A 55,877-nucleotide genomic window follows, 5' to 3' on the forward strand; every position below is an offset into this window, starting at 1 on the left:
GAAAGGCGCCAGTGCCCGCTCGCGCAACGTCACCGAGGGGCTGGCCAGCAATTCCTGCAAACGGATCAGCGGCGTTTGCGGATCCAGCCAGGCAGCCTGCCCTGCCTCATCCAGAATCAGGGGCCTGCGTTGGTTCATCGCCGCCTGGGTGACCACGGCGCAACTGAGCCAGACCTGCTCCTGTACGGCATAAGCCTCCCACACAGCGGCGAAATACAGCGATGCCCCCTCCCCCGGGGTCAGCCAGAAGGGCCGTTTGCGCACACTGCCCCGCCACTCATAGAACCCGTTGGCCGGTATCAGGCAGCGTCGTTGGCGAAACGCTTCGCGAAACATCGGCTGCTCGGCCAGCGTTTCGGCGCGGGCGTGCGCGGGAGTGCGGGAAAGGTCGGTGAGCCACGGCGGCGTCAGCCCCCAGCGTGCCTTGGCCACTTGCAGCTGCCCATCCAGCTGGCGCTGGATAAGGACAGTATTGCCGGGCGAAATATTCCACTGGGCGGGTTGCCCGGCGGGAAAGCCAGGCAGGTTGGCCAATGCCTGGGACCAGCGGAACAGGGCGTAACGTCCACACATGAGGTAATTCTGAACCTAGCAGATCAAGGTACCGGGGAAGCTCTCCGGCTCGTCGCCAACCAGTGGCTGGGCGTCATTGTACGCATCGATCAACTGCCGTGCGTATTCGGCCTGCTCATCGGCCACCGACAAGCCCAGCAGACCGTGCAGAGGCAATTCGCCGGTCGCCCCGACAAGATCGCGGCCCACCAGGTGCGCCTGCACCCCTTCGCTGGCAAGCATACCGGCCAGCATCTCAGCCTCGAGCAGGCTTTCAGGTTCGTAGATACGCCTCATCACGCATCGTCCTCACGTCTGACATCGAGCATCCATTCGTCGTCATGCACCTGCAGCACGAACACGATCGGCCGACAGCACACCTGACAGTCTTCGGTGTAGACCTGATCGCCGCCGGACAGATCGACGAAGGTTTCCACCCGTTCGCCACAATAAGGGCAATCGTAGAACTCTGTTTCAAGCATCAGGGCCTCCACGACGAGTTATGCGTATAATTGCCGCTCTGTTTACAGGGCCACGTGCGTCCGAGCCGTTTTTCGGAGCCTGCCCGTACTTCATTATTACCCTAGCCGTTTCCAACAAGAGAGCATGATGGGCGAATTCGATGCCATCCGACCATACGACGACGCTGAGGTCCCTGGAGTTCTGGCACGCTTGCTCAGCGACCCGGCATTCCTCGATATCCTGACTCATTTCCGCTTCCCGCGCGCAGCCGGTGCCTTTGGCTGGCTGCTGAAACCGCTGATCGCCCGGCGCCTGCGCCAGGAGTTCGCTGGCGTGACCTGTGTATCGACCCTGCAGGACAAGGTCGAGCACTACGTTGATCGCACCATCGACCGCGCCACCGATGGCGTGACCTATTCGGGTGTGGAGCAGCTCAAGGCCGGCACGGCTTATCTGTTCCTGGCCAATCACCGTGACATCGTCATGGACCCGGCATTCGTCAACTACGCGGTGTACCACGCCGGCCTGCCCACCCCGCGCATCGCCATCGGCGACAACCTGCTGCAAAAACCCTTCGTCAGCGACCTCATGCGGCTCAACAAGAGCTTCATCGTGCACCGCTCGATCACCGGCCGTCGCGAGAAACTGGCCGCCTACCAGCTACTGTCGGCCTATATCAGTCACTCCATCATCAACGACAGCACCTCCATCTGGATCGCCCAGGCCGAAGGCCGGGCCAAGGATGGCGACGACCGCACCGATTCGGCCATCCTCAAGATGTTCCACATGAGCCGCAAGGACGAGGCATTCGGCGCGGTCATCCAGAGCCTGAACCTGACGCCGGTATCGATCAGCTACGAATACGACCCCTGCGACCAGGCCAAGGCCCGTGAGTTGTACATCCGCGCCACCACCGGTACTTACCAGAAGGCGCCGGGAGAGGACGATCACAGCATCGCCAAGGGCATTACCGGCTACAAGGGCCGCGTGCACATCAACTTTGCACCGCCAGTGACCCATTACTACGAGGACACCAAGCAGCTGGCAGCGGAAATCGACCGGCAGATCCTCGGCGGTTATCGACTGTTCCCCGTGCATTACCTGGCCTATGCGATGTGGGCCGAGCAGGATGACACGCTGCAGGTGCCAAGCGCCGAGCAGGTGTTCCCAGCCGATGAACTGGCCAAGGCCAAGGAAGAATGGCAGCGCCGTCTGGATGCCTGCCCTGAAGAGCAGCGGCCTTACCTGGTGTTGCAATACGCGACGCCGGTGCGCAATCAGTATCAGGTCAGGCAGCAGGCACCGCTTGCTTGAGCATCAAGGGGGCGCTGTTGAACGCGAGCCTCGCGTTCGGCCTGAGCCCCCGATTGTGCTCAGGCCCAGGTGCTGACCCACGACAGCACCAGCGCAATGGCCAGGCAGGCGAAGCCCAGGCTGTAGCGCTGCCTGGGCACCCACCCAGCGAATCGCGCAAACGTCCTCGGCTGCGCCCCCAACCCTAGCCGTGCATCGGCCGCCTCACGCCTGGCGCTGTGCAACAGCAGGCCGCCCGGACACGTCAGCAGCAAGGCCAGCACATTGATGAGCTTGGTGGGATGGGCGGCAATCAGCCCCCAGAGCATGTGCATGGACATCGCGTTACCTCGGCGTAGACCTGAACAAAAGCCAGCATTCTACCCAAGCCACCTGGCACTGCCTGCACGGCGGCGACCGGGTGTCATTTAATTTCATCTGTCATCGGTTCGTCATCAGAACAGGCCACCCTGTCGTCCTTCCTCGAACCGGAGCTCGTTCATGCTGCATGCCGAAAACCAGGACCGCCTCTACCTCGTTGCCCAGAGTGATGAGCAACAGGCGCTCATCGATGGTTTGGCCATCAATGTCCAAGACCGCCAATGGCTGGTCTACTGCGCCTTGGGCGGGCATGCCCATGAGCACTGGCCCGAGGTGGACACCCAGACCGGGATCAGCCTGCTGGACCTGCGCATCGCGACGGCATGATACCGGCACGCGGCATGAAAAAACCGCTGGCCGTCACCGGGCAGCGGTTTGAGTGAAGCATTGAACGTTACTGCGCCAGCACCTGACCGATGCTTGGGTCCTTGAACAACCGGGTCAGTGCGTCGCTCAACACATCGCTGACCAACTGGGTGTTGGTGTCCTGGTTTGGCGCCATGCCAAAGCGCTGATCCAGCGAAGCGCCATAGCGACCGGTGTAGCGGCGGCCGTTGTTGGCGACGTCAGCACGGAAGGTAGCGCCAATGGTGGCTTCGGTCACGTACAGCTTGTCCTTGGGCGACTGGTACTTCAGCTCGGCCAGGGTAACGGTCAACTGGGGCGCGTTGCCTGCGGTGGTGGGCGTGAAGCCCAGCAGGCGCACGGCAGCCTCGGCCTGGGCCTGCAGCTTGGGCACCACCTGGTTGCCGCTGACACTGATGGTGCTGGTTTCCGGGTACATGCCACCGCGGGTGCCCAGCGACGGTGAAGGCCTGCCGTCTACCACTCGCACCACCACCGGCTGGCCCTGCCCCACCGGGGTGAGTTGCGCGGTGAGCTTGGGCTGCGGATTGAGTTGTTGCGGGCTGTGGGCACAACCGACCAGGCTGAGGCTGGCTACGGTGATCAAACCGAACAACAGTCGTTGCAACATGCGCGATTCTCCAGAAAATGCGGCGATGGCGCACAGTATACCCAGCGGCAAGGGCCTGGCTACAAGCGGCTTGCACCGCTTGCGCCCGGTAGGCCCGAGGTTGTCACGAACGCTTAACCGGCGACACTTAAGGTGGCAGCACGTTCACCTGCACAGGACATCTGCCATGGCCTCGCTTTTGCACCTGCTGTTGCCTGCTCCTCGCCATACCGCCTACGCCCTGCTTGACGCGAATGGCACGTGCCTGGCCTTCAAGCATTGCTCGCAAGCACCCGAGGGCGATGGCTGGGTGCAGGTGCAAGAGGTGCAGCTTGCCTGGCTGGGTCATGCACTGCCGGACGATGCCCGGGTTTGCAAGCCGACAAGTCGTCGTTGGCACCAACGCATCCTGGCTGCCTGAAAAACCCCGCAATAAAACCGCGAAATGGCGACATTTCTGGCTGCGACATCGCTATAATCTCCCCCCGATTATAAGGACGTCTCCTGATCGGGCCCCGCATCCGCCGTCTGACCACGGCAAATCTACCCGCCTCGCCCACAGAGAGCCTTCCACTCAGGTCTTGCATCGGCTGTCGTGCCTGCTTCCATGGCCGTCACACTGCAAAGAACCTGTGGGTTGCCATCGCGCAGTCCCCTTTTGAGGTTCACGTCTCCAAAAGAGCGTGAAAAAACGGTTTTCACTACTTCACAAGAGTGTGGCGAGCAAATGAACAATCTGGCATGTGCAAAAGCGGCAGGTGTGTCCCCTACAGCCCTGAACAGGCGGCAAATGGCCCCAACCTGGATGCGTGTCTGAGCGGCTTGCGTAGCGCATCCGACGGTCGTTGACCATAAGTCGAATTGCCGCACCTGGGGCAAACAGGGTTCAATAGGCGAACCCAAAGACTGGTTGGCGGTGTCCGCGGACGTTGCATGAACTGCGAAAAGTCGGACATGGCGATCCTGGAGAACCCGGTGATCCTGTGCTGTCAATTAGGTAGCTGTAGATTGTGGAGACGCGTTAAATGGCGCAGAACGAATCGGTTGATGTAGTACTGGTAGGCGCAGGCATCATGAGTGCCACCCTGGCCGTACTGCTCAAGGAGCTCGACCCGACCCTGAAACTCGAAGTGGTCGAGGCGATGGATTCCGGGGCCGCAGAGAGTTCCAACCCCTGGAACAACGCAGGCACCGGCCACGCCGGCTTGTGCGAGCTGAACTACACGCCCCAGGCCGCTGATGGCAGCATCGACATCAAGAAGGCCGTGCACATCAATACCCAGTTCGAGGTGTCTCGCCAGTTCTGGGCCTACTTGAGCAAGAAAGGCAACTTCGGCCCGGCGCGGGCGTTCATCAACCCGGTACCGCACCTGAGCTACGTCGAGGGTGACAAGGGCATCGCCTTCCTGAAAAAGCGCTATGAACTGCTCAAGCAGCATCACGCCTTTGCCGAGATGGAGTACACCGAGGACAAGGCCGTGATGAACGAGTGGATGCCGCTGATGATGCCGGGCCGCCCGGCTGACCAGCACATTGCCGCCACCCGGGTGCTCAAGGGGACCGACGTCAATTTCGGGGCCCTGACCAACAAACTGCTCAAGTTGCTGGGCGACGCGCCCGACGCGCAGGTCAAGTATTGCAAGAAGGTCGTGGGCCTGCGTCGCAACGGCGCCGGCTGGACGGTCAGCATCAAGGACGTCAACAGCGGCGGCAGCCGCGAAGTGGACGCCCGCTTCGTGTTTCTCGGCGCCGGCGGCGCTGCCCTGCCGCTGCTGCAGGCCTCCGGCATCCCCGAAAGCAAGGGCTTTGGCGGCTTCCCGGTCAGTGGCCAGTGGCTGCGTTGCGACAATCCGGAAATCGTCAGTCAGCATCAGGCCAAGGTCTACAGCCAGGCCGCCGTTGGCGCGCCGCCCATGTCCGTGCCGCACCTGGACACGCGCGTGGTCGACGGCAAGAAATCCCTGCTGTTCGGGCCGTATGCCGGCTTTACCACCAAGTTCCTCAAGCACGGTTCGCTGCTGGACCTGCCCCTGTCGGTACGCCTTGGCAACCTTGGCCCGATGCTGGCGGTGGCCCGAGACAACATGGACCTGACCAAGTACCTGGTCAGTGAGGTGATGCAGTCGATGGAGCAGCGCCTGGAATCCCTGCGCCGCTTCTACCCCGAGGCCAAGGCCGAAGACTGGCGCCTGGAAGTGGCTGGCCAGCGTGTGCAGATCATCAAGAAGGACCCGAAGAAAGGCGGCGTTCTACAGTTCGGTACCGAGTTGGTGTCTGCCCAGGACGGCAGCTTGGCGGCGCTGCTGGGCGCATCGCCCGGTGCTTCGGTGACGGTCTCGATCATGCTGGAACTGATCGAGCGCTGCTTCCCGGAGCAGGCAAAAGGTGCCTGGGCAGCCAAGCTCAAGGAGATCTTCCCGGCGCGCGAGAAGACCCTGGCCACCGACGCTGCGCTTTACCAGAAGATCAGCGCCGACAACGATGCGGCACTGGATCTGGTGCAAAGCAGCCCGGCAGCCAAGCATTACGCCTGAGCCGCCCGGCCAATGAAAAACGCCCCTCGGGGCGTTTTTTCATGCCCGTGAGCGGGCGTTTTCGATGATTTCGATGTACTCCTCGCCATTGCGCTGATCGGCGATCTGCTCGGCGAACGTCTTGCCGTGCTCGTCCTTACCATCGAGGTCCAAGCCTGCTTCGACGAAGAAGCCAACGAAACGCCGGAAGTCATCCACGCGCAAGCCGCGGTAAGCCTTTACCAGCTTGTGCAGCGAGGGCGAGGTGACCTCATCGGCGGGCTCGAACTGGAGAAACGCCTTGATGTAGTCGTCGCTGATTTCGTCACCGATTACCTGTTTCTTGTCTTTACGCATTGCCGACTCCAACTGGACCATCACGATGTTCAAAGGGCGGCAGTGTACCTTCCGCCGCGCGCGAGCCTCAACGCGTACGTACGGTGCCGGTGTGCAGGTCCGCCCAGATGTGCCCGTTGGCATAGGTGAGAAACTGCACATACAGGGTCTCGTTGCGCAGCAGGTCCATGATGACCCGGTAATCGCTGAGCGGGTAATTCAAGCTCAGCGTGCGTGTCTTCTCGTCGTACAGCGGCTTTTTCAGGCTCTTGGCCGCCTCGCCGTCGAAGGTCAGCAGCACCTGGGTGATGCTGGCCGCCTTGCTCAGAGGCTTGCCTTTGAGGCGCACCTGCAAGGAAGAGGTGATCGGAATGGGTTGCTGGTCCGATTGGCGCTGGGCGCCGACCACCACGGTGTAGTCGGTGACCTGAAGGAGCTGCTGGGCGGTGGGCGCTGCCTGGCGCAGGGACTGGTCGTCGGGCGGCAAGAATTGGCTGTGCATCGGCGCGGCAGCCAGGGGCAGGCTGACTGCCAGCAGGAACGGGATGAACGCACGCATGTGAGGCTCCTTGGCTTGAAGGAGCACTCTAGCATGCTACACGCGGGCGGCAGGCAGGCTGCGCTCAGAGCCCTTTGACGGCGAAGATGCCGTTGGCGTTGCGCCAGTAGCCCTTGTAGTCCATGCCATAGCCGAAGATGTAACGATCGATGCACGGCAAGCCCACGTAGTTGGCCTTGAGGTCCGGGCTGGCCTTGCGGTCGTGGTCCTTGTCGATCAGCACGGCCGTGTGCACGGCGCGGGCGCCGGCATGCTTGCAGAAGTCGATGATAGCGCTGAGGGTGTGGCCCTCGTCGAGAATGTCATCGACGATCAGCACATCGCGGTCGATGAACGAGACTTCCGGCTTGGCCTTCCAGAACAGCTCGCCGCCACTGGTCTGGTTGCGGTAACGGGTGGCGTGCAGGTACGAGGCTTCCAGCGGGAACTGCAGGTGGGTCAACAGCTTGCCAGCAAAGATCAGGCCGCCGTTCATCACGCAGAACACCACGGGGTTCTTGTCGTGCAGTTCTTGGCAGATCTGCTCGCCGACCTTGGCGATGGCCGCTTCGACTTCGGCTTCGGTGTACAGGCAGTCTGCTTCACGCATGACTTGACGGATATGCTCGAGATCGGCGGACATGGCGCTCTCCAGGAGGTGCATTTTGGAAAAGCGGGCAAAGGTACGCATCCGCTCGTCACAGATCAAGCGTTTATGGACTAACGTGCAAAATGATCAGACGACAGCACAGGCTGAATAGATTAATCTAGCGCGGTTTTTTTGCCCGCCTTTCGGAGCCCCCCCTATGCCCACTCGTGAGATCCGCCATCCGCTGATCCGCCACAAGCTCGGCCTGATGCGCCGTGCTGATATCAGCACCAAGAATTTTCGCGAACTTGCCCAGGAAGTCGGCGCCCTGTTGACGTATGAGGCCACCCAGGACCTGCCACTGGAAACCTACGAAATCGACGGCTGGTGCGGCAAGGTTGCCGTGGAAAAGATCGCCGGCAAGAAGATCACGGTCGTGCCAATCCTGCGCGCAGGCATCGGCATGCTCGACGGCGTGCTCAGCCTGGTGCCGGGTGCCAAGGTCAGCGCGGTGGGCGTGGCCCGCAACGAAGAGACGCTTGAGGCCCACACTTACCTGGAAAAGCTCGCGCCGGACATCAACCAGCGCCTGGCACTGATCATCGATCCGATGCTGGCCACCGGCGCCTCGATGGTCGCCACCATCGACCTGCTGAAAAAGGCCGGTTGCCGGGAAATCCGCGCCATGGTCCTGGTTGCTGCCCCAGAGGGCATTGACGTGGTACACAAGGCCCACCCGGATGTGCAGATCTACACGGCCTCCATCGACCAGCGCCTGAACGAACATGGCTACATCGTCCCAGGCCTGGGTGATGCCGGCGACAAGATCTTCGGCACCAAGCAAAAGGACGCCTGACCATGCAGGACGGCTACAACGACCCGCTCTGGCGTCAGGTCGTTTCAGGCGCGCAGATGCTCTTCGTGGCATTTGGCGCGCTGGTGCTGATGCCCTTGATTACCGGCCTGGACCCTAACGTCGCGCTGTTCACCGCAGGCCTTGGCACCTTGCTGTTTCAGCTGGTGACCGGGCGTCAGGTGCCGGTCTTCCTGGCATCGAGCTTTGCCTTCATCACCCCGATCATTCTCGCCAAGGGCCAGTTCGGTCTGGCAGAAACCATGGGTGGCGTCATGGCCGCCGGGTTCGTCTACACCTTCATGGGCCTGATGGTGAAGATCAAGGGCACAGGCTTCATCGACCGTATGCTGCCCCCGGTGGTGATCGGCCCGGTGATCATCTCCATCGGCCTGGCCATGGCACCGATCGCGGCCAACATGGCGATGGGCAAGGCTGGCGATGGTAGCGTGCTGCTGCCCTACAGCACCGCCATGCTGATTTCCATGCCGGCCCTGCTGACGACGCTGATCGTGGCCGTGTTCGGCAAAGGCATCTTCCGCCTGGTGCCGATCATCGCCGGCGTGCTGGTGGGTTTTGCCCTGTCGTTCGCTTTCGGGGTGGTCGACACGGCGAAGATTGCAGCGGCGCCCTGGCTGGAATTGCCCAACTTCACCGCCCCTGCCTTCAACTGGCAGGCCATCCTGTTCATCGTGCCCGTGGCCTTGGCGCCGGCCATCGAGCATATCGGCGGGGTCATCGCGGTGGGCAGCGTGACGGGACGGGACTACCTGAAGACACCGGGCCTGCACCGCACGCTGCTGGGTGACGGCATCGCCACGACGGCAGCCGGCCTGTTCGGCGGACCGCCCAACACCACCTACGCCGAGGTGACCGGCGCGGTGATGCTGACCAAGAACTACAACCCGAAGATCATGACCTGGGCTGCGGTGTTCGCCATCACCCTGGCCTTCATCGGCAAGTTCGGCGCCCTGCTGCAGAGCATTCCGGTGCCTGTGATGGGTGGCATCCTCTGTCTGCTGTTCGGCTCGATCGCAGCCGTCGGGCTCAATACCATGATCCGCCACAAGGTCGACCTCGCCGAAGCGCGGAACCTGGTGATCGTGTCGGTGACCCTGGTATTCGGTATCGGCGGCGTGCTGGTCGGCAGCGGTGACGGTCCCGACGACTGGGGCCTGAAGGGCATCGCGTTGTGCGCCATCGTGGCGATCGCGCTCAACCTCATCCTGCCAGGCAACGATGCCTGGAAGCACAAGCAGCAGGATGATCAGTTGCCTTGACGCCTGAGTCGCCTGGTCTGGCGCCGTCCTCGACGGGGCCTGACCAGGCGGGCCATCAAGCGTTTTCGCAGAGCTTGGCCAGCACCCTCACCCATTCCGGGTGTTCGTTCATGCAGGGCACCAGCACCAGCTCCTGACCACCGGCTTCGACGAATTGCTCGCTGCCGCGCATGCCGATTTCCTCGAGCGTCTCGATGCAGTCAGCCACGAAGGCCGGGCACATCACCAGCAACTTCTTCACCCCGGCCTGGGCGAGTTCGTCCAGCCGCGCTTCGGTATAGGGTTCGATCCACTTGTCCCGGCCCAGCCGCGACTGGAAGGAGACCGACCACTTGCCCGCTGGTATGCCCAGCTTCGTCGCGAACGCCCTGGCCGTAGCCAGGCACTGCCCGCGGTAACACACGGCACGCACTTGGGCGCTGGCACCTTCGCAGCACTCGGGCGCTCGCAGGTCATGCTTCGTACCGCTGGGGAAGAGTTTCTTCAAATGGCGTTCGGGCAAGCCATGGAAGCTGAGCAGCAGGTGGTCATAGTCCTGCTCCAAATAGGGCCGGGCACTGGCGACCAATGCGTCGATGTAGTCTGGATCATCGTAGAAAGGTTGCAGCACGCGCATCTGCAGCGGCAGTTGCTGCTCGGTGATGGTCTGCCGGGCGAGCTCCACGACGGTCGTTACTGTGCTGTCGGCAAATTGTGGGTACAGGGGCGCCAGGGTGACCTTGCGTATACCCTGCGCCGCAAGCCGCTCCAGTACCTGGGGCAAGGCAGGCTCACCGTAGCGCATGGCGATTTCCACCGGCCCGTGGGGCCAGTGATCGACCATGGCCGCTTGCAGGCGACGGGTAAGCACCACCAGCGGCGAGCCCTCGTCCCACCAGATCGAGGCATAGGCGTGGGCGGACTGCTCGGGACGCTTGATCAGTATCAACGACACCAACAGGCGCCGGATGGGCCAGGGCAAGTCGACCACATAGGGGTCCATGAGAAACTGATTGAGGTAGCGGCGAACATCGGCTACCGACGTGGAGGCCGGTGAACCCAGGTTGACCAGCAGCAAAGCGTGATCGGTCATGCAGCATCCTATGTCAGAGGCGGCTGGACAAATTGCCCAGCGCCGATTGCAGATCGTTGAAGCGGAACGTGAACCCGGCTGCCAGCAACCGCGTGGGGTAGGCGCGCTGGCCACCGAGCAGCAGGTTCGACATCTCGCCCAGGCCAGCTTTCAGCAGCAACCCAGGCAGGGGTATCACGGCAGGTCGGTGCAGCGCCCTGCCCAGCTGCTTGGCAAATTCACGGTTACGCACAGGCTCAGGTGCACAGGCATTGTAAGGGCCGCTGGCGTCGGTGCGCTGCAAGAGAAAATTAATCAGGGCGATCTGGTCGTCTATGTGGATCCAGGGCATCCACTGCCGACCGTTGCCTATCGGCCCACCTAATCCCAACTTGAAGGGCAAGCGCAGGCGAGACAGGAAGCCGCCGTCGCTGGCCAGCACCAGCCCTGTACGCACCAGCACCACCCGAATGCCCTGCGCTTGTGCACGGCACGCCGTTTCCTCCCAGGCGATGCACAGTTGGCTGGCGAAGTCTTCGACCACCGGCGGGGCGTCTTCGGTCAACTCACGTTCGCCGCCGTCACCGTACCATCCCACGGCCGAACCTGAGATCAGCACGCCCGGACGCTGCTCACGCCTGCCCAGCCATGCCAGCAATTGCTCCGTAAGGGCGATGCGGCTTGACCACAGCAGGTTGCGCCGAGAGGCCGTCCAGGGTCGATCGGCAATCGGCGCACCGGCCAGATTCACCACGGCATCAATGGGGTCGGCCGCTTCCAGTTCATTGAGCTCGGCAATGCCTCTGACACCGTCGCCGCAAAGCGTCGCCACCGCCTCGGGACGTCGACTCCACACGGTGAGCCGATGCCCTTGAGCAAGCCAGTGACGGCACAAGTGCCGGCCTATCAATCCGGTGCCGCCTGTCAGCAGGATGTGCATGGCAGTGTCCTCATGGAATAAGGCAGTGGTCTATTTTTAACATCAAGGCACTTTCTAGCGCCCATGCTCTCCGATAAACATAGGCCAACCAATCGTTACTTGCGGAATATACTTATACATATTTTTATGATTGTACAGGTTTGCCTGACAGCGTAATCTGCGCATAGCAAGGTTTTAAGAGGCCATCATGACCATACCTATTGCCATCATCGGGGCTGGCATTGCCGGCCTGTCAGCCGCCCAGGCACTGCAGAGCGCCGGGCAGACCGTGCACCTTTTCGACAAGGGCCATGGCAGCGGCGGGCGCATGGCCAGCAAACGCAGCGAAGCCGGTGCACTGGACTTGGGGGCGCAGTATTTCACCGCCCGTGACCGCCGCTTCGTCGAAGAACTGCAGCACTGGGTAGCCGCCGGCTGGGCGGCGCAGTGGAAACCACAGCTGTACAACTACCGCGACGGGTCACTCACCCCCTCCCCCGATGAACAGACCCGCTGGGTGGGCGTGCCACGCATGAGCGCCATCACCCGCGGCCTGCTCAAGGACATGACCGTTAGCTTCGCCTGCCGTATTACCGAGGTCTTTCGCGGCAAGGACTACTGGCACCTGCAGGACACCGAGGGCTGCAGCCATGGTCCATTCCGCCGTGTGGTGGTTGCCGTACCGGCGCCACAGGCAACGCCCCTGCTGGCAGCCACGCCAAAGCTCGCAGCCGTGGCCGCCGGGGTGCAGATGGAGCCAACCTGGGCGGTGGCGCTGGGCTTTAAGGCCCCTCTGGATACGCCCATGCAAGGCTGCTTCGTCCAGGAAAGCCCGCTTGACTGGCTGGCACGCAACCGCAGCAAGCCGGGGCGCGACGAGACGCTGGACACGTGGGTACTGCACGCCACTTCCAACTGGAGCCGACAACACATCGACCTGTCCAAGGACGACGTCGTCGAGCACCTGCGCGGCGAATTCGCCGAACTGGTCGGTTGCGCCGTGCCTGAACCCGCGTTTGCCCTGGCCCACCGCTGGTTGTACGCCCGCCCCGGCAGCCATCACGAATTCGGCGCCCTGGCCGATGCCGACCAAGGGTTATATGCCTGCGGGGACTGGTGCCTGTCCGGACGGGTGGAAGGTGCCTGGTTGAGTGGACAAGAGGCCGCGCGCCGTTTACTTGAACACTTGGACTGATCGGCTATCTACACCTTAAGGGTTCGCACCGGACCCACTATGTGCTGGAATATTCCTGTACATGACTGATAAGTTGTACAGGTATACGGAGGCAGCTATGCACGACCCTGCAGTTCACCACAAGCCGCGCATCGCTATCAGTGCCTGCCTGACCGGGCATAACGTGCGTTACAACGGTGGGCACAAGTCCTCGGACCTGTGCCGCACCCAACTGGAAGAACATTTCGAATGGACGACGGTGTGCCCAGAAATGGCCATTGGCCTGGGTGTACCGCGCGATCCAATCCGGCTGGTGGGCGACCCTGAACATCCTGAAGTCGTGGGCACGCGCAACCCTGACCTGGACTATACGGGTCCGCTGCGTGATTACGGTAAACAGATGGCCGCCGAACTTGATGATGTTTGCGGCTACATCTTCATGCAGAAGTCGCCCTCGTGCGGTCTTGAGCGTGTCAAGGTCTACCAGGACAATGGTCACCCAGCCATCAACCGCGGTCGCGGCGCCTATGCGCAGGCTTTTTGCGAGCTAAGACCAGACCTGCCGGTCGAAGAGGAAGGCCGCCTGCACGACCCTGTGCTGCGCGAAAACTTCATCAGCCGCGTGTATGCGTACGCCGATTGGCAACATCTGCTTGAGCAAGGCTTGAGTCGCCATGCGCTGCTGGCTTTCCACTCCCGCTACAAGTACCTGCTGATGGCGAACAACCCGCAGGCTTATCGCACCTTGGGGCGCATGCTCGGCAGCATGAGCAAGGACGACGATACGGCCGTTGTCGCCCCCCGCTATTTCTCGGAGCTGATGCAGGCTTTGCGCCGCTGTGCCAGCCGTGGCACACACGGCAATGTGTTGCAGCATCTGAGCGGCTACTTCAAAAACGCCCTGACCCCTGCCGACAAAGCCGAGCTGCAGACGTTGATCGGACAGTACCAGCAAGGGGTCGTGCCTTTGATCGTACCGCTGACCCTGCTCAAGCATCATCTGCGCAACCACCCTGACCCCTACCTGCTGCAACAAGCCTACTTGCAGCCTCATCCTGAACGCCTGGGACTACGTAATGCGGTCTGAGATTCTTCTACCAATTGGTGAGCTGGCCCGGCGCACAGGCGTCAACCCGGTCACCCTGCGCGCATGGGAGCGGCGCTACGGGCTGCTCAAGCCACAGCGCACACCCAAGGGGCATCGACTGTACCCGGTCGAACAGGTCGAGAGAGTGGAAGCGATCCTGGCCTGGTTGCAGCGTGGTGCATCGGTCAGCCAGGTGGGGGATTTGCTGGACAAGCCACTCAGCACCCCACCCACCGGGGATTGGCAAACCCGTCAGTTCCAGATGCTCGAAGCCATCGCCAACTTGTCGCAACGGGCGCTGGATCATCAGTTGAACCAGGCCATGGCGCTCTACCCTGCCGTCACGTTATGCGAGCAGTTGCTGCTGCCTTTGCTGGACCTGCTGGAACTGCGCTGGCGCAATTACTTCAACGCCCGGCTTGAGCAGGTGTTCTTCCATACGTGGTTGCGCAGCAAACTGGGCGCGCGGGTGTATCACGACAATCAGCTGCTACAGGGCCCACCGGTTCTGCTTGCCGAAGACAGTGACCGAGGCTTCGACCCTGGCCTGTGGCTCTGCGCATGGCTGTTCACCAGCAATGGCTTTGCGGTGGAAATCCTCGAGCAAGCCGTGGCCGGTGCGCAGTTGCAGAGTGCAGCTGCGGCCTTGAAGCCGCGCGCGGTGCTCCTGAACCTCGGCCCGCGCATCGACACCCGCGCGTTGCAGCGCACGCTCCAGAACCTGCAGCTGCCCACCCTTGCCGGGGGAGCCTTGCTGGCGCTGCATCAGGCCCAACTGGGCTCGCTCGACCTGCCTCACCTGCACACCTTCGATACCCCTCAAGCGGCCTTGCAGTTACTGCAAGGCCTGTGACTGCCAGCCTGGAGAGATTCCGATTTCATGCATTTGACCTGGCTTCGCAGTGACCTACGCGTTACCGACAACACCGCCCTGAGCGCCGCCAGTGAACGTGGCCCAACCCTGGCCCTGTGGCTTATCAGCCCTGGTCAATGGCAGGCCCATGACGATGCGGCCTGCAAAGTGGATTTCTGGCTACGCAACCTGCGCGAGGTGCGCCAGTCGCTTGATGCGCTCAACATCCCATTGCTCATACGCACGATAGACACCTGGGATGATGCGCCTCAGGCTGTGCTCGACGTCTGCCGGAAGCATCATGTCCAGAGCGTTCACTGGAACGAGGAATACGGCATCAACGAGGCCCGCCGCGACACGGCCACGCGCCAATTGCTCGAAGCCTCCGAGGTTCAGGTTCACAGCCACCTCGACCAGCTCCTGTTCCGGCCCGGAACGGTGCTGACCCGCAGTGGCGGCTACTTCCAGGTGTTCGGCCAATTCAAGAAAAACTGCCTGGAACACTTGCACCGCAGCCTGCCCTCAATGGCCTCACCGGTTAAACGTCAAGCCCCGACATCAATCAAGAGCGACCCGATTGCGCACCATGTCGACCCCTTCGAAAAGCCCGCAGACGCGCTGCGCAAGCATTGGCCTGCTGGCGAGCAGGAGGCTCAGGCAAGGCTTGCCCGATTCACCGACGAGGTCATCGACGACTACGAGACGTTGCGTGATCTTCCTGCTCGCGAGGGCACCAGTCAGCTGTCAGCCTACCTTGCAGCGGGGGTCATCTCACCCCGCCAATGCCTGCATGCCGCGCTGGCCCACAACCGAGGCGAGTTCGACAGCGGCAGCAGCGGCGTCCAGACCTGGATCAACGAGCTGCTCTGGCGCGAATTCTACAAGCACATCTTGACGGGCTATCCCCAGGTGTCTCGGCATCGTGCCTTCCGTGCGCACACCGAGGCGTTGCCGTGGCGTAAGGCACCCAAGGAATTCGAAGCCTGGCAGCAGGGCCGAACCGGCTTCCCGATCATCGATGCGGCCATGCGCCAGATGCTGGCCACCGGCTGGATGCACAACCGGCTACGCATGCTGACCGCCATGTTCCTGAGCAAGAACCTGTTGATCGACTGGCGGCTGGGGGAACGTCACTTCATGCGCCATCTGATCGACGGCGATCTGGCGGCCAACAACGGCGGCTGGCAGTGGAGCGCATCCACCGGCACCGACTCGGTCCCCTACTTCAGGATCTTCAACCCCGTGTCGCAGTCCCAACGTTTTGACCCCAAGGGCCGCTTCATTCGTCAGTGGGTACCTGAATTGCAGGGCATTGACGACAAAAATATCCACGACCCCGGAAAATGCCACGGCTTGATTGATGCTAACCTCTATCCCACTCCTATCGTCGATCTTCACAGTAGTCGACAGCGGGCGCTCCAGGCTTTCAAGGAGTTGCCCCGCTAGTCGTGTATAGAGGGCAATGCCGTGGGTGGCTCACGCAGTTTTTGGGTTACGGGCGCAACGGATGGGCTGGGCTTGGCACTGGTCCGCAATCTTTTAGCTAATGGGCAGCGGGTCGCCGCCAGTGCAGGTGCAAGCGAGGAACTCGATCGCTTGTGCTTGCACCATGGCGATCGCTTGCTGCGGCTTCCAGGCCAATTACATCAGCAGCCCGATGCTGACGAGGCAGGCCGCATGATCGGCGACGCCTGGGGCTCATTGGATGGCTTGATCCTGAATGCCGCCACCTGTGATTACTTGCTCCCTGGTACCTCGGACAGCGAGTTGTTCGAGCATCTGATCACCACCAACCTTCAGGCGGCACAGCACTGCCTCGAGTACGCCACGCCCTTGCTGGCCAAGGGCGATACGCCCCAGATAATGGCGGTTTTCAGCCGCTACTCCGCCACGCAGCTCTACGCGCCGACGCAGTTTCCTGCCGGCTGGAACAACGCCGTGCAGTGGGTAAGGGAGCAGCGTTCATCGTTGCTCGCCAACGGCATAGCGCTGACAGTGGTAGCGCCGCAGTCCCTGAAAAACCCTGTGACGGCTGCCAGCGCGGTGCCTGAAGACTGGACCGCCGACACAGCGGCGCTGGAGCTTCTGGCGCGCTTGCCTGCACGTGAGCCTGAGCTGGTGCTCGAGACGCTGAACCCGTCGAATCTCTGGCCGCTGCCGCAGCACTAGCTGCGAGGCTCAACATGCCGTGCAGTCAAGCAGTGCAACGTGCTCAGGACGTGAAACGTTCCACGTCTTGAGAGGTATGCCACAGCACCGGAAGGATATCCATCAACGCGCGTGGATCGCCGCTGGTCCAGAACCGCGTTGGCCGAGCCGGGCCGGGTGCCAGCAGATCAGCACCCGCGAGCAGGCGTTCGAGTTGGCGCGCCACGGCTGCGCCCGTATCGATGACGGCCACGTGGGAGGGCACCGTTTCAGCCAGCAAGGGTTTCAAGAACGGATAATGCGTGCAGCCCAGTATCAAGGTATCGCAGCCCGCCGCCAGAAGCGGTTCAACGTACCTGCCCAGCAACGTGCGTAACACTGGGCTGTTCAGGTCCCCCGTTTCGATCAGTTCGACAAGCCCGGGGCAAGGCTGGGTGATCACCTGCACGTTGCTGGCAAAGCGATCGAGCAAGGCGGCAAACTTGGCACTTTGCAAGGTTCCAGTCGTGGCCAGCACGCCGACTATCCCTGAACGGGTGGCCGCTGCGGCAGGCTTGACCGCCGGCTCCATGCCCACGATCAGCCAGTGAGGATAGTGCTCGCGCAGATCAGCCACCGCAGCCACGGTAGCCGTGTTGCAGGCCAGTACCATGGCCTTGGCGCCTTGTTGATGAAAGAAGGCGGCGATGTGGCGGCAGCGTTCACGAATGTAGTCCGGGGACTTCTCCCCGTACGGCACATGGCCACAATCCGCGAGGTAGTGGAGCGTTTCGTTGGGCAAGCGTTGACGAATCTCGGCAAGCACCGACAGCCCCCCCACCCCGGAGTCCATCACCCCGACCGGCCCCTCGCGCTCAGCCATCGCGCTTGCCACACACCGCGCAGCCAGGGTCGCGTTTGACCCGCAACTCACGGATGCGCGTGCCCAAGGCGTCGATCAGCAACAGTCGCCCTACCAAGGGTTCGCCAAAGCCGGCCAGCAGCTTCATGGCCTCCAGCGCCTGCAAGCTGCCCACCAGACCCACCAAGGGGCCGATCACGCCAGCCTCGCTGCAGGTCAGCTCGGCCTCGCTGCCATGGCCATACAGGCAGTGATAGCAGGGGCTGTAGTCCCGGCGCGGGTCGAACACCGACAGCTGGCCTTCCAGGCGTATTGCGGCGCCACTGACCAAGGGCTTCGCGGCCGCCACGCAGGCCGCGTTGACCGCCTCACGTGTACCGAAGTTATCCGAGCAGTCCAGGACCAGGTCCACTGCCGATACGGCAGCGGCCAGTGAGTCTTCATCCAGCGCCTGGCGGTGGGCGATCAGGTCGATTTCCGGGTTGATCGCCTGCAAACGTTGCAGGGCCGAGTCGACCTTGCTCATGCCCACGCTGGCACTGTCATGGATGACCTGGCGCTGCAGGTTCGTCAGGTCGACCGTATCGAAATCCGCCAGGTGCAGCTCGCCAACGCCGGCAGCTGCCAAATACAGCGCCACAGGCGAGCCCAGGCCACCGAGTCCGACGATCAGGGCCTTGCTCTGCTTGAGGCGCAGCTGGCCGTCGATGTCGATCTGGGACAGCAATACCTGCCGACTGTAGCGCAGCAGCTCCTGGTCGCTCAGCATGGCAAGCGCCCCACGGTGATGCGCTGGTGACCGCCCAGGTCGATGCGGCTGCTCACCTCGACAAAGCCGTTTTCCCGCAACAGCACCTGGACGGCATCAGCCTGGTCGTAACCATGCTCGAGCAGAAGCCAACCGCCAGGGGTGAGGTGGCTCGGCGCCTGGGCGGCGATGACACGCAGGTCGTCCAGACCGTCGACCCCGGCTACCAGCGCGCTGCTGGGCTCGAAGCGCACGTCACCGTCGACCAGATGCGGGTCTGAAGCGGCGATGTAGGGCGGGTTACTGACGATCAGGTCGAAGCGCTCGTCGGCAAGCCCCTCAAGCCAGTGGCTGACCTGGATGCGGACGTTGGCCAGGCCAAGCCGCTGGCGATTGCGCTCGGCCAACGCGGCGGCCTCGGGCACGCGATCCACCGCCGTTACCTGCCACGCCGGTCGCTCGCTGGCCAGGGCAAGGGCAATTGCACCGGTGCCCGTCCCCAGGTCGAGCACCCTGGCCGGCAGCGCAGGCTGCAACTCCAGTGCCGTCTCGACCAGCAGTTCGGTGTCCGGGCGCGGGATGAGCGTATGCGGGGCCACTTCCAGATCGATCTTCCAGAAGCCCTGCTGGCCCAGGATATAGGCCACAGGCTCCCCTTCCCTGCGCCGCTGCAGGTAGCCGGCGTAGGTCTGGGCAGCTTCGCTGCTGACGATGCGCTCTGGCCATGTGTGCAAATAACTGCGCGACTTGCCAAGCGCCGCCGCCAGCAGCAGCTCGGCATCCAGGCGCTCGGTAGGCGAATCGGGTAACTGCGCGTTGCGCAGCAGGCTGGCGATGATGGTCATCAGTCCCCCAGAGCAGCCAGTTGGTCGGCCTGGTACTCGGCCAGCAGGGGCTCGATCACCGCATCGACCCCACCGGCGAGCACGTCGTCCAGCGAGTACAAGGTCAGATTGATGCGATGGTCCGTGACCCGACCCTGTGGATAATTGTAGGTGCGGATGCGTTCGGAGCGATCCCCGGAGCCCACCAGCAGTTTGCGCTCACTGGCGATGGCGTTCTGAGCGGCGCTGGTCTGCATGTCGTTCAACTTCGCCGATAACCAGGACAAGGCGCGCGCACGGTTCTTGTGCTGGGAACGCTCTTCCTGGCATTCGACGACAATGCCTGTGGGCAAGTGCGTGATGCGGATGGCCGAGTCGGTCTTGTTCACGTGCTGACCGCCCGCGCCGGACGCGCGGTAGGTGTCCACGCGCAAGTCGGCTGGGTTGATCTCGATGGCCGCTTGTTCATCCGGCTCCGGCAAAACCGCCACGGTGCAGGCCGAGGTGTGGATGCGGCCCTGGGATTCGGTTTCGGGGACGCGCTGTACACGGTGCGCGCCGGACTCGAACTTGAGCTTGCCGTACACGTTCTCGCCCTCGACGCGGGCGATGATTTCCTTGTACCCGCCGTGCTCGCCTTCGTTCTCGGAAAGGATCTCCAGCCGCCAGCCGCGCTTTTCCGCGTAGCGCGAATACATGCGAAACAGATCGCCCGAAAAGATCGCCGCTTCGTCGCCACCCGTTCCGGCGCGAATCTCGAGAAACACGTTGCGCCCGTCGTTGGGGTCCTTGGGCAGCAACATGCGCTGCAGTTGCGACTCCAACGCCACCAACTGGTCCTTGGCCTCACGCACTTCCTCCACGGCCATTTCACGCATGTCCGGGTCGCTGTCCTTGAGCAGCGCCTGGGCGCTTTCAAGATCATCCTGGACCTTGCGCCATTGCTGATAGGCCGTGTGCACCGGCTCGACTTCGGCATATTCGCGGGAATAGGCGCGAAAACGTGTCTGGTCGGAAATGACCTCGGCATCACCGAGCAAGGCGGTGAGTTCTTCGAAGCGGTCCTGGAGAATGTCCAGTTTATTGAGCAGCGACGCTTTCATTGCAGGGATTTGTCCGTGGAGCCCTCGTCGAGGGCAAAGAGTTCCTGGGCCATGGCCAGCGCATCGAGGCGGCCCTCGGCCGAGAGCTTTTTCAGCTGCACGCTAGGCGCATGCAGGAGCTTGTTGGTCAGGCCGCGCGCCAATTGGGCCAATACGTCTTCAGGGTTGCCACCATTGGCCAGCAAGCGCTGGGCCTTTTGCAGTTCTTCATCACGCAGCCGCTCGCTTTGCTGGCGGTAGGCCCGGAGCACATCGACAGCGGCCAGCTCTCGCAGGCGCACCATGAAATCCTCGGCCCCCACCGCCACCAGTTCTTCGGCGGCCTGGGCAGCGCCCTGGCGGCTCTTGAGGTTTTCGGCAACCACGTCATGCAGGTCGTCGACGGTATACAGGTACACATCGTCGAGCTCGCCCACTTCGGTCTCGATGTCGCGCGGGACGGCGATATCGACCATGAAGATGGGTTTGTGTCGGCGCTGCTTGAGGGCGCTTTCGACGGCGCCCTTGCCCAGAATCGGCAACTGGCTGGCGGTGGAGCTAATGACGATATCGCTGTTGGCGAGTTCCTGGGGGATATCGGCGAGCAGCACGGCATGTGCGCCGAACTGTTCGGCCAGGGTGCTGGCGCGCTCGAGCGTACGGTTGGCCACCACGATGCGGCGTACGCCCTGCTCGTGCAGGTGGCGAGCGACCAGGGTGATGGTCTCGCCGGCGCCGATCAGCAGTGCCTGGCTGCGGGCGAGGTCGCTGAAGATCTGTTTGGCCAGACTGACGGCCGCGAAAGCGACCGACACGGGGTTTTCGCCGATGGCGGTGTCGGTACGGACCTGTTTGGCGGCGCTGAACGTGGCCTGGAACAGGCGCCCGAGCAGCGGCCCGACGGTGCCGGCCTCGCGGGCAACGGCATAGGCGGATTTCATCTGGCCGAGGATCTGCGGTTCGCCGAGCACCAGTGAGTCGAGGCCGGAGGCGACGCGCATCATGTGCCGGACGGCGTCGTGTTCTTCATGCACGTAGGCGCTGGCACGCAGTTCGTCGAGGCTGAGGCGGTGATAGTCGGCCAGCCACTGGAGCACGGCATCGGCCGACAGTTGGTCCTGCTCGATGTAGAGCTCGCTGCGGTTGCAGGTGGACAGGATCGCTGCCTCGCGACTGGTGGTGAGGCGGCAGAGCTGCTGCAGGGCGTCCACCAGCTGCTCCGGGGTAAACGCCACGCGCTCGCGTACGTCTACCGAGGCAGTCTTATGGTTGATACCAAGTGCAAGAAAGGCCATGCAAGATCGCTGGTTGTGACAGGAAGCCGATAATTGTCCTCTTTCGCAGGTTGCAGGACAACCACCGCTCGCTATTGCGCTGATAGTCGCGCAGCTATCGCCTTTTCGTCGCCTGCCCTGGCGGCGTGTTCAAGTCTTCCCGGCTTTTGATCCCAACCTGGAGGCTCGCGATTCAAGGAGGCCGAACGCAGGCCTTGCGCATGGAGGTGACGGGCATGGAGCCCCGTCAAGCACCAGGCTTCAGAATGACGCCTGCAGCGAGGCCTTCTCGAGAACAAGCCCCAAACTCGGCCCCCAGTAGTCGCAATCTGCTGGACCTGATCTACCGCTCGGCTAGAAGCATCAGTCACAGCGAAACCAGAGCCATCGACTCGCCATCGCTCTAGCCAATCACGCCGACCAGGTGGAGAAGACTTTTGATATATGTCTATAAGACTTATCCACAGCCTTGTAGTCCATTTCCCAAATACATGCCCAGCGGTTGCCCTGCCTTCCTTCGGCAACTAGTCTTGACGCTACTACATCGACATTCGTCACCGAGACAGCGATACCAGTGGGATAACATCGCGTTATCAGTAGTCGATTGATGCCTACTTAATAACAATACGCTATGCTGGGCATACCGAGTGCTTGGCCGGAAGCTATATCATAGGCGCGAGCAAATGGAAGAATTTGCAGCATTTCGTAGGCACTCAACGCTCCTATGGGGCGTTAATTTGTGTGCTATTTCGGCATCTACACTGAGTTACGTTTATCTTTCCTACTATATTTATGCTCATACTGGCAGCCTACTACTTTCCCAAGCGGTGCTGTTTGCACCCATGGTTCTGCCGGTCATTCTTGTCGCTCCAATCTACCGCCTGGCTGACTGTCTAGCGCCACGCACCTTGCTGTGGAGTGCTAACTTGTTGTCGTTAGGCTGCGCGGCGATCACTTACAAGAGCCTCCCACATCATGTGGAAGTCGCCGTTTTAGGCGCAGTCGTCATTGGTACCCTGGATGCGGTGCAACGGGTAGGGCGCATTGTAGCCATCAAGTGCTATTTCCCGGAAGCGCAAATCGCCAGCTCAGTACCTCTTACACTTACCGCACAATTCATCGCCGGCGGCTTGGCAGGCATCAGTCTGGTACTGTTCAAGGCCGACATGACGCCTGGGTTAGCCCTGCTCATGACTGTCAGTCTTTTTTCCATGGCCACATTGGCGGCCTATCTCCTACCTGCTACAACAAAGTCTCCGGTTACCGCACCGGTCGAACCCCGCCTATTGAGGGCCCTTGGCTCACTGTTACAGGCGCATCCCGCGCTGCGCCTCAGCCTCTATGAGTTCATCATCTTCGTCAGTATTTTTCAGGGTTTCTTCAATGTGTCCAGGGTGCTGTTACCGGCCCATGTGCTGGGTTTGGGAGAGGTGTATGTCGGTTTGTTGCAAGCCGTCAATAGTGTAGCCGCTTTGCTGGGCGCAGTCCTGTTCTATCGTTTGGTCAAGTATAATTTGCAACCGCCACCTCTGCCGATGGCTCTCGTCAGCGGCCTGTTCATGATGTTCGCAGCGTTCGGCAATGATGTTCAGTCCAGTTACATCGCGTATTTTTGCTACATCTTCTTTTTTGAACTGACATTTTTCAAATTACAAGCCAATCTTGTCAAGCGTACACCGGCCCGTGCAATGCCGTTGATGGCATCCGTGCAGTATGCCGGGGTCTACTTAGGCATGATCATTACCATCTTTGTCGGCTCCATGCTGGTTAAGTATGCAGGTCTGTTCAGCACAAGCGTTATCTTCGTTACTTTCTATTTTGCCGCAACCAGCGCCCTTCAAAAGACCGTTGCGACAAAGGGGAAACAACCTGTCTGAATAGTTATTCAAGGAGAACAATATGCCCACAGTGGCGCGTGTATTTCCGTTCGTTCGTCTTTTGGATTTTGCGAACTTATTAACAATGTTCAATATCGGCTTGGCTTTCGGTACCGTTTATTTTGCGTCGCAGAGACGGTTCGCTCTGGCGGCAACGGTGATTTGCCTGGCCGCGATGCTCGATTTCCTTGACGGTCATATAGCCCGACGCTACCTGGCGGCGAACAACGCGCAACGGGCCTTCGGCAAGCACCTGGACAGTTTTGCCGACTTGCTCAACTTCAGCATCACGCCAGCCCTTGTCGTCCTCATCCTCGACCAAGCTCTTTCGGCCACGCTGGCCGCAGCCACCCTGGTTTTCACGGCTATTTTGAGGCTATCGCTGTTTGGCGTGCCCAGCTCATCGGCTGATGGGGGATATCAGGGGCTACCCACCACCTATTCAGGATTTGTCTTTGCGTTGGCGCTGATGGGGCTCTCGGCCGGGCATTACGGTGCCAGCGTGATCGTCGGCCTGGTGGCCCTGGTCGCCTTTCTCCAGGTCACCAGCTTGAGAGTTCCCAAGTATGGCGCACCTTCGACAGTCGCTTGCTTCGCAATGCTGTTCGGGCTCAGCACTATTTACTTTCATCCCTGGTGATCCGAGGTGCCAATGAAACACGTGGTTTTCGTCGACAGCACCGTAAGCGGCCTGCTGGCTTTTGAGGCAGCCAAACAACTTGGCTGCCATGTCACCTTCATTCATCAGCGTGACGCCTCGTTCCTGACGATCTCGATCAAGGACGACACCTCGCGTCTCGAGCCTTACCTGCGATATGTGGATACCTATTTGCGTATCGATAATCTGGAAGACGGCGAATTCAGCCAGTTGTTGGCTAATCTGCACGCAGAGCGTCCTATTGACGCCCTCCTATCCACCTCGGAAGCAGCCATATTACCGGTGGCGCGTGAGGCCCAGCGTATCGGCACCCCCTACCCGAGGTACGAAGCTTTATGGGGGGCGGTGTATAAGAGTCAATTGCGCGAAACGCTGCGGGCACATGGACTACGCTCACCTGATTTTGAAGTACTCAGCGAAGAGCAACTGATCGACGGGATCGTTCCGAGTTTGTCACTGCCATTCGTTGTCAAGCCGACCCGAGGATTTGCCAAGCAGTTTTCCGCCATTTGCTATGGCCAGGCCGACTTTGACGCCTTTCTTGCCGAGCTGCGCCAGAGTCGCCAGTGTGCTGATCCCATGATTGACCACTTGGTAAGCCGCGACTATCTCATCGAGCAATACATCGACGGTACATTGCATTCAGCGGAAGTCATCGTCCAAGACGGCAAGGTCTCCTGCTTTGCGACTACCATCCGTTTCCGCGCCGACTATAGCGAAATATTAGAGATGACTGCGACCATGCCGTCAGGCCTTGACGCAGCACAGCGCGACGAGATCAAAACCTATGTGCAGGCAGTGTTCAGCGCTCTGGGGCTAGATGTTGGCCTTTATCATGTTGAATTGTTGCGCGATGCCAAAGGACCCTGCCTAGTGGAGATCAACGCACGCATGATGGGTAGCGTAGCGCCGCAGATGTATCGGATGCTGACGGGCATCGACCCGTTCGAACTCCTGGTCCGTCTGCACCTGGGCGAGCCCATTCTAATTGACGACTCAGTGCTTCAGCGGGCAGGTAGCGTTGTAACTGTCGCCGCCCGCAATGGCGGTCGTATCGCCGACGACTACGCACCCGACACCCTACAGTCATTACTGGACAAGTACGACATCCGGTTTTGCACCGCCCACGTTGCGCCCGGCCAGGCGGTTAACGTCTATAGCGGCAACATCGGCACAATTGGCCACGTCATCGTTGAGGACGACTGCCCCTACGCTGCGGCAAAAAAGGGCAATCGCTTCCTGCGCGAGCTGTCCTCACTTTACGGCCTTGAACTCGCGACTTATACCGGCCCCGAGTTGGCTTGAACGTTAAATAAACAGCTCACTGCGAAGGACTGATTCGACTGATTAGGGAAGACATATGCACTCGGTAAATCCTTCTCCCGTGTTCGTTTTTTCCGGCAAGGCCGATACTCTGCAGCAATTGGCACCACTTCTGAGCACCGGGCAAGTGTTGCCCGTTTATCGATTCACCGTGGCACAGTGGCGGCAGGACTCGCAGGCAATAATCGCGCGCTGTCAGGCGTTCTTTGGCGATGAGCCGCTGATTGTACGATCCAGCTGTCTAGCCGAGGACCGCGACGGTCATTCCGGTGCAGGAATGTACGCATCAATTCTAGACGTGTGTGGCGGCCAGGCCCTCGACGAAGCCATCAAGACGGTGATCGCCTCCTACGGTCGAGCTCGCGAGCGCGATGAGGTGCTGGTGCAGCAGATGGCGAGAGGTGTATTGGCCAGCGGAGTGGCGATGACCCGCGATCCAGAGACGGGTTTACCCTATTACGTAGTTGACTATGTACTGGGTGCCAGCACTGACGGTGTCACTGCCGGCAACGAGACTGTGCACGCTTTTGTCTCCCTAGGCAGCGAGACGGCAACCGAGCCTGCGGAATTACCAGGGCTGTTTGCGCTGCTCGAAGAGGTACAAGTTCTAACCGGGCACCATGCCTTGGACATAGAGTTCGCGATCACGGTCGATGGCCCTCTGCTATTCCAAGTGCGTCCCATGACCGCGGAGGGACCCCGTAATGCCAGCGCACATGCCGACGGCCAACTACGCAACGTTTTGGAGCACGAGGCCTCTCACCTCGAGGAGCTGATCTGCAAGCAACGCCATCTGCGTCCTACGTCAACCGCCTTCCTCGGCCTTATGCCGGACTGGAACCCGGCGGAAATGATCGGTATCAAACCCCGGGCACTAGCCTACTCGCTGTATAAGGAGTTGATCACTGATCTTAATTGGGCCTCTGCCAGGTTCCGATACGGCTACCGGGATCTGCGGCGCAAACCGCTGATGTACCAGATAGCGGGCTCTCCTTATATCTGCATTGCCCATAGCATCGAGTCATTCATCCCAGCCTCGGTACCTCAAGATGTTGCCGAGCGCGTAGTCCAACAGTGCGGCGAATATTTGGCCATGCATCCTCACCTGCATGACAAGATCGAGTTCGCAATCATCCCTACTTGCTTCACGCCAGAGCTTACTCGCCCCGGTGCCGCTGCCGCGCTGCCGGCGCTCCGGACGCTTAGTACCGAGCAGCACGAATGCTATTTGAACGAACTACGCCACTTGACCGAGCACATCATCTCTCCCAACGGCCCGTTCTTTTCCGACCTGACACGCCTACCGAATATTACTGCCCAGGTGCAGGGTTTAATGGCGGGAGAACCTCGGGGCGAAACCTTGCAACGTATGAGGAATGCGCTATCGGCGGCCAATGTGGTCGCAGAAGTATTCGCCGGCGCTGCCCGTGCAGCGTTCGTGGGTACCGCAATAATAAAGTCGCTGGAAACATCGGGGGTTGTACCTGCCGGCTTCATCGATCATGTGACCGGAGGCGTCAAAGGCATCGGTCGCGAGATGGCCAGCGATTTCCAGACGTTGCATAAGGACGATTTTCTTAAGCTGCACGGTCATGTCCGGCCGGGTACCTACGATATACGTGTGGCACGCTACGACGAGACGCCGGAGCGTTATTTTGACTGGCAGCGCCCATTACAGCGCCCCCCAAAATCTATGAACGGACTAACTGTGTCTCGGGCCGAAGTCAACGTCATTCAGCAAGCTTTTGACCAGTGCGGTCTCAACGTTGCCGCCGAGCAGTTCCTGCAATTTGCTCAGGCCGCTATTGAGTCGCGTGAGAAGCTCAAATACCTCTATGGAGCGTTTGTTTCGGATTTTTTGCGCTCACTGTGCGACTGGGGTGAGATGCAAGGTATTGACCGCGACCAACTCAGCTTTGCGCAAATCGCCGACTTTACCAGCGTTTACGCCGACGTCGATCTCAAACGTTTGCATCAAGCGATCGCCCAGAACCGTAGCCGCTGGTACGAAACGCAGTTAGTCCGTACGCCAAGCATCATCTGCCAGCCGCAAGATCTATTCGGCCATCACGTGCACTGGTGCAATCCCAACTTCATTACTCGACGTGCCACGCGCGCGCGGGTAGCCCAAGTGCTCCCAAGGCAATTGCCACCAGACATAGAGGGTTGCATTGTCTTAATCGAAAACGCTGATCCGGGTTTTGATTGGATTTTTACCCACCGTATAGCTGGCTTCATCACCGCTTACGGAGGTGAAAACTCGCATATGTCGATCCGAGCCCGAGAGTTTGCCATTCCCGCAGCTATCGGCGTGGGCGACACTCGATTCAAAACCCTATTGGCGGCGACGAGCCTGCTGCTCGACTGCGCCGAGCGACGTATACAGGTGCTGGCATGATCTTGGTTGGGATGACCATGCTCAGGCTGTTCAACACCGAACGGCAGGAATGGCGGGACGCGCTCGACCAGCGCTGGGTTGAATTCTTAAATCAGTGCGGGCTGACCCCGCTGTACCTTCCAAATGATCCGCGAGTCAGCATGGCGCTAGTCCAATCATTGCGCCCTCAGGGCCTCTTGCTTACTGGTGGAGGGAGCTGCCAGGCCCTGAGTGGGACAGCCGACACACGCGACGTCACCGAAAGGGTCTTGCTTGATCTTGCGGAAAATCTACGGCTTCCGGTGCTCGGTGTGTGCCGCGGCATGCAGGTAATGTTGACGCGAGCTGGCGGCACTTTGGAACGTTTGGCAGGCCACGTAGGCGAACACATGGTCAACATGCAAGAACAACGGCGGCGAGTGAATTCCTATCATGAATACGGCTTTCGCAAGGCGCCCGACGGCTACCGCGTGCTCGCCCAGGCCGACGACGGAGTGATCGAGGCTGTGTATGACCACCGCCGTCGGCATACCGGGATCATGTGGCACCCCGAGCGAGAACTACCTGCCGATCCATCGGATATTCTCCGCGTGCAACATGCCTTTGGAGCGTTTTCATGAAAGCCATTATTCTTGCTGCAGGTCGCGGGAGTCGCTTAAAAGCCCTGACCGATCAATGCCCCAAGGCCTTGGTACCCTTTAATGGTGTGCCACTGCTACAGCGCGCGATAGAAACGCTCCGTCGATGCGATATCAACGAGGTTGGCATTGTTGCAGGCTATCGAAGCGAAATGCTTGCACCCTTCGCCGACACTTTGTTTCACAACCACCGCTGGCACAGCTCCGGTATTTTCAGCTCTCTACATTGCGCCAGCGATTGGTTGAGCACAGAGCCTTGCCTTGTTAGCTACAGCGACATTTTCTACGACAGCACCCTGGTATCCGAACTCATTAACCATCCAGCCGATATTGTCCTGGGCTACGATCCCGCTGCAGTCGATCTCTGGCAGCAACGCTTCAACAATCCGCTAGCAGACCTGGAGAACTTCCGCTTAGTCGATGGATGGGTAAGCGCTATTGGACAGACCGTTACCAGTCTTGAGGTCATTCAGGGCCAGTACATAGGCTTGTTCAAAGTCACGCCAGCGGGTTGGCAGGCGTTGAAAAGGCAACTGAAAGGGCTCACGCCTCAGGCACGCGACCAAATTGACATGACATCGCTTTTAGGGGCACTAGTCAGCAAAGGTTTTCCAGTCGCCGGCGTGGCGACGCACGCTCCATGGGGAGAAATTGACTGCCCCAGCGACGTAGAACTATACGAGCGGATCTATCCTGACCTGTGATCTCGACCAAAGTGTCGGTGCGATTAACGCTGAAGGTAGATTCGAGGATCCCAGCGGGTGACTACCGTTACTACTGGGATCTTTTGAGTGTCTCTCGCACCCAGTGAAACCTGAGTAAAGAAAAATTCCCCGGAGTATGACAGCTACAGAAGTTGAAGAATACGCTTGGTCCGCGCCTGGTCAATGGCCCATGTGAAACGGGAACGACCCCTAACTCCGCACATCACGTTTTTCATGGCGCTTGGTTCTGCCATTTCCGACTTCCGAGGCCATAAAATTACAGGCAGGGGCTGGGTCATTGCGTCAGAAGCCCCTTCGAACCTCTCCCCCATCCCGCGGTCCCACTCTGCATCACCCAGCCTGTAAACCACGACCTTTGCAGGTGGGTTTGCCCTAACGCTTGTGTCATCATGCTCCCACCGCCGGTGAGTCCTTTTTAAAGCCCTCTATGAACAGACCCTACGCATTGCTGCTTGCCTTCGCCCTGCTCCAGGGTTGCCAGAGCCTGCCCGCGCACAAGGCCGAGCCGGCTGCCGCCGACGTCGGCAAACCCGAAGCCGAGAAGCCCATGGTGTACGGCTCGTTCAAGCAGGATACGCTCTATAACCTGTTGGTAGCCGAGCTCGCCGGGCAACGCAATCGCTTCGACATCGCCCTGGCCAACTACACCGACGAGGCCGCGCGAACCCAGGACCCAGGCGTCTCCGAGCGCGCCTACCGCATTGCCGAATACCTGGGCGCCGATGAACCGGCGCTGGACAATGCCCTCATCTGGGCCCGCAACGACCCGCAGAACCTCGATGCGCAACGCGCCGCCGCCATCCAGCTGGCCCGCGCAGGCCGCTATGACGATGCCATGGCCTATATGGAAAAAGTCCTGCAAGGCCAGGGCGATACCCATTTCGATTTTCTGGCCCTGTCGGCTGCCGAAACCGACCAGAGCACACGCGACGGTCTGCTACAAAGCTTCGAACGCCTGTTGGCCAAGTACCCCGACAACGGTCAGTTGATCTTCGGCAAGGCCTTGCTGCTGAACCAGGACGGCAAGGCCGAAGAGGCGCTTGAGCTGCTCGAATCGCACGCGCCACAAAACGGCGAAATCGCACCCATCCTGCTGCGCGCTCGCTTGCTGCAAGCCCTGGACCGTGGCCCTGAAGCCCTCCCCCTGCTGCGCAAGGCGATTCGCGACAACCCCGACGACAAGCGCCTGCGGCTCACCTATGCCCGGACCTTGGTCGAACAGGACCGCATTGCCGACGCCAAGGGTGAATTCGTCAGCCTGGTCCAGCAGTATCCCGAGGACGATGAGCTGCGCTATTCCCTGGCGCTGGTGTGCCTTGAGAACAAGGAGTGGGACGAAGCCGAAGGCTACCTGCAGGAGTTGGTCGAACGCGACAGCAACACCGATGCCGCGCACTTGAACCTTGGCCGTATCCGCGAAGAGCGCCACGACCCGGCAGGTGCCCTGCGCCAATACGCCCTGGTAGGGCCAGGGCCCGATTACCTGGCCGCGCAACTGCGCCAGGCCGACATCCTGATCGCCAACGGCCGAGGCACCGAAGCCTCTCGCCTGTTGGCCGAAGCCCGCGAGGCCCAGCCCGACTACGCGATTCAGCTTTTCCTGATCGAATCGGAAAGCTATAGCAACAACAACAAGGACGCCCAGGCCAGCCAGGTGCTGCAACAAGCCATCCAGCGCTACCCGGACGACCTCAACCTGCTCTACACCCGTGCCATGCTCGCCGAAAAGCGCGATGACCTTGCTCAGATGGAAAAGGACCTGCGCGCCATCATTGCCCGTGAGCCGGAAAACGCCATGGCCCTGAATGCCCTTGGTTATACCCTGGCCGACCGCACCACCCGCTACGCCGAAGCCCAGGCCCTGATCGACAAGGCTCATCAGCTGACCCCGGACGATCCGGCGGTGCTCGATAGCCTGGGCTGGGTGAACTATCGCCTGGGCAACCTCGACAAAGCAGAGGATTACCTGCGCCAGGCCTTCGCCAGCTTCCCCGACCATGAAGTCGCCGCCCACCTGGGCGAGGTGCTCTGGGCCAACGGCAAGCGGCGCGAAGCCCGCCAAGTGTGGGCCAAGGGCTTCGAAGCCCAGGCCGACAGCCCTGTGCTGCGCAAGACCCTCCTACGCCTGACCGGATCCGAGACCCTTTAAGACCATGCTATTGCGCCACTTCGTTACCTTCACCCTCATCGCCCTCCTGGCCGGCTGCGCCGGCATCGGCAGCCGCGAGGCCCTGCAGGGCCACGGCGACCCGCAGCAGTGGCGTGCCCACAAACAGCAGTTGAGCAGCCTCGACGGCTGGCAGATCAACGGCAAGGTGGGCATCCGTGCCCCACGCGACTCAGGCAGTGGCACCCTGTTCTGGCTGCAGCGCCAGGACTATTTCGACATTCGCCTGGCCGGGCCACTGGGCCGTGGGGCCGCACGCCTGACCGGCCGGCCTGACGCCGTGGTGCTGGAAGTGGCTAACCAGGGCCGCTACGAAGCCACCAGCCCCGAAGCGCTGCTGGAAGAACAACTGGGTTGGAAGCTGCCCGTTTCCCACCTGGTCTGGTGGGTGCGCGGCCTGCCAGCACCGGATACCAAGAGCAAGCTGACCCTCGACGGCGACAGCCGCCTGGCCAGCCTCGAACAGGACGGCTGGCAGGTCGAGTACCTGAGCTATGCCGAGCACAACGGTTACTGGCTGCCCGAACGCCTCAAGCTACACGGCAAGGACCTGGACGTGACCCTGGTGGTCAAGGACTGGCAGCCCCGCCAGCTAGGACACTGAGTCGATGCAAGCGCTCACCCTGCCCGCGCCGGCCAAGCTGAACCTGTGGCTGCACATCATTGGCCGCCGTGCCGATGGCTACCACGAACTCGAAACGGTCTTCCAGTTTCTCGACCACGGTGACGAGCTGAGCTTCGCCGTGCGGGAAGACGGTGTCATCCGCCTGCACAGCGACCTCGATACCGTGCCCCATGACAGCAACCTGATCGTGCGTGCCGCTCGCCAACTGCAGGCCCAATCGGGCACGCCCCTGGGCGCGGACATCTGGCTGAACAAGGTGCTGCCGATGGGCGGCGGCATCGGCGGCGGCAGCTCGGATGCCGCCACCACCCTGCTTGGCCTTGCTCACTTGTGGCAGCTGGAGTGGGATGAAGATCGCCTGGCGGCCCTAGGCCTCGGCCTGGGTGCCGATGTCCCGGTATTCGTGCGCGGGCATGCCGCCTTTGCCCAGGGGGTGGGCGAACAGCTCACGCCGGTCGATCCGGAACAGCCGTGGTATGTGGTGCTGGTTCCGCAAGTGTCTGTAAGCACAGCAGAAATTTTTTCACATCCGCAGTTGACACGTGATTCTCTCCCACTTAAGATGCGCCCCGTTCCCAAGGGAAACAGTCGAAATGACTGCCAACCGGTGGTAGAGCAGAATTACCCGGAAGTTCGCAACGCGCTGAATTGGCTGGGGAAGTTCACAGAGGCTCGACTAACCGGAACTGGAAGTTGTGTGTTTGGGGCCTTCCCAAGCAAAGCCGAAGCTGATAAAGTTCTGGCCCTTCTTTCAGCGACCCAAACAGGGTTTGTGGCGAAAGGAAGCAATATTTCGATGTTGCATCGCAAGCTGCAAAGTCTGGTCAAGAAGTCGAGTGCCTAGCGCTCGCAGCAACAGATACAGGGGCGTCGCCAAGCGGTAAGGCAGCAGGTTTTGATCCTGCCATGCGTTGGTTCGAATCCAGCCGCCCCTGCCATTTTCCTTATACTCATCCAGGTATACCCTCAGCCTTCAGGTACTGCGCGTGTCCAAGATGATGGTCTTTACGGGGAACGCTAACCCCGATCTGGCTCGGCGTGTCGTACGTCAGCTGCATATCCCTCTCGGTGACGTCTCTGTCGGTAAATTCTCCGACGGCGAAATCAGCACTGAGATCAATGAAAATGTCCGCGGTAAAGACGTCTTCATTATTCAGCCGACCTGTGCACCGACCAACGATAACCTGATGGAACTGGTAGTGATGGCCGACGCCTTCCGCCGCTCCTCAGCTTCCCGAATCACCGCCGTGATTCCTTACTTCGGATACGCCCGCCAGGACCGCCGTCCGCGTTCGGCACGTGTAGCCATCAGCGCCAAAGTCGTCGCTGACATGCTCACTGTCGTGGGTATCGACCGTGTACTCACCGTCGACCTGCACGCTGACCAGATCCAGGGTTTCTTCGATATCCCGGTCGACAACATCTACGGCTCGCCCGTACTGGTCGACGATATCGAAGACCAGCGTTTCGAGAACCTGATGATCGTCTCCCCGGACATCGGTGGTGTCGTGCGCGCACGCGCTGTCGCCAAGTCCCTGGGTGTCGACCTGGGTATCATCGACAAACGCCGTGAAAAGGCCAATCACTCCGAAGTGATGCACATCATCGGCGACGTCGAAGGGCGCACCTGCATCCTGGTAGACGACATGGTCGACACCGCCGGCACCCTGTGCCATGCGGCCAAAGCCCTGAAAGAGCACGGCGCTGCCAAGGTTTACGCCTATTGCACGCACCCTGTCCTGTCGGGCCGCGCGATCGAGAACATCGAGAAGTCGGTATTGGACGAGCTGGTGGTGACCAACACCGTTCCACTGTCCGCCGCTGCTCAAGCCTGTGACCGTATCCGCCAGTTGGATATCGCACCGGTTGTCGCCGAAGCGGTTCGCCGCATCAGCAACGAAGAATCGATCAGCGCGATGTTCCGCTAAGCGGAACGCACGCTGACGAAAAGCGCCCCGCCCCAGCATATCCGCTGGGGCGGGGCTTTTTTGCCATCCCCGTTGGCGCTGGTCGCAAACGCCTTCGGGGGGCTATTTTGGAGAAACAAAATGACTGATTTCACTCTGAACGCCCAAGCGCGTACTGACCTGGGGAAAGGTGCGAGCCGCCGCCTGCGTCACTCCGCCAGCATCCCAGCCGTAGTCTACGGTGGTGATAAAGAAGCTCAATCCCTGACCATCGTGGCCAAGGAAATCACCAAGCTGTTCGAAAACGAAGCTGCCTTCAGCCACGTCATCGAACTGAACGTTGACGGCGTCAAGCAGAACGTCATCATCAAGGCCATGCAGCGCCACCCGGCCAAGCAGTTCATCATGCACGCCGACTTCATCCGCGTCGTTGCCGGCCAGAAACTGACCGCCAAGGTACCGGTTCACTTCATCAACGAAGAAGGCCCGGTCAAGAAAGGCGGCGAAGTTTCGCACGTTGAGTCGGAGCTGGAAGTTTCCTGCGAAGCCAAAGACCTGCCTGAGTTCATCGAGGTCGACCTGGCCAATGCTGAAATCGGCACCATCATCCACCTGTCGGACCTGAAAGCGCCTAAAGGCGTAGAGTTCGTCGCTCTGGCCCACGGTGATGACAAAGCAGTTGCCAACGTTCACGCCCCACGCGTGTCCGCTGAAGCTGAGGAAGAAGGCGCTGCCGAGTAATCCACTCGCACGCCGGCGTTGATCGGGTTACAGTGCCGCGCGCCCTGTAACCCACCAACTCCAAGGAAGAGCCCCTGACGTGACCGCCATCCAGTTGATCGTCGGCCTGGGTAACCCCGGCCCCGAATACGAACAGACCCGGCATAACGCAGGGGCTCTTTTCGTTGAACGCATTGCCAGCGCCCAGCGCATCTCGCTGACCGTTGACAAGAAATATTTCGGCCTGACGGCTAAGTTCAGCCATCAGGGTAACGATGTTCGCCTGCTGATCCCCACCACCTACATGAACCGTAGCGGCCAGTCCGTGGCGGCGTTGGCCAATTTCTTCCGGATCAAGCCGGAGGCCATACTGGTGGCGCATGACGAACTCGACCTGCCTCCCGGCGTTGCCAAGCTCAAGCGCGGCGGCGGCCATGGTGGGCACAACGGCCTGCGCGACATCATCGCGCAGCTCGGCAACCAGAACGACTTCCATCGCCTGCGGCTCGGTATTGGCCATCCAGGTGATGCCAAGCTGGTCTCCAACTTCGTCCTGGGCCGCGCACCGCGTGCCGAGCAGGAGAAGCTCGACGCCAGCATCGACTTTGCCCTCGGTGTGCTGCCGGACGTGCTCGCTGGCGACTTCGCCAAGGCGATGCGCGAGCTGCACAGCCAGAAGGCCTGATTTCCTTTAGAGAGGGGAATACCCATGGGTTTCAATTGCGGCATCGTCGGCCTGCCCAACGTCGGCAAGTCCACCCTGTTCAACGCCCTGACCAAGTCTGGCATCGCGGCAGAGAACTTCCCTTTCTGCACCATCGAGCCGAACAGCGGTATCGTGCCCATGCCCGATGCGCGCCTCAATGCGCTGGCTGAAATCGTCAAGCCCAACCGCATTCTGCCCACCACCATGGAATTCGTCGACATTGCAGGCCTGGTGGCCGGTGCTTCGAAAGGCGAAGGCCTGGGCAACAAGTTCCTCGCCAACATCCGCGAAACCGACGCCATCGCCCACGTGGTGCGCTGCTTCGAAGACGAGAACGTGATTCACGTTTCCAACAGCGTCGATCCCAAGCGCGACATCGAGATCATCGACCTCGAACTGATCTTTGCCGACCTCGACAGCTGCGAAAAGCAGTTGCAGAAAGTGGCCCGCAACGCCAAGGGTGGCGACAAGGAAGCCCTGGCGCAGAAGGCCATTCTGGAACAGCTGATCCCGCACTTCACCGAAGGCAAGCCAGCGCGCAGCCTGATGAAGAACATGAGCGCCGACGAAAAGGCCCTGATCCGCAGCTTCCACCTGCTGACCAGCAAGCCGGTGATGTACATCGCCAACGTCGCCGAGGACGGTTTCGAGAGCAACCCGCACCTGGACGTAGTGAAGGCCATCGCCGAAGAAGAAGGCGCTGTGGTCGTACCGGTGTGCAACAAGATCGAAGCGGAAATCGCCGAGCTGGACGACGGTGAGGAAAAGGACATGTTCCTCGAGGCCTTGGGCCTGGAAGAACCTGGCCTGAACCGTGTAATCCGTGCCGGTTACGAGTTGCTGAACCTGCAGACCTACTTCACGGCCGGCGTGCAGGAAGTACGTGCCTGGACCGTGCGCGTAGGCGCCACCGCCCCACAAGCGGCCGGGGTGATCCACACCGACTTCGAGAAAGGCTTCATCCGTGCCGAAGTCGTGGCCTATGACGATTTCATCCAGTACAAGGGTGAGAGCGGCGCCAAGGAAGCCGGCAAGTGGCGTCTGGAAGGCAAGGATTACATCGTCAAAGATGGCGACGTGATGCACTTCCGCTTCAACGTCTGATCCGCTGACAACCACGGCGTAAACAAGCAGGAGCGTTCAGTAGCCCAATCGAGGGCCTGCCGAACGCTCCTGTTTTTATTCAAGCCCGGAAAAAGCAAGAGCATGGCACCGGTGCATTGTGCCTACTCACCTCCCCCAGACCGCTGCTCGCCTGCCAGCATCACCAGCAAGGCGATCACCATCACTGCGGCACCCAGGTTGTAGAGCATGCCAGCCACAAACCCATGCACATACTGACCGGCCTGAACGAATGAGCCCTCCGCCCCTGGCAGGGCCGCCGCGAAGAAAATCCCAACTACGGCCACCCCCAGCGCCGCACCGACCTGCTGCACGGTTGAGATCACGCCCGAGGCCATGCCCGCTTTCGCTTCGTCAACCAAGGCCAGCACCAGGTTGAGCAAAGGGGTCATCACCAACCCCTGGCCCGCCCCCACCACGATCAGTACCGGGATCAGCCGAACGGCTACCAACTGCGCGCCTGCCGTCTGCACCTGGGCAATGAGCAACCCGATCGATAGGGCATACAGCAATGCCCCTGCCACGATGGCACGTATTCCCCAGCGCGCAACCAGCCGCGGGGCAGCGAGCGATGCCAGCACGAAACCAACACTGCAGGGTGCGAAGATGCTGCCGGCCGTGAAGGGATCCAGACCCAGCCCGCTTTGCATCAACAAGGCGAAACACAGAAAGAAGGAACTGGATGTGGAATAGACCACCAGCACCAGTAGCGCACCCAGTGCAAAGCGACGCTGCGCCAGCAGTTGCATATCCACCAATGGCAAGTTGCCGGTCGCTCGTCGCCGTTCCTGCTGTCGCTTGAACAGCGCGAGCAAGGCCAGTGCCAGGCCGAGCGCGCAGAAACTCCAGGCAGGCCACCCCTGCCCCGGTCCTTCGATCAGCGGCACAAGCAGCAATGCCAGGCCCAGGCTGACCAGCGCCACGCCTGCCCAGTCCAGGTCCGGGCGCTGGGGGGCGCGACTCTCGGGGATGTAGCGCGCCGCCACGATGGCCAGCAACCCAATAGGCACATTGATCAGAAAGATGCTGCGCCAGCCTGATCCGAACAGGTCAGCATGCACCATCCAGCCGCCCAGCACCTGCCCCGCTATGGCAGCCAGCCCCAGCGTCATCCCCAGCAAGCCGAACGCGCGACGGCTGTCCTGGGCATCGAAGTTGACCCGGATCGAAGCATAGACCTGAGGGAACAACAGCGCGGCGGCCAGCCCCTGTACAACCCGCGCACTGATCAGAAAAGCAGCACTGGGCGCCAGGCCGCATAACGCCGATGCCACGGTAAACCCTGCCATACCGACGATGAACAACCGGCGACGGCCAAATACGTCCCCCAAGCGCCCCCCGGTAATAAGCAACACGCCGAACGCCAGCTCATAGCCGGCCACGATGAAACCGATTTGCGCGAAGCTTGCATTCAACCCGGTCTGCAGACTCGGGATGGCGACGTTGACCACGAACAGGTCGAAGATCGTCACGAAGCCTGCCAGCAAAAGTACCGACAGACCTACCCACGGCGGGCTTCCAAGGCGATGTGTAGGCGTTAATGGGAGAGGAGTATTGGCGTTCATCGTGCCTTTCCAGAATTTAGACACAGGCATTCTGGGATGGCCCGTAACCCATTACAATTTAACCGTTTATGCTATTACTCAAAGCAACGAGACACGCCATGCGAACGCTGCAACGTACACGATCCGATCTGGCCGACTTCCTGCGCTCGCGGCGCGAGCGCCTGTCGCCCGAGGACGTCGGTTTGCCAAGCGGCGGCCGCCGGCGCACACCTGGGCTTCGACGCGAAGAGGTTGCCGCGCTCGCGGGTGTCGGACTGACCTGGTACACCTGGCTGGAGCAGGGCCGCGACATCGGCGTGTCGGCCAGTTTTCTGGACAACCTGGCGCGGGTATTGAAACTCGATGCCGCCGAGCGTCGCCATCTGTTCCTGTTGGCACATGCCCGTCCACCCGCTGAGCCAGGCAAGACCTGGTGTGTCTTGCCGTCGCTGGTACGGCGTTTGATGCACGACCTGCCGCACGCGGCCTTCGTCCTCAACCTGCGCTGGGATGTGCTGGGGTCCAATGGGCCTGCCGACGCACTGTTCGGGTTCGCCGAGCACCCGCCTGAGCGGCGCAATCTGCTCTGGCTGCTGTTCACCGACCCAACAGTGCATGGGCGCTTGCACGACTGGGACAGCCAGGCCCCGCTGATGCTGGCAAGCTTTCGCCGCGACTTTGCCCGGGCCACGCAAGAGGCCGATATCCACGCGTTGGTGGACGAACTGGAGCACGTCTCGCCAGCCTTCAAGGCCGGCTGGCGCACCCACGACGTGCACGCGCCCTGCAGCGGTGTGCGCCAACTGGTCATTGATGGGCAGGCCCAGCCGTTCGAGCATACCTCGCTGACCGTCGATGAAGACCGGCACCTTCGGCTGGTGGTGTACGCACGTCAAGATGGGCTGCCAGGCAGCCCATAGGTCACGCGTCTTTTTCAGCGTCGTCCAGGCGTTGCCCGTCCTGCAGCAGCACCATGCTCTGCGGCGCCGACAGGGCGATACCTTCATCGCGCAGGCGCCCCAGAATGGTGAACAGCAGGTCACTGCGGGCCCCGCCCACCAACCGCGGTCCTGCCACATAACCGCTGACGCCAATTACCATGCCCGCATTGGTCAGGTCCTTGAACGACACCGATGGCGCCGGTGCTTCGAGGATGGCCTCGTGCTCCTGGAAGGCGGTCAGCAGTAGCTCACGGACCCGGTTGGCGTCAGTGTCCAGGGGCAAGGTCAGGGTAATACCGACCACACCCAGGGCATTACCCATGGTCACGTTGCGCACGTTCTGGGAGATGAACTGCGAGTTGGGCACGATCACAGTGGAGCGGTCCGACATCTGGATCTCGGTGGCGCGCACATTGATACGACGGATATCTCCCTCGACACCCGCCAAGCTCACCCAGTCGCCCACCTTGACCGGGCGTTCGGTGAGCAGGATCAGGCCGGAGATGAAGTTCTGCACGATCTGCTGCAGGCCGAAACCAATACCGACCGACAAGGCACTCACCACCCAGGTCAGGCTGGTGAGGTTGATGTGCAGGGTCGACATCACCAGCATGGCCAGGAAGAGGAAGCCCAGGTAACCCACCAGGGTGACCAGCGAGGCGCGCATGCCGGCGTCCATGTCGGTTTCCGGCAGCAGGCGTTCACTCAACCAGCGCTTGACCACACGAATGGCCAGCATCCCGCCAGCCAGGATGCCAAGGGCCAGCACGATGTCCTGGGGCACGATGTTCAGGTTGCCGAGCAGCTTGCCGCCCGTGCCGTCCCAGTCCCCCAGGCTCAGCAACAGTTCACTGGGGCTGGTGCCCGACGGCATCAAAGTCAGCAGCAGGGCCAGAATCACCACGACGGTGCGGCCAATGCCGGCCAGCACCGTGCTCGCCTGCGCCTGGTGCCGTGGTGCCAGGCCCAGCGTGGACGCCAGCGCCAGGCCACCCGGTTGGCGAGGCGAGAGCAGCATTTCGCACAGATCACTCAGGAACGTCGTGAGCAAGTAGGCGCACGTGACGACCAGGCTGACCCACAGCAGCTTGGCGGTCAGGTAATAGGCCAGGGTCAGGTAGCCGGTGATCAGTGATAGCAGGATCGCAGCCAGCCACACCACCATCACGAACGGGATCAAACCGGCCAGGCCCGTTGCCCGGTCAATACCATGCCGACGCCGAGCACGGCGGTAGGCCATCAGGGCGCCGGCGAAAATCAACGCCACCACCAGAGCGGTAAGGCCATTGACCGCTACGGTCAGGGCCAGGCTGACGCCGATCACACTGTTGACCCGCTCCAGGGTCATCATCACCATCAAGGCCAGTGCCAACACCTTGGGGAACCAGCCCAGGGCCTCGGCCACTTCATCCGCAATCGCCGGCAAACGCCAGGAGGGGCGCTGCAACATCAACAGTGCCCGGCCAAGGCCGGTAATGAAGGCGCTGAACACCACCAGGGCAAGGATGTGGTCGGTCAGGCTGGCCAGGTCCGAACCCAGTTGCGCACTGCTTTCAACGCCCCAGCGCAGCAACGATACCGAGCCGGCAATGGTGCCCAGGGTCGCCAGGCTTACGCCCACGGCCAAGGCACTGCGACGCAAGCGCCCCTCTGGCAACCAGCGCACCATGGACCTGGCCAGCAGCCGCTCCAGCAACCCTCGCACCAGGGTCCATACCAGGATCGAGGCGATCAGGCTGGCGAAGAAGAGCCAGCGGTGTTCGGCGCTCAGGGCACTGTCGAGCGCATCCGTGATCTCGCCACGCAGGTCATGCAGCCGTGCAACGTCGTCCTGGGTCGGGCGGATCATGCTCTGCCAGAACGCAGGGCTCAACGGCGACGCTGCCCGGCTGGATATCTGCGAGTTGAACAGGCTGCGGCGCAGGTTGACGATCTGCGTGGACAGGTCCCGCGCCGACTGGGTCAGCTTGGTGGCCTGGTCCTGCTGGGCCATCAGGGTTTTCTTCTCGGCCTCCAGCGCCTTGCGCTGCTGGGTCAAGGGCGCAGGCTCGTCCGGCTGCGCCGGGCCGATGACTTTCAACTGGTCATCCACCTTCTGCGCATCGGCTGCACGCTGGGTGCTCAAGGCATCGGCCTGGCGCTGGACCTGCACGGCCGCCATGCGCAATTGCGCCAGCAGGTCATCGTTGGCGTCACTGGTGACGCCCTGGCGAATCTGGTCCAACCGGTCGCTGAGCTGGTCAACGGTCGCGGTTTCGTCCAGTGCCGGTGCGTCGGCGGCAGCCTGCGCCGTCGCCGCAGGGGCCGGCGCCGACCAGGCTGGGTTGGACGCTGCCACGATCAGCGCCAGCAACAGCATCAGGCTGTGACTAAAGCGGGCAAGGCTGACACGCCTCATCGAACATTCCTCTTTGCAATTCGATCTGGCAAGCGATTCTACGCCGCTTCGGGCCATCAGGAGAGGGCTGTTTCGCGTGCCAACAATTGCCGTTTGCGCTCGATCCCCCAGCGGTAGCCACTGATGTCGCCGTCCCGGCGCACCACCCGGTGGCACGGAATGGCCACGGCAATACGGTTGGCCGCGCAGGCCTTGGCCACTGCCCGCACCGCCTTGGGGGCGCCTATGCGCTGGGCGATGTCACTGTAGCTGACCCGGCAGCCGGCAGGTACTTCACGCAGCGCCTGCCACACGCGCTCCTGAAAGACGGTGCCCTGCACATCCAGCGGCAGGTCCAGACCGAGCGCCGGCGCCTCGACGAACCCGATGACCTGCGCCACGACCCGTTCGTACTCGGCATCGGCACCCACCAGCTCGGCGTTGCAGAACTGGTCTTCCAGGGCGTGCACCAGCGCCTCGGGCTCATCGCCAAGCAAGATCGCGCAGATGCCCTTTTCGCTCTGGGCGACCAGGATGGCACCTAGCGAGCACTGGCCCACGGCGAAGCGGATGGTCACCCCGGCGCCACCTGCGCGAAACTGCCGTGGTGGCATGCCCAGGCGCTGCTCGGCGCCGGCATAGAAGCGGCTGCTGGAGTTGTAGCCCGCCTCGAAAATGGCATCGGTGACCGAGCCCTGCCCCTGCCCCAGGCTGGTCCTGAGGCGTTGGGCGCGGAAGGCCTCGGCATAGGCCTTGGGGGTAAGGCCGGTTTGCGCCTTGAACAGCCTATGTAAATGGAACGGGCTGACGGCCAGGCGCTCGCCCAACTGCGCCAGGCTGGGCGGTAGATCGCACGCCTCGATCAGGCGACAGGCACTGCTGACCAGGCGCCGCGTACGCGCCGACATGGCAGGCGGGCCCGCGCAGCGCTTGCAGGCGCGGTAGCCTGCTGCCTCGGCCAATGCCGGGGACTCGAAGAACTCCAGATTGTTACGCAGGGGCAGCCTGGCCTTGCAGCCTGGATAACAGTAGATACCGGTGGTGCGCACGGCATAGACGAAATGGTCCGTCGCCTCGGCAACACGCGCCGCGACGGCCTGCCAGCGCTGCTCGGGAGTGGTATAGGTTGTCATGTTCATCTTCCGGGCTAAGTGCAGTTCGGCAGGCGCTCAGGTCCGCCACAAGTACCAGGCAGCGATGGTGCGATAGGGTCGCCAGGCGGCGCCCAACGCGCGCATCTGTGCAGGCGTCGGCGCTTTTTCCATAGCCTTGAGCCGCCGATAGCCCTCGCGTACGCCAAAGTCGTCGACCGGCAGCACATCCAGACGCTCCAGGCTGTAGATCAGCAGCATCTCAACCGTCCATCGCCCGACCCCACGCAGGGTCACCAGGCGCTCGATCAATTCGTCGTCGGTCATGCCCAGGGCCTGCTCGCGGGTTGGCACGACACCGTCCAGGCGACCTTGGGCAATGCCCAGCACCGTGCCCAGCTTGCTGGCCGAAAAGCCGCAGCTGCGCAAGGCGGCAGGGTCCGCTGCCAGCAGTTGGGTGGGCGTGGGGAAAACCCCTGGCCCAAACAGCGCCAGCAGTCGTCCAAGGATGGCGTCGCCTGCACGGGCGTGCAGTTGCTGGTAAGCGACCGACCTCACCAGTGCCTCGAAGGGTTCGCGCCCCGGAGTAGTACGGTGGCGGCAGGGGCCGACGGCGGCGATGTGCCGTGCCCAGTCCGCATCCAGCCCACTCAGGTACTCGGCCGCTTGCCGGTAGGCGACAGGTTCGGCGTCGATCAACATTGAAGCGGCTCCATCGACCAGAGGAGATGCCAGCTTAACCCAGCCACTCATCGGCCGACTGCCAGATCTTGCGCAAGTAATTCCTGAGGGAGCATTGCTCGCCACAGCCCTACCCGCATAGAATTGAGAACCATTCACAATCACACCTGACAGGAACCGACCGTGGCGACGATGCAGCTTCCCGACACGCTCAAACCGACCGAGGTCGCCCTGCTCTACCAATCCCACCATGCGTGGTTGCGCGGCTGGCTGCGCAGTCGCGTCGGTTGCAGCGAACATGCAGCCGACCTGGCCCAGGACACCTTCGTGCGGCTGTTGCGCGCCCGGCAGACCTCGCCTTTGAAAGAGCCTCGCGCCTACCTCAGCAGCATCGCCCGTGGCCTGATGATCGACCAGTTTCGTCGCCGGGCGCTGGAGCGGGCCTACCAGGACAGCCTGGCACATCTACCCGAAACCGACATCCCGAGCGAAGAACACAGGCTGGTCATCCTCGATAGCCTGGAGCGGCTCGACCGTGCCCTGCACCAGCTCAAGCCGCGTGCTCGCCAGGCCTTTCTGCATGCGCAACTGGACGGGCTGAGCATCATCCAGATCAGCTTGCTGCTAGGCGTTTCGAAAGCGACCGTGGAGCGCGACCTGGCCAAGGCGCTCAAGACTTGCTACCGGTTGCGTTATGCCGACGCCTGACCAAGCACCGGCCCAGGCCCGTGTCGACCAGGCCATCGACTGGTTGGTCAGGCTACGCTTCGGCAGCCCCGGCCCGGATGCCCAGGCGCAGTTCCAACGGTGGTTGTCCTTGCACCCTCACAATGGGTTGGCCTGGCAGCGCGTCAGCAACCTGGGCGATGAGCTCGCCGGGCTGCCCAAGGACCTCAGCCGTCGTACCCTCCAAGGCAGCGAACGCCAAGGCATCAGCCGGCGCGACCAGCTCAAGCTGGGGGCCTTGCTGGTGGTCGGCAGCGGCCTTGGGTGGATGGCGCGTGAGCCGCTGGGCCTGCCAGAGCTGCTGGCCGACAGTGCCACGGCCACCGGCGAGCGCCGACAACTGCAAGGCAGCGATGGCAGCCGCATCCAACTGAACACCGCCAGTGCCATCGACCTACGTTTCACGGCGGGCCAACGCCGCCTGGCGCTTCTGCGCGGTGAAGTCAGCCTGGACAGCAACCCTGCCGACAAGCGCCCGTTCTTCATCAATACCCGAGTGGCCACCCTGCGCACCCTCGACGGGCAACTGCTGGTGCGCCAGAGCGATCACGACTTACTGGTGGCGGTGCGCCGGGGCGAAGCCACGGTGATGACCGGTGCCACGCCAGTGCGGGTACATTCCGGCGAGACCTTGCGCGTGCAGGCCAATGGAGGCCATCAGGCCATCACGCCGCCCAGTGACCCTTGGGGCTGGACGGAAGGTGTACTCAGCGTTCGGCAAATGCCGCTGGCGGATTTCGTCGCCGAGCTAAACCGATACCGCCCCGGCCTGCTGCGCTGCGCGCCAGCGGTGGCGAACCTCAAGGTTTCCGGGACCTACCAGCTGGCCGACACCAATCAGATCCTGCAACTACTGGCCCGCAGCCTGCCGGTGCGTATCGATTACCACACCCGGTATTGGGTCAACATCGATGCCGCTTAGGTCTCGGCATGGCCGTCAGGGGCGCCAGTTGGCAATCACTTGGGTAACCTGCAAGGCCGTTCCTGCACGGAAGTCTGCTAGTTTTCAGAGGGTGTGCACGACGGCTGCTCACGCCGATGAGACTGCCGTGCAAAGCACACGAACAGACCGGCCATCAATGCCAGCGCCATGGGCAGCCCGTGGGGCGCGACGTCCATGGCGGCACCGCTGATCAGCGGCCCTACCAGGCTGCCGACGCCCCACAACAGCCCGACGCTGGCATTGGCGGTGACCAGGTCCTGCCCTTTGAAACGCTGGCCTATCAGCACCAGCGCCAGGGTATAGATACCGCCCGCGACCGCGCCCAACACCACCAGCAACGGCCACAACAGCCACGTCATGTTCAGCAACCAGGGCAACCCTATGCCAATGGCCATGGCTACTACCCCGCACGCCAGGTGCAGGCCAGTGCGCTCGATGCGGTCGGCAAGCCAGCCCAGCGGCAGTTGGAACAGCATGTCCCCTGCGAACACCACGGTCACCATCAGTGCCGCCACGCCCACGGCAAATCCGTGGCTGCTGGCATACACCGGCAAGAGCGAGAGCACCACCGCATCGAAAAACGAGAAGAACAGCACGGCCACGCACAGGGCCGGGGCCACGCGGAAGAAGCCGGCCAGTCCGAAGCTCTTGTCGTCTTCAGCGTGCAGCACCCGGTCATTGGGAACCGTTACCACAATGCACGCCAACGCCAGGCCATAGCAGGCCGTGACCACGCCAGTGATCCATGGGCTGTGGGCACCGAGCACCGCCAGCATCGCCGGTCCAAGCACCTGGAAACCGGTAAAGCTGGTGGCGTAGAGGGCCATGATCTTGCCGCGGTTATGTTCCTGGCACAGTTCGTTGACCCACGATTCCCCGAGAATGATCGCGATACCCATGCCAAGGCCCAACGCCAGGCGCAAGACCGCCAGCCCCCACAACGAGGCGAATGCAGGCTCCAGCAGGCCGATGCTGAGCGTGCACAGGCTGAAACACAGCAAATAGAGCGTGCGTCGCTTGAAATACCGGCAACAGGCATCCACCAGGAATGCCGACAGCATCATGCCGGCCGCGGGGATGGCGGAAATCATCCCGATTTCGAGGGTGCCTGCGCCAGCCTCGTGCAGACGCAACGACACCAGCGGCAGGGTCGCGCCCAGGCTGAATCCCACGACCGAAACGGCGAACAGCAAGCCCGCCAGCAAACGCATGTTCATGAACCACTCCCAGCAAACCGATAAGACGTGCAGACAAAAACGCACCCACCAGCACGGCGGACGCTGTTCAAATGCTGATCAGTTCAGGTGTGGCGAGAAGGTGAAGGCAAACAGGACGCTGCGGCGGCGCTTGAGCACGGTGTCACTCGGCCAGGCACGGCGCAGCCCATCCAGGGCAGGCTGACGGCAACAGGGCAAGGACTGGAAACGGCGCATTGCTTTGGCTACTACGCATAAAGTGAGCAAGAGGCGGCACTCTAGGCCAGAGCAGGCGATACCGTCAATCGCCCCAGTGACTGTGGCGTCAAGGGGCATCCCTGCCCCGTTGATCATCAGCGCTTGCCAGTGCTCGGCAGCAATACCGCCAGCACCCCGAACAGGGGCAGGAACGAGCAAAGCCCGTACACGTATTCGATACCGCGCAAGTCAGCCACATAGCCCAGCAATGCCGCGCCGATGCCGCCAAAGCCGAACATCAGGCCAAAGAAGATGCCCGCGATCATGCCTACGCTACCGGGCACCAGTTCCTGGGCATACACCACGATGGCCGAGAATGCCGAGGCCAGGATAAAGCCGATCACCACGCTCAGTACCGTCGTCCAGAACAGGTCCGCGTAAGGCAGTGCCAGGGTGAACGGTGCCACACCCAGAATCGAGAACCAGATCACCGCCTTGCGCCCGATGCGATCGCCGATGGGCCCGCCAAAGAAGGTGCCCGCCGCTACCGCGCCCAGGAACAGGAACAGGTGCAACTGGGAACTGGCGACCGAAACGCCGAACTTCTCGATCAGGTAGAAGGTGAAGTAGCTGGTGAAGCTCGCCATGTAGAAGTACTTGGAAAACACCAGCAGCCCCAGCACCACCAGCGCGGCAACCACGCGTGCGCGGGAGATGCCATGGGTAGCCTGTACGGCCTTGCGCGCTTTGGCCTGGCTCAGGTGCTCGATGTACCAGCGGCGCAGCATCAGGGTCACGGCGAGAAAGAACAGTGCAGCCACGCCAAACCAGGCGACGTGGGTTTGCCCGAACGGAATGACGATGGCCGCTGCGAGCAACGGACCCAGGGCAGACCCAGTGTTGCCGCCTACCTGGAAAGTCGATTGCGCCAGGCCAAAGCGGCCTCCGGAGGCCAATCGCGCAATACGCGAGGTTTCGGGGTGGAATGTCGAAGAGCCGATGCCCACCAGGGCCGAGGCGAGCAGAATCATCGGGAAGCTGCCGACGAATGCCAGCAGCACGATACCGATCAGCGTGCACACCGTGCCCATGGGCAGCAGATTGGGCGTGGGCCGGCGGTCGGTGAAAAAGCCTACCCAGGGTTGCAGCAGCGACGCGGTGATCTGGAATGTCAGGGTGATCATGCCGATCTGGGCGAAGCTCAAGTCGTAATTGGCCTTGAGCATCGGGTAGATGGCCGGCAGTACCGACTGGATCAGGTCATTGATCAGGTGCGCCAAGGCGCAGAAGCCGATGATGCGCATCACCAGCGGTGTAGCGGTGCTCGCCTGCGCTTGAGTGGACGCCGGGGCGGCGCTGGGGATGGCCATGGCCTGGATCTCCGTCGGAAAGCTGGGCTCCGATTATCGGGATACAAATAGATACATAGCTACCTTTTTTTCCAGATCCAGTCTGGCAGCCATTTTCCCAGGCCTGTGGTGGGCGTCAGATAGGATCAAGCGGATGCGCGGTACGAAGAGGTAAAGGCCGTAACTGCAGCTGATCACCCCTACGATTCGGGCTTTTCAGAGGATGGATAACACTACGCATCACGCGATCGATCGCTAAGTTTTTGAAAGCGTGTAAATTTTTTTTATAAATCGTGTTGACAGGGGGGCCGTTCAAGAGAATAATGCGCGCCATCGGCTACATAGCTCAGTTGGTTAGAGCATAGCATTCATAATGCTGGGGTCCGGGGTTCAAGTCCCTGTGTAGCCACCAAACAAGACGAAGGGCTTACCGCAAGGTAAGCCCTTTTTCTTTGCCTGCCAGAAAGTCAGGCGGTTTTCGGCAGCCGGTGCAATCAACCCACACTGCTCATCGCCACCATCAGCCCCAGCGCAATGAGTGCCACCCCGATCACCCGGTCTGCGATGATTTGCCGCTCGATCATTGCCTTGCGCAATACGGTGTTGGAAAAAAACACAGCGACCAAGCTGAACCACGCCCAGTGCGCAAGCGACATGAATGCGCCGTAGGCCAGGTTGAGCCACAGCGGGCTGCCCTGCTCCACCACCTGGCTGAACGCACTGATGACGAACAGCATGGTCTTGGGGTTCAGGCAATTGGTCAAAAACCCGGTGCGCAGCGCTTGCAGCGCCCCGCCTGCAGCACCTTTGTCGTCAAGACGCACGCGCACAGTGTTGGTCAAGGACCGATAGCCCAGGTACAGCAGGTAGCACGCACCAACGGCCTTCATGCACAAGAACAGTGTCGGGCTTTGAGTCACGATGATCGATAGCCCGAGCACGGTGTACAGCACATGCACCTGAACCCCAAGGCCAATACCCACGGCAGCGGCCAGGCCAGCAATGCGCCCTTGCGCATAACTGCATCGGGTGACCATTGCAAAGTCGGCGCCGGGGCTGATGACCGCTAGCAGGGTGAACAAGGCGACAGCGAAGATTTCAGTCATTCATGGACTCTCGATAGGCGATGAACATGCACAGGTCAGGCATTATCGAACGCTTATCAGGCGCCTAAAAACGATTTAAAGTGCGTGAAATCGGTGAGTTTTCATCGTGCTTCATCACGCGTATCGGCTGGTTTTTCCTTACGCGCATACCGCACCCATCAGGAATCCATCCCTGCCATGAAGCTTCCACCCCTGGCCGCCTTGCGCTACTTCGACGTCGCAGCCACCACCCAAAGCTTCATCCGCGCAGCCGAGTGCCTGCACGTCACCCATGGCGCCGTCAGCCGCCAGGTGCGCTTGCTCGAGGAAAGCCTGGAGGTGGCGCTGTTCGAACGACGCAATCGCGCCGTGTTCCTGACTTCGGCGGGGCGAGCACTGCATGCCACGACCCAAGCCATCTTCGAACAGCTCGAAAGCACAGTGCAGCGGCTCAAGGACAGCGATGACAATCCGGTGTTGGTCGTCTCCTGCGAGCCCACCATCGCCATGCGCTGGCTGATCCCGCGCCTGCCGCGTCTTAACGCTGCCCACCCTGATCTTCAATTGCAGCTGGTGGCCGCAGGCGGCCCGCTGGACTTCGCCCGCACAGGCGTCGACATCGCTATCCGCCGCGACGACTTTCATTGGGGCATGACGCTGCATCAGCAGAAGATCTGTGACGAGTGGATTGGCCCTGTGGGGCGTCCGCCATTGTCGCCGAAGCTGCAAGGCCATCGACAGTTGCACAGTGCGACCCGCCCCGACGCCTGGGCCACTTGGCTGCGGCTTACAGGTGAGACAGCCATCGCGGGCGAGCGTAGCGACTTCGAGCACTTTTACCTGTCGATTCAGGCGGCCAGCGCAGGGCTGGGGGTCGCGATGGCATCCGCCTTGATGGTGCGTGACGAACTCGATACAGGGCAGTTACAGGCGCCCCTGGGCTTTGTACGCGATGGCTCGGCCTACCACCTGTTGAGCCCCTGCCCTCTGAATGATGCAGGCAAGCGCCAGCGGTTTGCCGAATGGGTGAAACAGGAATGCCAGGGCTGCCTGACTCACCTGGGCTTGCTGCAAAAGGATGACGCCGCGCTGCCATCGCCGCCCCAGGTGCGGTAGCCGGCCGTGTCCAGGTGGATGCGACCGCTCGGGTAGCGGCCAAGGCCCATGCCCCATGCCTGGCCGTGCTGCTGCCAGAACCGGCACAGCGGGTTGGGGCCGGCCCAAGGCGCCAGCAGGACATCCACGGCGAATGCTTGTGTATGCGCGCTGCCGATCGCCCCGCCGGCACAGCGGTTGAGGCCCGGGTCACGGTAGGCGGAGACCACTTCGAAATCGGGTAAGGCCCCTTGCTCACCCAGTGTTCGGAGCAACGACAGCGTAGCGCGCACAGCCGGCCAATGTTGCTTGGGCGGCACGGCAAACGGTGAAGCCCGGCACACTTTCCAGTCCGAGGCCGAGCGCAGGAGCTGATGAATCGGCACAACACCGTACAAACGTGCCTGCACGAGCATGTCGCGAAAAGGCCGCGTCGGGTGGTCACCTGCCCACTGGGCGAACATCCACAGGTCGCGCTCATCGGCCACGGCCCCGCTGGGCACTGAATTTACCGCCAGCAGCAGCGCGGCGACCACACTCCGTTTCTTCGACATGGCCCACCCCTGCACGTCACGGCAGCGGCACCCTGCCGCTGGCTCAGTCCGGGAACAACGTGCAGGCCATCACCAACGCATCCTCGCGACCACCCGCAGCTGGATAATAGTCGCGCCGGCGGCCGATTTCATTGAAGCCAAAACGCTCGTACAGGCGATACGCCGGATTGCTGGCCCTCACCTCAAGGAAACACTCGCGGCCGTTGAGCTGGTAGGCGCGCGACATCAGGTGTTCGAGCAGCCGCAGGCCCAGGCCGCGCCCTTGGTTCTCCGGCTTGACGGTGATGTTGAGCAGGTGGGCTTCGTCGATGATCACGTTGATCACGCCGTGGCCGACCTGTTGCTGCCCATCGAACATCAGCCAGACTTCATAGGATTTCAGGGCATCCAGAAAGATGCCGCGGGTCCAGGGGTGGCTGAACGCGGCATATTCGATTTTCAGCACGGCATCCAGATCTGCCTCGGTCATGGGGCGAAAACTGATCGAGTCACTCATTCAACGCGTTTCCAGCGCGCCATCAGCTGGCGCATGGCTTTCCAGACGTCCGCTTTACGCTGCGGCTCGTCCATCAACAGTTCCAGGCCCGGCAAGGCCCAGGCCTCGCCCAGGCCGTCGAGCTTGAGGGTTTGATAATAGGCCTGGTCGTCGGCGCCGGCGGCAAAGCGCAGCGCAGGCATGCCCACCAGCCACAGGCAGGTGCAGGGCGCTTCCTCCAGGCGAGCCTGGACAAAACCCTGTACGAAATCGCGGGCCGCGTCCGGGCCCTGGTCCATGTTGCCGCGCATCAGCAGCGGCCAGCGCACCGGCTCACCCACGATTTGCGGGGCGTCGGGCAGGCCGGCGGCGCGCAGCATATCCTTGAGCAGCAGGTAGGACGGGTCACGGCTCTGGAAAGGCTGGCCGGTGGCCAGCTCGACCAGTAACAGGCAATCGCCGGCACGCAGCAATTGCAAGGCAAAACGCGGAGGCGGCACCGGCACTGGGCGAGGTGTCGCAGCCTGCTCGGGCGCCTCTACAGGCTTGGCCGCAGCCTTGGCGGAAGCGCCCGGCCGCGGCACCTCGATCTTCGGCCGCTCGATGACACGGGCCTGGGGGGCGACAGGCGATTGGTCGGGTACCTGGCGTGGCGGCGGCTCGAAATCGATGTCCTCGGGCGGCGCCAACGGCAGCAGCAGTTCAGGCCGTGACGGCGCGGCGAACGGCAGCTCGGCGCGCGGCAGCCAGTGCACCACTTGCATGGCGGACAGGTAGGCGCGGCGACGTTGTTCGGTAAGCAAGGCGGTCATCCGAGGGGGGTTGGGACAGGTGCGCATTCTACCGCCGATAACCTGCCAGTGCCGCATCTGCTCAGCGGTTTTTTACGCATGCCCTGCCTGCCTGGGCAAGCCACAGCAGGCGGGCGGCTCGATCAGCCTGTCGCACGACAAGCCAAGGGGATAAGAACCAACCCGTCGGATGCAGTACAATCGCCCCCTTTTTCTTGGCAACGAGTCCAAGCCGATGATCGAACCCAAGCGCGTCCTGCGTGCCCTAGCCGAACACTGGGCCCTGATCGAGCCGCTGTGCGAGCGTTTCGACCAGGGCACCCTCAGCCTGGTGGAGCTGCGCCAGCATGTGGCCCGCCAGCAGATCGAGAGCACCCCGCAGGACATCACCCAACTGCTCGATGTGTGGATCCGCCTGGACATCCTGGTGCCCGTTGCCAAGAGCCCGAACCGCTTCGAGCTCAACGCCCAGATCCACGACTTCCTCGCCTATCTGCGCCGTGAGCATCGCCTTGGCCTGTGCCTGGAGATCGAGGCTTACCTGCGTCACCTGGAGCGCCTGGCCGGGCACATCCAGGATGCCTTCGACAACCGCGACAGTGACGATCTGGCGCGGCAACTGCGGCTCCTGGACATGCGCGTGCGGGACGTGCTGAAGAAGCTCGACAACGATGAGCAGGCACTGGTGGCCGTAGCCGAGCGGGCCAAGACCAGCAGCCGCCAGATACCCTTGCGCCAGCGCTATGCCGAAGTGCTGGCCACCTGGGATGAATACGTCGAGCCGATGATCCAGCTGGTCAACGCCGACGGCGCCTTCGAGCAAGGGGTGCGCAAGGTCGAGACCGTGCTGCTGAAACTGCTCGGGGAACAGGCGCGCCTTGGCCACCTGGTCGACGACGACATGCTGCTGCGCACCCATGCGCGTATTCTGGAGATGCAGACCAGCGCCCAGCTGACCCTGCGTCATGCCCGTGAACTGCTGCTGCCGCTGCGCGAGGAAGCACGGCGTCACAACGCGGTGACCCGTGGCGCTGCCCTGGCCCTGTCGGTGGTGCGCCGCAAGGGCCTGGACGCGCTGCCCCAGGCAGCCATGCCGTTGTTCACCCGGCCGCAAAGCACTTTCCTGGGCAGCGCCAGCCAGGTCGAAGCCTATGTCTATGCCTTGGCGCGCTTCGAGCCCAAGCCGGCGCGCTTCCCCAAGGCGCACAAGAGCGCGTCCGACGACAAGCCTCGCGCACCGCGCACGGTCAAGGAAATGACCGAACGCTGTGAACAGGCGCTGCCACTGCCAGACCTGATGGTGTGGCTGCTGGAGCAGGAGCCCGAAGGCGCCACCGACGAACTGCTGTACTGGTTCTCGCGCTTGTCACGGGAAAAACGCTTCAACCGCGAGCGCCTCGAGCGCCGTGACTACGACACCCAGGAACACCGCGTCAGCCTGCGTTCGTACGCCCTGACCTCCAGCCGCGAAGACGCCCCCAGTGCGTCCCCAGAACCCCACGCGAGCCCAGCCCATGCATCTTGATCTTTCCGAACTGTCCCAGCTCGCACCGATCTTCCGCGAGCTGTTCAAAGGTTTCCACATCAGCCGCCGCGACCCGGAGCTGTACGCGCAGTTGTCCAACTTCCAGGACCAGTACCGCAGCCTGTTCAAGGCCCTGGGCTTCGAGCTGGTGTGCGACACCCGCGGTTTCTACTACTTCGTACCGGACATGACGGCGGCCCAGGTCAACAAGACGGCGCAGCGCCTGTCGCTGTTCACCTTCATCCTGGTCGAGCACCTGGCCGATCAAGGCCGTGACCCGATCGCGGTGCTCGACGGCGGCAGCGTTGGCCGCGACGAATTGCCTTCGTTGCTCGACAAGTACCGGGACCTGTTCGTGCAGGCCGAGGTGCAGACCGTCGAGGACCTGGAAGAAAAGATCCTGCGCCGTATGACCCAGCTCGGCTTCGCCCATGAAGAAGGTGGCATTTACCGTTTCCTGCCGCCGATGCACCGGTTCCTGGACGTTTGCCTGGCCGTGCAGCAGGACCGGGACCTGGCGGCGACGCTGCACAGCGCCCTGCCCTTGCCCACGCCAGCGCTGGCCGAAGACCCCGCCGAGCCAATGCCTGAACACACCGACGACCCGCTCGACCTGACGCCGTTCGAGGCTGAGGAAGACGAAGAGCAGGCCTTGGCTCGTGCCATTCGCCAAGAGCAACAGGAGATCGACGCATGAGCCAGGAACGCTATGGCATCCGCCGCTTCGCATTGCTCAACACGGCCGGCTACAGCCTGGGCTTGTTCCCACTGGAGCATCCGCTGTCGGTGTACGGCGCCAACAACCTGGGCAAGTCGGCATCGATCAACGCCCTGCAGTTCCCGATCCTGGCACGCATGTCGGACATGAGCTTCGGCAAGTACAGCCTGGAGCAGTCGCGCCGCTTCTACTTTGCCAGCGATACCTCGTACATCCTCTGCGAGCTGAGCCTGCCCCACGGCCCGCACGTGATCGGTGTCGTCGGCCGTGGGCCGGGTGGCGGCTTCGGGCACCAGTTCTTCGCCTACCAGGGCGAGCTGGACCTGGCGCACTATCAGAAAAACGACACGTGTCTGCGCCAGAAAGAGCTGTTCACCAACCTTGAAAGCAAAGGCATTAAAGCCTACGAGCTCAAGCCGGACGAGCTGCGCCGCCTGTTGGTCGGCGGCCATACCTCGGTGCCCCTGGACCTGACCCTGATCCCGCTGCGCTCGACCAGCGAGCAGAGCCTCAAGACCTTCCGCGCGCTGTTCATCAACCTGCTGCACATGCGCGAAATCACGGCGGCCAAGCTCAAGCAGCTGTTCCTCGATGCCTTCGAGCACAGCCTGCGTTCTGGCAGCGTCGACTACATTGCCGCCTGCGAAGAAGCCTTCCGCGATGTGCGACGCATGGAACAGGACTACAACGCCCTGGTCGCCGCCGGTCCGCTGGTCGAGGCGCTGGCCGGCGGCGTCGCCCAACGCGACATCCTGCGCGGCAAGCTGCACCGGATTTCGCCGGTACTCGACAACCTGCTGGGTACCTGGCAGGACTACGCCATGGCGCGCAAGGAAGAACTGGTCATCCAGGCCGAGCATTACCGGGGTGAACAGGACCGCTTGCAAAACGATCAGCGCGGCGGCACCCAGGAGCTGATGCGCCTTGAGCGTGAAATCACCGGCATCCAGCGCTGGCTGGGCGAGCTGTCGGTGTTGCGCCATCGTTTTGCGTTGGTCGATGACGTCAAGGTGCTGGAACAGCAGCTGCTGGCGGCCAAGGATGCCCATGACGAGCTTGCAGGCGCCCTGGCCCAGTCCCGTCAGTTCAGTGCCGAAGACCTCGACCAGCGCGTTGGCGACCTGGAAAAACGCCTCAGGCAGGTCAAGCAGCAGCTCGACCACGCCGACAACAACAGTTACGCCCGCTTGCGCGAAGAGTTCTCGCAGCAGGATGTCGACCGCCTGATGCGCCTGTTCAACGGCGCCCTGTTCAGCCTGCCATTGGGTGAGCGTGGCATCGAGCTGGACGACAGCGACCTGTGGGTGAAATCCCTTGAAGCGGTGCTCGACCGCTTCAAAGGTGAGCGTTTCGAGGCGCCGGGTCTGTCCATCGACCTGACCCACATCGACCCACCGGCTTTGCAGGCGCTGGCTGACCGCGCCGCGCTGCGTGATCAGAAGGAGCGCCTGGACAAGGAGCTGCGCCAGCTCAAGACCCAGCAGGCAGTAAGCGCCGACCGCTCGGCTTCCAAGGCGCAGACCGAAGCGCTGTACCAGCAGGTACTCGACGCCCAGAAAGCCCTGGAAGACTACCGCCGCAGCCAGACCCTGGCCGCCGAAGAGCCTGCCAAGCTCGAACAGCTCGCACAGATGGAGGCCGCCCAGGATGAGCTCAAGCGCTCCAGCGATGCGTTCACCGAGCGCGTGCAGCAGCTGTCGGCCAAACTGCAACTGGTGGCGCGCCAGTTGGGTGACCTTGAGTCCAAGCAACGTACCCTGGACGACGCACTGCGCCGCCGTCAGCTGCTACCGGCCGACCTGCCCCTCGGCACCCCGTTCATGGAGGCCATCGACGACTCCATGGACAACCTGCTGCCATTGCTCAACGACTACCAGGACAGCTGGCAGAGCCTGCAGCGGGTGGATAACCAGATCGAAGCGTTGTACGCGCAGGTACGCCTCAAAGGCGTGGCCAAGTTCGACAGCGAGGACGACATGGAGCGTCGCCT

At 61.8% G+C, this 55,877-nt stretch carries 56 protein-coding genes, 2 tRNA genes and 1 pseudogene (2 of these 59 running past the window's edge); 33 read left to right on the plus strand and 26 right to left on the minus strand.

Translation table 11 applies throughout. The features are described from left to right. The 3 genes in view from NMB38_RS18115 to NMB38_RS18125 are tightly spaced (at most 15 nt apart) and all read right to left on the minus strand, a layout consistent with a single transcriptional unit that may run on beyond the window. Positions 1-573 carry the 5' portion of an SOS response-associated peptidase gene (locus NMB38_RS18115; RefSeq protein WP_027916605.1) on the minus strand. 48 nt of this gene lie to the left of the window's left edge, so the window shows 573 of its 621 coding nt (coding positions 1-573); its start codon is at positions 571-573; its stop codon lies beyond the left edge, outside the window. Between the two features lie 15 nt (positions 574-588). After that, on the minus strand, positions 589-849 hold the full coding sequence (locus NMB38_RS18120; RefSeq protein WP_027916606.1) for a putative signal transducing protein: 261 nt from the start codon (positions 847-849) through the stop codon (positions 589-591). Continuing rightward, positions 849-1,034 (minus strand): CPXCG motif-containing cysteine-rich protein, encoded by a 186-nt coding sequence (locus tag NMB38_RS18125; RefSeq protein WP_059183645.1) that lies wholly within the window; start codon positions 1,032-1,034, stop codon positions 849-851. The genes NMB38_RS18120 and NMB38_RS18125 overlap by 1 nt, the downstream gene beginning before the upstream one ends. A gap of 127 nt (positions 1,035-1,161) precedes the next feature. Between NMB38_RS18125 and NMB38_RS18130 the strand changes: the two genes are divergently transcribed. Continuing rightward, entirely contained in the window at positions 1,162-2,328 is a 1,167-nt protein-coding gene (locus tag NMB38_RS18130) for a 1-acyl-sn-glycerol-3-phosphate acyltransferase (protein WP_059183644.1), read from the plus strand. 59 nt (positions 2,329-2,387) lie between these two features. Here the strand turns inward: NMB38_RS18130 and NMB38_RS18135 are convergent, their stop codons facing one another. Further along, complete coding sequence (locus NMB38_RS18135) at positions 2,388-2,648, minus strand: hypothetical protein (RefSeq protein WP_027916608.1); 261 nt, start codon at positions 2,646-2,648, stop codon at positions 2,388-2,390. Between the two features lie 160 nt (positions 2,649-2,808). Here NMB38_RS18135 and NMB38_RS18140 point away from each other — a divergent pair, with 160 nt between their 5' ends. After that, complete coding sequence (locus NMB38_RS18140) at positions 2,809-3,015, plus strand: hypothetical protein (RefSeq protein ID WP_027916609.1); 207 nt, start codon at positions 2,809-2,811, stop codon at positions 3,013-3,015. Positions 3,016-3,082: 67 nt separating this feature from the next. On the opposite strand, the gene NMB38_RS18145 is transcribed toward NMB38_RS18140, so the two are convergent. Further along, positions 3,083-3,664: a YajG family lipoprotein gene (locus tag NMB38_RS18145; protein ID WP_023534676.1), complete on the minus strand. Its 582-nt coding sequence runs from the start codon at positions 3,662-3,664 to the stop codon at positions 3,083-3,085. A 166-nt stretch (positions 3,665-3,830) separates the two neighbouring features. Between NMB38_RS18145 and NMB38_RS18150 the strand changes: the two genes are divergently transcribed. Both NMB38_RS18150 and mqo read left to right on the plus strand, forming a co-directional pair. Then, a complete protein-coding gene (locus tag NMB38_RS18150) occupies positions 3,831-4,064 on the plus strand; it encodes a hypothetical protein (protein WP_027916610.1) in 234 nt (77 codons plus the stop codon). Positions 4,065-4,668: 604 nt separating this feature from the next. Then, positions 4,669-6,177, plus strand: coding sequence for a malate dehydrogenase (quinone) (gene mqo / locus NMB38_RS18155; RefSeq protein ID WP_059183643.1), 1,509 nt, complete (start codon positions 4,669-4,671; stop codon positions 6,175-6,177). 39 nt (positions 6,178-6,216) lie between these two features. Here mqo and NMB38_RS18160 read toward each other — a convergent pair whose 3' ends face one another. The 3 genes from NMB38_RS18160 to NMB38_RS18170 all read right to left on the minus strand — a co-directional run bounded on the left by NMB38_RS18160 (position 6,217) and on the right by NMB38_RS18170 (position 7,673). Continuing rightward, positions 6,217-6,513, minus strand: a complete 297-nt coding sequence (locus tag NMB38_RS18160) for a PA4642 family protein (RefSeq protein ID WP_027916611.1) — start codon at positions 6,511-6,513, stop codon at positions 6,217-6,219. 67 nt (positions 6,514-6,580) lie between these two features. Further along, a complete protein-coding gene (locus NMB38_RS18165) occupies positions 6,581-7,051 on the minus strand; it encodes a hypothetical protein (RefSeq protein WP_028688106.1) in 471 nt (156 codons plus the stop codon). A 64-nt stretch (positions 7,052-7,115) separates the two neighbouring features. Next, a complete protein-coding gene (locus NMB38_RS18170) occupies positions 7,116-7,673 on the minus strand; it encodes a hypoxanthine-guanine phosphoribosyltransferase (protein ID WP_027916613.1) in 558 nt (185 codons plus the stop codon). A 163-nt stretch (positions 7,674-7,836) separates the two neighbouring features. Between NMB38_RS18170 and upp the strand changes: the two genes are divergently transcribed. Both upp and NMB38_RS18180 read left to right on the plus strand, forming a co-directional pair. Beyond that, positions 7,837-8,475, plus strand: coding sequence for a uracil phosphoribosyltransferase (gene upp, locus NMB38_RS18175; protein WP_027916614.1), 639 nt, complete (start codon positions 7,837-7,839; stop codon positions 8,473-8,475). Between the two features lie 2 nt (positions 8,476-8,477). Further along, positions 8,478-9,752 carry a uracil-xanthine permease family protein gene (locus NMB38_RS18180; RefSeq protein ID WP_023534705.1) on the plus strand — a complete coding sequence of 425 codons (1,275 nt, stop codon included), beginning with the start codon at positions 8,478-8,480 and terminating at the stop codon, positions 9,750-9,752. Positions 9,753-9,807: 55 nt separating this feature from the next. Here NMB38_RS18180 and hemH read toward each other — a convergent pair whose 3' ends face one another. Further along, positions 9,808-10,824 carry a ferrochelatase gene (gene hemH, locus NMB38_RS18185; RefSeq protein ID WP_104926520.1) on the minus strand — a complete coding sequence of 339 codons (1,017 nt, stop codon included), beginning with the start codon at positions 10,822-10,824 and terminating at the stop codon, positions 9,808-9,810. Positions 10,825-10,837: 13 nt separating this feature from the next. Continuing rightward, the gene (locus NMB38_RS18190) at positions 10,838-11,743 is read right to left on the minus strand and encodes a TIGR01777 family oxidoreductase (RefSeq protein ID WP_104926521.1); all 906 of its coding nucleotides are present in this window, start codon (positions 11,741-11,743) and stop codon (positions 10,838-10,840) included. A 187-nt stretch (positions 11,744-11,930) separates the two neighbouring features. On the opposite strand from NMB38_RS18190, the gene NMB38_RS18195 reads away from it, so the two are divergent. The 5 genes and pseudogenes from NMB38_RS18195 (at position 11,931) to NMB38_RS18215 (ending at position 17,005) form a co-directional block, all read left to right on the plus strand. Beyond that, entirely contained in the window at positions 11,931-12,917 is a 987-nt protein-coding gene (locus tag NMB38_RS18195) for an NAD(P)/FAD-dependent oxidoreductase (RefSeq protein WP_027916617.1), read from the plus strand. A gap of 97 nt (positions 12,918-13,014) precedes the next feature. Further along, the gene (locus tag NMB38_RS18200) at positions 13,015-13,983 is read left to right on the plus strand and encodes a YbgA family protein (protein WP_027916618.1); all 969 of its coding nucleotides are present in this window, start codon (positions 13,015-13,017) and stop codon (positions 13,981-13,983) included. Continuing rightward, positions 13,973-14,873: pseudogene (locus NMB38_RS18205) on the plus strand (MerR family transcriptional regulator). The gene NMB38_RS18200 and the pseudogene NMB38_RS18205 overlap by 11 nt, the downstream one beginning before the upstream one ends. After that, a complete protein-coding gene (gene phrB / locus NMB38_RS18210; RefSeq protein WP_027916619.1) occupies positions 14,864-16,282 on the plus strand; it encodes a deoxyribodipyrimidine photo-lyase in 1,419 nt (472 codons plus the stop codon). Before NMB38_RS18205 ends, phrB begins: the two are co-directional and overlap by 10 nt. 21 nt (positions 16,283-16,303) lie before the next feature. Continuing rightward, positions 16,304-17,005, plus strand: a complete 702-nt coding sequence (locus NMB38_RS18215) for an SDR family NAD(P)-dependent oxidoreductase (RefSeq protein ID WP_033737269.1) — start codon at positions 16,304-16,306, stop codon at positions 17,003-17,005. A gap of 43 nt (positions 17,006-17,048) precedes the next feature. Here the strand turns inward: NMB38_RS18215 and murI are convergent, their stop codons facing one another. From murI to hemA, 5 genes are read right to left on the minus strand one after another with little or no spacing between them, the layout of a single operon-like run. Beyond that, positions 17,049-17,846 carry a glutamate racemase gene (gene murI, locus NMB38_RS18220; RefSeq protein WP_049695438.1) on the minus strand — a complete coding sequence of 266 codons (798 nt, stop codon included), beginning with the start codon at positions 17,844-17,846 and terminating at the stop codon, positions 17,049-17,051. Then, positions 17,839-18,594: a molybdopterin-synthase adenylyltransferase MoeB gene (locus NMB38_RS18225; protein WP_059183640.1), complete on the minus strand. Its 756-nt coding sequence runs from the start codon at positions 18,592-18,594 to the stop codon at positions 17,839-17,841. The genes murI and NMB38_RS18225 overlap by 8 nt, the downstream gene beginning before the upstream one ends. Then, positions 18,588-19,418 (minus strand): peptide chain release factor N(5)-glutamine methyltransferase, encoded by an 831-nt coding sequence (gene prmC / locus NMB38_RS18230; protein ID WP_059183639.1) that lies wholly within the window; start codon positions 19,416-19,418, stop codon positions 18,588-18,590. The genes NMB38_RS18225 and prmC overlap by 7 nt, the downstream gene beginning before the upstream one ends. Next, the gene (prfA, locus tag NMB38_RS18235; protein ID WP_027916624.1) at positions 19,418-20,500 is read right to left on the minus strand and encodes a peptide chain release factor 1; all 1,083 of its coding nucleotides are present in this window, start codon (positions 20,498-20,500) and stop codon (positions 19,418-19,420) included. The genes prmC and prfA overlap by 1 nt, the downstream gene beginning before the upstream one ends. Beyond that, entirely contained in the window at positions 20,497-21,774 is a 1,278-nt protein-coding gene (gene hemA, locus NMB38_RS18240; protein WP_027916625.1) for a glutamyl-tRNA reductase, read from the minus strand. The genes prfA and hemA overlap by 4 nt, the downstream gene beginning before the upstream one ends. A gap of 662 nt (positions 21,775-22,436) precedes the next feature. Here hemA and NMB38_RS18245 point away from each other — a divergent pair. The 14 genes from NMB38_RS18245 (at position 22,437) to ychF (ending at position 36,580) form a co-directional block, all read left to right on the plus strand. Then, the gene (locus NMB38_RS18245) at positions 22,437-23,630 is read left to right on the plus strand and encodes an MFS transporter (RefSeq protein ID WP_345956396.1); all 1,194 of its coding nucleotides are present in this window, start codon (positions 22,437-22,439) and stop codon (positions 23,628-23,630) included. Between the two features lie 22 nt (positions 23,631-23,652). Continuing rightward, the gene (locus tag NMB38_RS18250; RefSeq protein WP_345956397.1) at positions 23,653-24,270 is read left to right on the plus strand and encodes a CDP-alcohol phosphatidyltransferase family protein; all 618 of its coding nucleotides are present in this window, start codon (positions 23,653-23,655) and stop codon (positions 24,268-24,270) included. Positions 24,271-24,282: 12 nt separating this feature from the next. Then, complete coding sequence (locus NMB38_RS18255) at positions 24,283-25,593, plus strand: ATP-grasp domain-containing protein (protein ID WP_345956398.1); 1,311 nt, start codon at positions 24,283-24,285, stop codon at positions 25,591-25,593. Between the two features lie 55 nt (positions 25,594-25,648). After that, positions 25,649-28,009 (plus strand): PEP/pyruvate-binding domain-containing protein, encoded by a 2,361-nt coding sequence (locus NMB38_RS18260; protein WP_345956399.1) that lies wholly within the window; start codon positions 25,649-25,651, stop codon positions 28,007-28,009. Continuing rightward, a complete protein-coding gene (locus tag NMB38_RS18265) occupies positions 28,006-28,608 on the plus strand; it encodes a type 1 glutamine amidotransferase (RefSeq protein WP_088523239.1) in 603 nt (200 codons plus the stop codon). Before NMB38_RS18260 ends, NMB38_RS18265 begins: the two co-directional genes overlap by 4 nt. Further along, positions 28,605-29,330 (plus strand): phosphocholine cytidylyltransferase family protein, encoded by a 726-nt coding sequence (locus tag NMB38_RS18270; RefSeq protein WP_345956400.1) that lies wholly within the window; start codon positions 28,605-28,607, stop codon positions 29,328-29,330. The genes NMB38_RS18265 and NMB38_RS18270 overlap by 4 nt, the downstream gene beginning before the upstream one ends. 448 nt (positions 29,331-29,778) lie before the next feature. Further along, complete coding sequence (locus NMB38_RS18275; RefSeq protein ID WP_027915449.1) at positions 29,779-31,500, plus strand: tetratricopeptide repeat protein; 1,722 nt, start codon at positions 29,779-29,781, stop codon at positions 31,498-31,500. A gap of 4 nt (positions 31,501-31,504) precedes the next feature. Beyond that, a complete protein-coding gene (gene lolB / locus NMB38_RS18280) occupies positions 31,505-32,122 on the plus strand; it encodes a lipoprotein insertase outer membrane protein LolB (protein WP_023533208.1) in 618 nt (205 codons plus the stop codon). Between the two features lie 4 nt (positions 32,123-32,126). After that, positions 32,127-32,987 (plus strand): 4-(cytidine 5'-diphospho)-2-C-methyl-D-erythritol kinase, encoded by an 861-nt coding sequence (ispE, locus tag NMB38_RS18285; RefSeq protein WP_028688101.1) that lies wholly within the window; start codon positions 32,127-32,129, stop codon positions 32,985-32,987. A gap of 19 nt (positions 32,988-33,006) precedes the next feature. After that, positions 33,007-33,081, plus strand: a tRNA-Gln gene (locus NMB38_RS18290). A gap of 48 nt (positions 33,082-33,129) precedes the next feature. Then, positions 33,130-34,071, plus strand: a complete 942-nt coding sequence (locus NMB38_RS18295; RefSeq protein ID WP_003247410.1) for a ribose-phosphate pyrophosphokinase — start codon at positions 33,130-33,132, stop codon at positions 34,069-34,071. Between the two features lie 120 nt (positions 34,072-34,191). After that, on the plus strand, positions 34,192-34,791 hold the full coding sequence (locus NMB38_RS18300) for a 50S ribosomal protein L25/general stress protein Ctc (RefSeq protein ID WP_023533244.1): 600 nt from the start codon (positions 34,192-34,194) through the stop codon (positions 34,789-34,791). 79 nt (positions 34,792-34,870) lie between these two features. Continuing rightward, complete coding sequence (pth, locus tag NMB38_RS18305; protein WP_027915452.1) at positions 34,871-35,455, plus strand: aminoacyl-tRNA hydrolase; 585 nt, start codon at positions 34,871-34,873, stop codon at positions 35,453-35,455. A gap of 24 nt (positions 35,456-35,479) precedes the next feature. Further along, positions 35,480-36,580 (plus strand): redox-regulated ATPase YchF, encoded by a 1,101-nt coding sequence (ychF, locus tag NMB38_RS18310; protein WP_027915453.1) that lies wholly within the window; start codon positions 35,480-35,482, stop codon positions 36,578-36,580. A gap of 122 nt (positions 36,581-36,702) precedes the next feature. Here ychF and NMB38_RS18315 read toward each other — a convergent pair whose 3' ends face one another. Then, positions 36,703-38,163: an MFS transporter gene (locus tag NMB38_RS18315; protein WP_254286871.1), complete on the minus strand. Its 1,461-nt coding sequence runs from the start codon at positions 38,161-38,163 to the stop codon at positions 36,703-36,705. A gap of 98 nt (positions 38,164-38,261) precedes the next feature. Here NMB38_RS18315 and NMB38_RS18320 point away from each other — a divergent pair, with 98 nt between their 5' ends. Beyond that, positions 38,262-39,062, plus strand: coding sequence for a helix-turn-helix transcriptional regulator (locus NMB38_RS18320; protein ID WP_254286872.1), 801 nt, complete (start codon positions 38,262-38,264; stop codon positions 39,060-39,062). A gap of 1 nt (position 39,063) precedes the next feature. On the opposite strand, the gene NMB38_RS18325 is transcribed toward NMB38_RS18320, so the two are convergent. The 3 genes from NMB38_RS18325 to NMB38_RS18335 are packed head-to-tail and all read right to left on the minus strand — an operon-like array spanning position 39,064 to position 43,253. Continuing rightward, on the minus strand, positions 39,064-41,481 hold the full coding sequence (locus NMB38_RS18325) for a DUF3772 domain-containing protein (RefSeq protein ID WP_049695424.1): 2,418 nt from the start codon (positions 41,479-41,481) through the stop codon (positions 39,064-39,066). Positions 41,482-41,537: 56 nt separating this feature from the next. Continuing rightward, positions 41,538-42,593 (minus strand): bifunctional DNA-binding transcriptional regulator/O6-methylguanine-DNA methyltransferase Ada, encoded by a 1,056-nt coding sequence (ada, locus tag NMB38_RS18330; protein WP_490805865.1) that lies wholly within the window; start codon positions 42,591-42,593, stop codon positions 41,538-41,540. 36 nt (positions 42,594-42,629) lie between these two features. Then, positions 42,630-43,253 (minus strand): DNA-3-methyladenine glycosylase family protein, encoded by a 624-nt coding sequence (locus tag NMB38_RS18335; RefSeq protein WP_028688097.1) that lies wholly within the window; start codon positions 43,251-43,253, stop codon positions 42,630-42,632. 171 nt (positions 43,254-43,424) lie between these two features. On the opposite strand from NMB38_RS18335, the gene NMB38_RS18340 reads away from it, so the two are divergent. Both NMB38_RS18340 and NMB38_RS18345 read left to right on the plus strand, forming a co-directional pair. After that, the gene (locus tag NMB38_RS18340; RefSeq protein WP_027915459.1) at positions 43,425-43,940 is read left to right on the plus strand and encodes a sigma-70 family RNA polymerase sigma factor; all 516 of its coding nucleotides are present in this window, start codon (positions 43,425-43,427) and stop codon (positions 43,938-43,940) included. Next, positions 43,927-44,880 (plus strand): FecR domain-containing protein, encoded by a 954-nt coding sequence (locus NMB38_RS18345; RefSeq protein WP_027915460.1) that lies wholly within the window; start codon positions 43,927-43,929, stop codon positions 44,878-44,880. The genes NMB38_RS18340 and NMB38_RS18345 overlap by 14 nt, the downstream gene beginning before the upstream one ends. A 77-nt stretch (positions 44,881-44,957) precedes the next feature. Here NMB38_RS18345 and NMB38_RS18350 read toward each other — a convergent pair whose 3' ends face one another. The 3 genes from NMB38_RS18350 to NMB38_RS18360 form a co-directional block, all read right to left on the minus strand. Continuing rightward, positions 44,958-46,118 carry an MFS transporter gene (locus NMB38_RS18350; RefSeq protein ID WP_028688096.1) on the minus strand — a complete coding sequence of 387 codons (1,161 nt, stop codon included), beginning with the start codon at positions 46,116-46,118 and terminating at the stop codon, positions 44,958-44,960. A gap of 78 nt (positions 46,119-46,196) precedes the next feature. Then, positions 46,197-46,334, minus strand: a complete 138-nt coding sequence (locus NMB38_RS18355; RefSeq protein ID WP_165919232.1) for a hypothetical protein — start codon at positions 46,332-46,334, stop codon at positions 46,197-46,199. A gap of 116 nt (positions 46,335-46,450) precedes the next feature. Next, positions 46,451-47,665 (minus strand): MFS transporter, encoded by a 1,215-nt coding sequence (locus NMB38_RS18360; protein ID WP_027915462.1) that lies wholly within the window; start codon positions 47,663-47,665, stop codon positions 46,451-46,453. A 314-nt stretch (positions 47,666-47,979) separates the two neighbouring features. Here NMB38_RS18360 and NMB38_RS18365 point away from each other — a divergent pair. Beyond that, a tRNA-Met gene (locus NMB38_RS18365) sits at positions 47,980-48,056 on the plus strand. Positions 48,057-48,138: 82 nt separating this feature from the next. Here NMB38_RS18365 and NMB38_RS18370 read toward each other — a convergent pair. Further along, a complete protein-coding gene (locus NMB38_RS18370; protein WP_028688094.1) occupies positions 48,139-48,750 on the minus strand; it encodes a LysE family translocator in 612 nt (203 codons plus the stop codon). Positions 48,751-48,927: 177 nt separating this feature from the next. On the opposite strand from NMB38_RS18370, the gene NMB38_RS18375 reads away from it, so the two are divergent. Then, positions 48,928-49,845, plus strand: a complete 918-nt coding sequence (locus tag NMB38_RS18375; RefSeq protein WP_028688093.1) for a LysR substrate-binding domain-containing protein — start codon at positions 48,928-48,930, stop codon at positions 49,843-49,845. Here NMB38_RS18375 and NMB38_RS18380 read toward each other — a convergent pair. The 3 genes from NMB38_RS18380 to NMB38_RS18390 are packed head-to-tail and all read right to left on the minus strand — an operon-like array spanning position 49,785 to position 51,656. Then, a complete protein-coding gene (locus NMB38_RS18380; RefSeq protein ID WP_198528902.1) occupies positions 49,785-50,378 on the minus strand; it encodes a D-Ala-D-Ala carboxypeptidase family metallohydrolase in 594 nt (197 codons plus the stop codon). The two genes, NMB38_RS18375 and NMB38_RS18380, sit on opposite strands and share 61 nt — an antisense overlap. Before the next feature lie 43 nt (positions 50,379-50,421). After that, positions 50,422-50,874: a ribosomal protein S18-alanine N-acetyltransferase gene (rimI, locus tag NMB38_RS18385; protein WP_023533216.1), complete on the minus strand. Its 453-nt coding sequence runs from the start codon at positions 50,872-50,874 to the stop codon at positions 50,422-50,424. Then, positions 50,871-51,656 (minus strand): hypothetical protein, encoded by a 786-nt coding sequence (locus tag NMB38_RS18390; protein ID WP_027915466.1) that lies wholly within the window; start codon positions 51,654-51,656, stop codon positions 50,871-50,873. Before NMB38_RS18390 ends, rimI begins: the two co-directional genes overlap by 4 nt. 223 nt (positions 51,657-51,879) lie before the next feature. On the opposite strand from NMB38_RS18390, the gene mksB reads away from it, so the two are divergent. The 3 genes in view from mksB to mksF are tightly spaced (each overlapping or abutting the next) and all read left to right on the plus strand, a layout consistent with a single transcriptional unit that may run on beyond the window. Next, complete coding sequence (gene mksB / locus NMB38_RS18395) at positions 51,880-53,169, plus strand: Mks condensin complex protein MksB (RefSeq protein WP_023533191.1); 1,290 nt, start codon at positions 51,880-51,882, stop codon at positions 53,167-53,169. Then, on the plus strand, positions 53,159-53,866 hold the full coding sequence (gene mksE, locus NMB38_RS18400) for an Mks condensin complex protein MksE (protein WP_088523230.1): 708 nt from the start codon (positions 53,159-53,161) through the stop codon (positions 53,864-53,866). Before mksB ends, mksE begins: the two co-directional genes overlap by 11 nt. Beyond that, positions 53,863-55,877: the 5' portion of an Mks condensin complex protein MksF gene (gene mksF, locus NMB38_RS18405; RefSeq protein WP_027915468.1), read on the plus strand. 817 nt of this gene lie beyond the right edge of the window; 2,015 of the gene's 2,832 nt are visible here — the first part of the coding sequence; the start codon lies at positions 53,863-53,865; the stop codon falls past the right edge of the window. Before mksE ends, mksF begins: the two co-directional genes overlap by 4 nt.

It is taken from the genome of Pseudomonas sp. FBCC-B35 (assembly GCF_059133755.1).

Coding starts and splice junctions, on each gene's coding strand:
- NMB38_RS18120 (WP_027916606.1), bottom strand. CDS start 849: ATGAGGCGTATCTACGAACCTGAAAGCCTGCTCGAGGCTGAGATGCTG.
- NMB38_RS18125 (WP_059183645.1), bottom strand. CDS start 1,034: ATGCTTGAAACAGAGTTCTACGATTGCCCTTATTGTGGCGAACGGGTG.
- NMB38_RS18130 (WP_059183644.1), top strand. CDS start 1,162: ATGGGCGAATTCGATGCCATCCGACCATACGACGACGCTGAGGTCCCT.
- NMB38_RS18135 (WP_027916608.1), bottom strand. CDS start 2,648: ATGTCCATGCACATGCTCTGGGGGCTGATTGCCGCCCATCCCACCAAG.
- NMB38_RS18140 (WP_027916609.1), top strand. CDS start 2,809: ATGCTGCATGCCGAAAACCAGGACCGCCTCTACCTCGTTGCCCAGAGT.
- NMB38_RS18145 (WP_023534676.1), bottom strand. CDS start 3,664: ATGTTGCAACGACTGTTGTTCGGTTTGATCACCGTAGCCAGCCTCAGC.
- NMB38_RS18150 (WP_027916610.1), top strand. CDS start 3,831: ATGGCCTCGCTTTTGCACCTGCTGTTGCCTGCTCCTCGCCATACCGCC.
- mqo (WP_059183643.1), top strand. CDS start 4,669: ATGGCGCAGAACGAATCGGTTGATGTAGTACTGGTAGGCGCAGGCATC.
- NMB38_RS18160 (WP_027916611.1), bottom strand. CDS start 6,513: ATGCGTAAAGACAAGAAACAGGTAATCGGTGACGAAATCAGCGACGAC.
- NMB38_RS18165 (WP_028688106.1), bottom strand. CDS start 7,051: ATGCGTGCGTTCATCCCGTTCCTGCTGGCAGTCAGCCTGCCCCTGGCT.
- NMB38_RS18170 (WP_027916613.1), bottom strand. CDS start 7,673: ATGTCCGCCGATCTCGAGCATATCCGTCAAGTCATGCGTGAAGCAGAC.
- upp (WP_027916614.1), top strand. CDS start 7,837: ATGCCCACTCGTGAGATCCGCCATCCGCTGATCCGCCACAAGCTCGGC.
- NMB38_RS18180 (WP_023534705.1), top strand. CDS start 8,478: ATGCAGGACGGCTACAACGACCCGCTCTGGCGTCAGGTCGTTTCAGGC.
- hemH (WP_104926520.1), bottom strand. CDS start 10,824: ATGACCGATCACGCTTTGCTGCTGGTCAACCTGGGTTCACCGGCCTCC.
- NMB38_RS18190 (WP_104926521.1), bottom strand. CDS start 11,743: ATGCACATCCTGCTGACAGGCGGCACCGGATTGATAGGCCGGCACTTG.
- NMB38_RS18195 (WP_027916617.1), top strand. CDS start 11,931: ATGACCATACCTATTGCCATCATCGGGGCTGGCATTGCCGGCCTGTCA.
- NMB38_RS18200 (WP_027916618.1), top strand. CDS start 13,015: ATGCACGACCCTGCAGTTCACCACAAGCCGCGCATCGCTATCAGTGCC.
- phrB (WP_027916619.1), top strand. CDS start 14,864: ATGCATTTGACCTGGCTTCGCAGTGACCTACGCGTTACCGACAACACC.
- murI (WP_049695438.1), bottom strand. CDS start 17,846: ATGGCTGAGCGCGAGGGGCCGGTCGGGGTGATGGACTCCGGGGTGGGG.
- NMB38_RS18225 (WP_059183640.1), bottom strand. CDS start 18,594: ATGCTGAGCGACCAGGAGCTGCTGCGCTACAGTCGGCAGGTATTGCTG.
- prmC (WP_059183639.1), bottom strand. CDS start 19,418: ATGACCATCATCGCCAGCCTGCTGCGCAACGCGCAGTTACCCGATTCG.
- prfA (WP_027916624.1), bottom strand. CDS start 20,500: ATGAAAGCGTCGCTGCTCAATAAACTGGACATTCTCCAGGACCGCTTC.
- hemA (WP_027916625.1), bottom strand. CDS start 21,774: ATGGCCTTTCTTGCACTTGGTATCAACCATAAGACTGCCTCGGTAGAC.
- NMB38_RS18245 (WP_345956396.1), top strand. CDS start 22,437: ATGGAAGAATTTGCAGCATTTCGTAGGCACTCAACGCTCCTATGGGGC.
- NMB38_RS18250 (WP_345956397.1), top strand. CDS start 23,653: ATGCCCACAGTGGCGCGTGTATTTCCGTTCGTTCGTCTTTTGGATTTT.
- NMB38_RS18255 (WP_345956398.1), top strand. CDS start 24,283: ATGAAACACGTGGTTTTCGTCGACAGCACCGTAAGCGGCCTGCTGGCT.
- NMB38_RS18260 (WP_345956399.1), top strand. CDS start 25,649: ATGCACTCGGTAAATCCTTCTCCCGTGTTCGTTTTTTCCGGCAAGGCC.
- NMB38_RS18265 (WP_088523239.1), top strand. CDS start 28,006: ATGATCTTGGTTGGGATGACCATGCTCAGGCTGTTCAACACCGAACGG.
- NMB38_RS18270 (WP_345956400.1), top strand. CDS start 28,605: ATGAAAGCCATTATTCTTGCTGCAGGTCGCGGGAGTCGCTTAAAAGCC.
- NMB38_RS18275 (WP_027915449.1), top strand. CDS start 29,779: ATGAACAGACCCTACGCATTGCTGCTTGCCTTCGCCCTGCTCCAGGGT.
- lolB (WP_023533208.1), top strand. CDS start 31,505: ATGCTATTGCGCCACTTCGTTACCTTCACCCTCATCGCCCTCCTGGCC.
- ispE (WP_028688101.1), top strand. CDS start 32,127: ATGCAAGCGCTCACCCTGCCCGCGCCGGCCAAGCTGAACCTGTGGCTG.
- NMB38_RS18300 (WP_023533244.1), top strand. CDS start 34,192: ATGACTGATTTCACTCTGAACGCCCAAGCGCGTACTGACCTGGGGAAA.
- ychF (WP_027915453.1), top strand. CDS start 35,480: ATGGGTTTCAATTGCGGCATCGTCGGCCTGCCCAACGTCGGCAAGTCC.
- NMB38_RS18315 (WP_254286871.1), bottom strand. CDS start 38,163: ATGAACGCCAATACTCCTCTCCCATTAACGCCTACACATCGCCTTGGA.
- NMB38_RS18320 (WP_254286872.1), top strand. CDS start 38,262: ATGCGAACGCTGCAACGTACACGATCCGATCTGGCCGACTTCCTGCGC.
- NMB38_RS18325 (WP_049695424.1), bottom strand. CDS start 41,481: ATGAGGCGTGTCAGCCTTGCCCGCTTTAGTCACAGCCTGATGCTGTTG.
- ada (WP_490805865.1), bottom strand. CDS start 42,593: ATGACAACCTATACCACTCCCGAGCAGCGCTGGCAGGCCGTCGCGGCG.
- NMB38_RS18335 (WP_028688097.1), bottom strand. CDS start 43,253: ATGTTGATCGACGCCGAACCTGTCGCCTACCGGCAAGCGGCCGAGTAC.
- NMB38_RS18340 (WP_027915459.1), top strand. CDS start 43,425: ATGCAGCTTCCCGACACGCTCAAACCGACCGAGGTCGCCCTGCTCTAC.
- NMB38_RS18345 (WP_027915460.1), top strand. CDS start 43,927: ATGCCGACGCCTGACCAAGCACCGGCCCAGGCCCGTGTCGACCAGGCC.
- NMB38_RS18350 (WP_028688096.1), bottom strand. CDS start 46,118: ATGAACATGCGTTTGCTGGCGGGCTTGCTGTTCGCCGTTTCGGTCGTG.
- NMB38_RS18355 (WP_165919232.1), bottom strand. CDS start 46,334: ATGCGCCGTTTCCAGTCCTTGCCCTGTTGCCGTCAGCCTGCCCTGGAT.
- NMB38_RS18360 (WP_027915462.1), bottom strand. CDS start 47,665: ATGGCCATCCCCAGCGCCGCCCCGGCGTCCACTCAAGCGCAGGCGAGC.
- NMB38_RS18370 (WP_028688094.1), bottom strand. CDS start 48,750: ATGACTGAAATCTTCGCTGTCGCCTTGTTCACCCTGCTAGCGGTCATC.
- NMB38_RS18375 (WP_028688093.1), top strand. CDS start 48,928: ATGAAGCTTCCACCCCTGGCCGCCTTGCGCTACTTCGACGTCGCAGCC.
- NMB38_RS18380 (WP_198528902.1), bottom strand. CDS start 50,378: ATGTCGAAGAAACGGAGTGTGGTCGCCGCGCTGCTGCTGGCGGTAAAT.
- rimI (WP_023533216.1), bottom strand. CDS start 50,874: ATGAGTGACTCGATCAGTTTTCGCCCCATGACCGAGGCAGATCTGGAT.
- mksB (WP_023533191.1), top strand. CDS start 51,880: ATGATCGAACCCAAGCGCGTCCTGCGTGCCCTAGCCGAACACTGGGCC.
- mksE (WP_088523230.1), top strand. CDS start 53,159: ATGCATCTTGATCTTTCCGAACTGTCCCAGCTCGCACCGATCTTCCGC.